This is a genomic window from Acinetobacter sp. YH12236 (assembly GCF_013417645.1).
Taxonomy (GTDB): Bacteria; Pseudomonadota; Gammaproteobacteria; order Pseudomonadales; family Moraxellaceae; genus Acinetobacter.
On record NZ_VPDM01000014.1, the window covers coordinates 1 to 57,671 of the forward strand.

General features: G+C 43.5%; 49 protein-coding genes, 2 tRNA genes and 1 pseudogene (1 of these 52 running past the window's edge). 28 read left to right on the forward strand and 24 right to left on the reverse strand.

The genetic code is table 11. From position 1 onward, the window contains the following. The 12 genes from FTV14_RS07890 to FTV14_RS07945 all read right to left on the reverse strand — a co-directional run. Nucleotides 1–463, reverse strand: a 463-nt coding sequence (locus FTV14_RS07890; RefSeq protein WP_180053742.1) for a transposase domain-containing protein, incomplete at its 3' end; no start/stop codon positions are given. A 126-nt stretch (nucleotides 464–589) separates the two neighbouring features. Beyond that, entirely contained in the window at nucleotides 590–988 is a 399-nt protein-coding gene (locus FTV14_RS07895) for a Na+/H+ antiporter subunit G (RefSeq protein WP_005233541.1), read from the reverse strand. Between the two features lie 10 nt (nucleotides 989–998). After that, nucleotides 999–1,274: a monovalent cation/H+ antiporter subunit F gene (locus FTV14_RS07900; protein WP_004787192.1), complete on the reverse strand. Its 276-nt coding sequence runs from the start codon at nucleotides 1,272–1,274 to the stop codon at nucleotides 999–1,001. Then, entirely contained in the window at nucleotides 1,271–1,789 is a 519-nt protein-coding gene (locus tag FTV14_RS07905) for a Na+/H+ antiporter subunit E (protein WP_034169751.1), read from the reverse strand. Before FTV14_RS07905 ends, FTV14_RS07900 begins: the two co-directional genes overlap by 4 nt. After that, nucleotides 1,789–3,597, reverse strand: a complete 1,809-nt coding sequence (locus tag FTV14_RS07910) for a monovalent cation/H+ antiporter subunit D (protein WP_180016610.1) — start codon at nucleotides 3,595–3,597, stop codon at nucleotides 1,789–1,791. The genes FTV14_RS07905 and FTV14_RS07910 overlap by 1 nt, the downstream gene beginning before the upstream one ends. Beyond that, nucleotides 3,597–3,962, reverse strand: a complete 366-nt coding sequence (locus tag FTV14_RS07915; protein WP_034169749.1) for a Na+/H+ antiporter subunit C — start codon at nucleotides 3,960–3,962, stop codon at nucleotides 3,597–3,599. The genes FTV14_RS07910 and FTV14_RS07915 overlap by 1 nt, the downstream gene beginning before the upstream one ends. Before the next feature lie 4 nt (nucleotides 3,963–3,966). Further along, nucleotides 3,967–6,804 (reverse strand): monovalent cation/H+ antiporter subunit A, encoded by a 2,838-nt coding sequence (locus FTV14_RS07920; RefSeq protein WP_180016638.1) that lies wholly within the window; start codon nucleotides 6,802–6,804, stop codon nucleotides 3,967–3,969. Between the two features lie 437 nt (nucleotides 6,805–7,241). After that, entirely contained in the window at nucleotides 7,242–8,636 is a 1,395-nt protein-coding gene (locus tag FTV14_RS07925) for an AAA family ATPase (protein ID WP_180016609.1), read from the reverse strand. Between the two features lie 39 nt (nucleotides 8,637–8,675). Beyond that, nucleotides 8,676–10,178 (reverse strand): AAA family ATPase, encoded by a 1,503-nt coding sequence (locus FTV14_RS07930; protein WP_034590271.1) that lies wholly within the window; start codon nucleotides 10,176–10,178, stop codon nucleotides 8,676–8,678. A gap of 19 nt (nucleotides 10,179–10,197) precedes the next feature. Next, complete coding sequence (hisIE, locus tag FTV14_RS07935; RefSeq protein WP_159122705.1) at nucleotides 10,198–10,980, reverse strand: bifunctional phosphoribosyl-AMP cyclohydrolase/phosphoribosyl-ATP diphosphatase HisIE; 783 nt, start codon at nucleotides 10,978–10,980, stop codon at nucleotides 10,198–10,200. A gap of 215 nt (nucleotides 10,981–11,195) precedes the next feature. Further along, complete coding sequence (locus tag FTV14_RS07940; RefSeq protein WP_034169744.1) at nucleotides 11,196–12,083, reverse strand: SDR family NAD(P)-dependent oxidoreductase; 888 nt, start codon at nucleotides 12,081–12,083, stop codon at nucleotides 11,196–11,198. 294 nt (nucleotides 12,084–12,377) lie between these two features. Continuing rightward, nucleotides 12,378–13,655, reverse strand: a complete 1,278-nt coding sequence (locus FTV14_RS07945; protein WP_180016608.1) for a bifunctional O-acetylhomoserine aminocarboxypropyltransferase/cysteine synthase — start codon at nucleotides 13,653–13,655, stop codon at nucleotides 12,378–12,380. A 319-nt stretch (nucleotides 13,656–13,974) separates the two neighbouring features. Here FTV14_RS07945 and ettA point away from each other — a divergent pair, with 319 nt between their 5' ends. Next, complete coding sequence (ettA, locus tag FTV14_RS07950; RefSeq protein ID WP_005233568.1) at nucleotides 13,975–15,636, forward strand: energy-dependent translational throttle protein EttA; 1,662 nt, start codon at nucleotides 13,975–13,977, stop codon at nucleotides 15,634–15,636. A gap of 43 nt (nucleotides 15,637–15,679) precedes the next feature. Here ettA and FTV14_RS07955 read toward each other — a convergent pair whose 3' ends face one another. The 7 genes from FTV14_RS07955 to tnpA all read right to left on the reverse strand — a co-directional run bounded on the left by FTV14_RS07955 (nucleotide 15,680) and on the right by tnpA (nucleotide 19,964). Further along, complete coding sequence (locus FTV14_RS07955) at nucleotides 15,680–16,090, reverse strand: SEL1-like repeat protein (RefSeq protein ID WP_159122703.1); 411 nt, start codon at nucleotides 16,088–16,090, stop codon at nucleotides 15,680–15,682. Between the two features lie 318 nt (nucleotides 16,091–16,408). Next, complete coding sequence (locus FTV14_RS07960) at nucleotides 16,409–16,750, reverse strand: hypothetical protein (protein ID WP_004787163.1); 342 nt, start codon at nucleotides 16,748–16,750, stop codon at nucleotides 16,409–16,411. Between the two features lie 143 nt (nucleotides 16,751–16,893). Then, nucleotides 16,894–16,969 (reverse strand) — tRNA-Glu (locus FTV14_RS07965). A 36-nt stretch (nucleotides 16,970–17,005) separates the two neighbouring features. Continuing rightward, nucleotides 17,006–17,081: transfer RNA gene (locus FTV14_RS07970), tRNA-Ala, on the reverse strand. A 57-nt stretch (nucleotides 17,082–17,138) separates the two neighbouring features. Beyond that, nucleotides 17,139–18,647: a glutamate--tRNA ligase gene (gene gltX, locus FTV14_RS07975; protein WP_159122702.1), complete on the reverse strand. Its 1,509-nt coding sequence runs from the start codon at nucleotides 18,645–18,647 to the stop codon at nucleotides 17,139–17,141. 139 nt (nucleotides 18,648–18,786) lie between these two features. Further along, nucleotides 18,787–19,092, reverse strand: a complete 306-nt coding sequence (locus FTV14_RS07980; protein ID WP_159122701.1) for a hypothetical protein — start codon at nucleotides 19,090–19,092, stop codon at nucleotides 18,787–18,789. Nucleotides 19,093–19,565: 473 nt separating this feature from the next. After that, nucleotides 19,566–19,964 (reverse strand): IS200/IS605 family transposase, encoded by a 399-nt coding sequence (gene tnpA, locus FTV14_RS07985; protein WP_004970281.1) that lies wholly within the window; start codon nucleotides 19,962–19,964, stop codon nucleotides 19,566–19,568. Nucleotides 19,965–20,023: 59 nt separating this feature from the next. On the opposite strand from tnpA, the gene FTV14_RS07990 reads away from it, so the two are divergent. From FTV14_RS07990 to FTV14_RS08035, 10 genes and pseudogenes are all read left to right on the forward strand, one after another. Further along, a complete protein-coding gene (locus FTV14_RS07990; RefSeq protein WP_131260640.1) occupies nucleotides 20,024–21,331 on the forward strand; it encodes an RNA-guided endonuclease TnpB family protein in 1,308 nt (435 codons plus the stop codon). Between the two features lie 59 nt (nucleotides 21,332–21,390). Beyond that, nucleotides 21,391–21,597, forward strand: a pseudogene (locus tag FTV14_RS07995) (sulfate ABC transporter substrate-binding protein); the annotation flags it as partial. A 242-nt stretch (nucleotides 21,598–21,839) separates the two neighbouring features. After that, entirely contained in the window at nucleotides 21,840–22,859 is a 1,020-nt protein-coding gene (locus FTV14_RS08000) for a sulfate ABC transporter substrate-binding protein (RefSeq protein ID WP_159122700.1), read from the forward strand. 190 nt (nucleotides 22,860–23,049) lie between these two features. Continuing rightward, on the forward strand, nucleotides 23,050–23,961 hold the full coding sequence (gene rsmH, locus FTV14_RS08005; protein WP_034702209.1) for a 16S rRNA (cytosine(1402)-N(4))-methyltransferase RsmH: 912 nt from the start codon (nucleotides 23,050–23,052) through the stop codon (nucleotides 23,959–23,961). Nucleotides 23,962–23,971: 10 nt separating this feature from the next. Further along, entirely contained in the window at nucleotides 23,972–24,304 is a 333-nt protein-coding gene (gene ftsL, locus FTV14_RS08010) for a cell division protein FtsL (RefSeq protein ID WP_159122699.1), read from the forward strand. 15 nt (nucleotides 24,305–24,319) lie between these two features. After that, nucleotides 24,320–26,143, forward strand: a complete 1,824-nt coding sequence (gene ftsI / locus FTV14_RS08015) for a penicillin-binding protein PBP3 (RefSeq protein ID WP_166139556.1) — start codon at nucleotides 24,320–24,322, stop codon at nucleotides 26,141–26,143. A gap of 11 nt (nucleotides 26,144–26,154) precedes the next feature. Then, nucleotides 26,155–27,651 (forward strand): UDP-N-acetylmuramoyl-L-alanyl-D-glutamate--2,6-diaminopimelate ligase, encoded by a 1,497-nt coding sequence (locus FTV14_RS08020; RefSeq protein ID WP_180025536.1) that lies wholly within the window; start codon nucleotides 26,155–26,157, stop codon nucleotides 27,649–27,651. An 8-nt stretch (nucleotides 27,652–27,659) separates the two neighbouring features. Further along, entirely contained in the window at nucleotides 27,660–29,063 is a 1,404-nt protein-coding gene (gene murF, locus FTV14_RS08025) for a UDP-N-acetylmuramoyl-tripeptide--D-alanyl-D-alanine ligase (RefSeq protein WP_180011368.1), read from the forward strand. Then, a complete protein-coding gene (gene mraY, locus FTV14_RS08030) occupies nucleotides 29,064–30,182 on the forward strand; it encodes a phospho-N-acetylmuramoyl-pentapeptide-transferase (protein ID WP_180025537.1) in 1,119 nt (372 codons plus the stop codon). 58 nt (nucleotides 30,183–30,240) lie between these two features. Next, nucleotides 30,241–31,044, forward strand: coding sequence for a putative RNA methyltransferase (locus FTV14_RS08035; protein WP_180016597.1), 804 nt, complete (start codon nucleotides 30,241–30,243; stop codon nucleotides 31,042–31,044). Nucleotides 31,045–31,102: 58 nt separating this feature from the next. On the opposite strand, the gene ponA is transcribed toward FTV14_RS08035, so the two are convergent. Continuing rightward, nucleotides 31,103–33,631, reverse strand: coding sequence for a penicillin-binding protein PBP1a (gene ponA, locus FTV14_RS08040; RefSeq protein ID WP_180033724.1), 2,529 nt, complete (start codon nucleotides 33,629–33,631; stop codon nucleotides 31,103–31,105). 166 nt (nucleotides 33,632–33,797) lie between these two features. Between ponA and FTV14_RS08045 the strand changes: the two genes are divergently transcribed. The 16 genes from FTV14_RS08045 (at nucleotide 33,798) to FTV14_RS08120 (ending at nucleotide 53,714) form a co-directional block, all read left to right on the forward strand. After that, entirely contained in the window at nucleotides 33,798–34,856 is a 1,059-nt protein-coding gene (locus tag FTV14_RS08045) for a pilus assembly protein PilM (protein ID WP_180053720.1), read from the forward strand. Further along, complete coding sequence (locus tag FTV14_RS08050) at nucleotides 34,856–35,494, forward strand: PilN domain-containing protein (protein ID WP_005233586.1); 639 nt, start codon at nucleotides 34,856–34,858, stop codon at nucleotides 35,492–35,494. Before FTV14_RS08045 ends, FTV14_RS08050 begins: the two co-directional genes overlap by 1 nt. Beyond that, nucleotides 35,491–36,207 (forward strand): type 4a pilus biogenesis protein PilO, encoded by a 717-nt coding sequence (locus FTV14_RS08055; protein ID WP_034702183.1) that lies wholly within the window; start codon nucleotides 35,491–35,493, stop codon nucleotides 36,205–36,207. The genes FTV14_RS08050 and FTV14_RS08055 overlap by 4 nt, the downstream gene beginning before the upstream one ends. After that, nucleotides 36,207–36,734 carry a pilus assembly protein PilP gene (locus FTV14_RS08060; RefSeq protein WP_180053721.1) on the forward strand — a complete coding sequence of 176 codons (528 nt, stop codon included), beginning with the start codon at nucleotides 36,207–36,209 and terminating at the stop codon, nucleotides 36,732–36,734. Before FTV14_RS08055 ends, FTV14_RS08060 begins: the two co-directional genes overlap by 1 nt. A 61-nt stretch (nucleotides 36,735–36,795) precedes the next feature. After that, on the forward strand, nucleotides 36,796–38,916 hold the full coding sequence (gene pilQ, locus FTV14_RS08065) for a type IV pilus secretin PilQ (RefSeq protein WP_373685629.1): 2,121 nt from the start codon (nucleotides 36,796–36,798) through the stop codon (nucleotides 38,914–38,916). A gap of 36 nt (nucleotides 38,917–38,952) precedes the next feature. Next, a complete protein-coding gene (aroK, locus tag FTV14_RS08070; RefSeq protein ID WP_005233593.1) occupies nucleotides 38,953–39,489 on the forward strand; it encodes a shikimate kinase AroK in 537 nt (178 codons plus the stop codon). 28 nt (nucleotides 39,490–39,517) lie between these two features. Then, complete coding sequence (gene aroB, locus FTV14_RS08075; RefSeq protein WP_180053722.1) at nucleotides 39,518–40,597, forward strand: 3-dehydroquinate synthase; 1,080 nt, start codon at nucleotides 39,518–39,520, stop codon at nucleotides 40,595–40,597. A 12-nt stretch (nucleotides 40,598–40,609) separates the two neighbouring features. Continuing rightward, on the forward strand, nucleotides 40,610–41,461 hold the full coding sequence (locus tag FTV14_RS08080) for a hypothetical protein (protein WP_179992175.1): 852 nt from the start codon (nucleotides 40,610–40,612) through the stop codon (nucleotides 41,459–41,461). Nucleotides 41,462–41,911: 450 nt separating this feature from the next. Further along, the gene (gene gltB, locus FTV14_RS08085) at nucleotides 41,912–46,387 is read left to right on the forward strand and encodes a glutamate synthase large subunit (RefSeq protein ID WP_180053723.1); all 4,476 of its coding nucleotides are present in this window, start codon (nucleotides 41,912–41,914) and stop codon (nucleotides 46,385–46,387) included. Between the two features lie 72 nt (nucleotides 46,388–46,459). Continuing rightward, the gene (locus FTV14_RS08090; protein WP_180025542.1) at nucleotides 46,460–47,881 is read left to right on the forward strand and encodes an FAD-dependent oxidoreductase; all 1,422 of its coding nucleotides are present in this window, start codon (nucleotides 46,460–46,462) and stop codon (nucleotides 47,879–47,881) included. 272 nt (nucleotides 47,882–48,153) lie between these two features. Next, nucleotides 48,154–48,747, forward strand: a complete 594-nt coding sequence (locus FTV14_RS08095; protein WP_218945503.1) for a LemA family protein — start codon at nucleotides 48,154–48,156, stop codon at nucleotides 48,745–48,747. Between the two features lie 37 nt (nucleotides 48,748–48,784). Continuing rightward, the gene (locus FTV14_RS08100; protein WP_180053724.1) at nucleotides 48,785–49,828 is read left to right on the forward strand and encodes a TPM domain-containing protein; all 1,044 of its coding nucleotides are present in this window, start codon (nucleotides 48,785–48,787) and stop codon (nucleotides 49,826–49,828) included. After that, complete coding sequence (locus FTV14_RS08105; RefSeq protein ID WP_180053725.1) at nucleotides 49,822–50,382, forward strand: TPM domain-containing protein; 561 nt, start codon at nucleotides 49,822–49,824, stop codon at nucleotides 50,380–50,382. Before FTV14_RS08100 ends, FTV14_RS08105 begins: the two co-directional genes overlap by 7 nt. A 218-nt stretch (nucleotides 50,383–50,600) precedes the next feature. Continuing rightward, nucleotides 50,601–51,167, forward strand: a complete 567-nt coding sequence (locus FTV14_RS08110; protein ID WP_373688482.1) for a pilin — start codon at nucleotides 50,601–50,603, stop codon at nucleotides 51,165–51,167. An 89-nt stretch (nucleotides 51,168–51,256) separates the two neighbouring features. Further along, complete coding sequence (tfpZ, locus tag FTV14_RS08115) at nucleotides 51,257–51,988, forward strand: TfpX/TfpZ family type IV pilin accessory protein (protein ID WP_180053727.1); 732 nt, start codon at nucleotides 51,257–51,259, stop codon at nucleotides 51,986–51,988. A gap of 91 nt (nucleotides 51,989–52,079) precedes the next feature. Then, nucleotides 52,080–53,714 carry a PglL family O-oligosaccharyltransferase gene (locus tag FTV14_RS08120; RefSeq protein ID WP_180053728.1) on the forward strand — a complete coding sequence of 545 codons (1,635 nt, stop codon included), beginning with the start codon at nucleotides 52,080–52,082 and terminating at the stop codon, nucleotides 53,712–53,714. Between the two features lie 54 nt (nucleotides 53,715–53,768). On the opposite strand, the gene bfr is transcribed toward FTV14_RS08120, so the two are convergent. The 3 genes from bfr to FTV14_RS08135 all read right to left on the reverse strand — a co-directional run bounded on the left by bfr (nucleotide 53,769) and on the right by FTV14_RS08135 (nucleotide 55,257). Further along, nucleotides 53,769–54,233, reverse strand: a complete 465-nt coding sequence (gene bfr, locus FTV14_RS08125; RefSeq protein ID WP_180053729.1) for a bacterioferritin — start codon at nucleotides 54,231–54,233, stop codon at nucleotides 53,769–53,771. A 226-nt stretch (nucleotides 54,234–54,459) separates the two neighbouring features. After that, on the reverse strand, nucleotides 54,460–54,654 hold the full coding sequence (locus FTV14_RS08130) for a bacterioferritin-associated ferredoxin (RefSeq protein WP_004787097.1): 195 nt from the start codon (nucleotides 54,652–54,654) through the stop codon (nucleotides 54,460–54,462). 219 nt (nucleotides 54,655–54,873) lie between these two features. Continuing rightward, a complete protein-coding gene (locus tag FTV14_RS08135; protein ID WP_004787096.1) occupies nucleotides 54,874–55,257 on the reverse strand; it encodes a RidA family protein in 384 nt (127 codons plus the stop codon). Nucleotides 55,258–55,388: 131 nt separating this feature from the next. Here FTV14_RS08135 and FTV14_RS08140 point away from each other — a divergent pair, with 131 nt between their 5' ends. Next, nucleotides 55,389–56,447, forward strand: coding sequence for an RNA-guided endonuclease TnpB family protein (locus FTV14_RS08140; RefSeq protein ID WP_004787095.1), 1,059 nt, complete (start codon nucleotides 55,389–55,391; stop codon nucleotides 56,445–56,447). Nucleotides 56,448–56,520: 73 nt separating this feature from the next. Here FTV14_RS08140 and FTV14_RS08145 read toward each other — a convergent pair whose 3' ends face one another. Next, nucleotides 56,521–57,671, reverse strand: the 3' portion of a protein-coding gene (locus tag FTV14_RS08145) for a bifunctional (p)ppGpp synthetase/guanosine-3',5'-bis(diphosphate) 3'-pyrophosphohydrolase (protein WP_180025548.1). It continues 955 nt past the right edge of the window; the window shows 1,151 of its 2,106 coding nt (coding positions 956–2,106); the start codon falls outside the window, past its right edge — the gene reads right to left on this strand; the stop codon is at nucleotides 56,521–56,523.

The window sequence follows — 57,671 nt, forward strand, 5'->3', positions numbered from 1 at the left end:
TTTTACCCTTAGATGAGCCAAAGTGTGCAAAATTCTCATCTGTATAAGGCATAGACCAAACCACCCCGTCAACAGCACATACACTAAGGCCATGAAAGTTTGAGTATTGCTGTTGGGATTCTTCAAACCAGGCTTGGCTGAGTAGAGAAAACAAGGCATTCAAGGGCTCTCGCCCTAAGCGTTGTCGTGCTTGTACTGCTGCACTGGGAACGCAATATTCTGTGGTACCAAACACAAGTTTTAGTTGCTCTACCACATACCCGATCGGTTGATCTCGAAACAGGGCAAGCCCAATCACCAGCCATACCACATGTTCGGCAGGTAATTTTCTTCTCCTGATAGAAGCCTTACCTGTTTGACGCAGGCTCTCTTCAATCCAATTTAAATCAATGAATTCACTGAAATGGCTAAGTGAAGGTAGAGAATGTTGAAGAGTACAATCTAAATTTTCAGATAAAGTCATAAAAAAATGAGCGTATTGGCATACACTCATTTTTACTACATTTTTCTAATGTCTGCTTAACTGACTGGCATTAACCTTAGGGTGGCTTTTTTATTGCTAAACTTTTTAAGTAAAACTGGCTAACTATTACTTTGAATCCTGGTCATTCATTTTCTTTTCATAAAATGCACGACGGCGGGTTTTCTGCCAAGGCAATGGACGTTCTAGTGTTTCTGGCACTTCACCACTCATCGAGCGCAAACGTAAATGCAAGGCCGCTTGCGCCATCAGGTTGGCAGATACCGGTGCAGTAATGAAGGCAAACAGGGTAATCAGTACTTCAGCAAAACCTAAACGACCATAGATAGCCGAAAAAATAATAGAAGCGATCAGAAAGCTTCCCAGGCCTAAGGTACTGGATTTAGTCGGTGCATGCAGACGCATAAAAAGGTCGGGTAGACGTATCATCCCAATGCCACCCACCAGCATAAAAAACGCGCCAATCAATAAAAAAATCGAAACTAGTATTTCTAAAATTAAAGGCATTTAAAAACTCCTAGTCGATGACATGTCCAGTGGTGAAATAGCGGGCAAGGGCAGCGGTAGAAACAAAGCCCAGCATGGCCACCAGTAGGGCACCTTCAAACATGAAAGTGCTGCTCCAGTAGATTCCCAGAATCACCACCAGACAGGTTGCATTTAAAAATAGGGTGTCCAGTGCCAGCAAACGGTCGACGATTGATGGGCCCATAACCAGCCGGATCAGACACAGTAACATGGAGATCGTGACAGCACCCAGACAAATCAGCAATGCATATGGCAGAATGGTCATGCTTCAGCTCCTGATTGTGCGCTAAAAATTTTAATCAATGGTTGTTCATAGCGCTGTTTAATAGTTTCAATTTCGGCCTCTTCATCATCCGTGCTTAAGGCATGCACCAGAATATCGCCACGGTCCTGATCAATCCCCGCAGAGACTGTACCTGGTGTCGTGGTAATAATCATTGCCAGCAACGTATTCACTTCTTCATGTTCGGTATCTAGCGGTACCCGAAACCATTTGGGATGCAGATTTTTGGTCGGTCCCAGTACTAAAATCGCGACTTTAATATTAGCGACAATGATGTCCCAAACAACGACCCAAAACAGGCGCATCGCTGGCACCCACCGGATATTCGGTGTGTAATCAATAAAAGGGGCGACCATTCTCGGAATCAAGATCGCCAGAAATATTGACATAAGGAGTGTGCCGGCTTCCATATTATGGGCCAGCATGATCCAGCTCATCGCCACAATGACCGAAACGAAAGGATGTGGGAACCAGCGTTGAAGTAATGATTCAGCCATTAAAGTCCCTCCGCCGGTTTAAGTTGATTGTCGTCGTATTTGTTCTGTTCAATATACTGCTTATCAATCTGACGCTGTTTAAATTCAGAAATATGATCGCCATTTAAGGTATTTTCTGAAATGACATAAGGAATCAGGTGCGCATTTGGATCAGGCGTTTCACCACCGTATTTGGTTTCTGGTAAATAACCCGGATCAAATGGCTGAACACTGATGAACTTGCCTTCAGCATCACGTTTTAACAGTGCTGCTTCATAAATCGGATTGGTTTTAATCTGTACTGCGGTCTGATAATTATATTGATAAATCGGTGCAGCAAAAACAACGTAGGCTGTCAGACTGAGCAATAATAGATAAATAACCCGGTCATTCCGTGCTGGTGCCTTGCTGGGCAAGGATTCATATTTGCTGAATTCTTCAGAATTTTCATCCTGTTCTGGTCGGCTTGAACGCCAGAACAGAATAAAACCAACCCGGGTAAAAGCCAGAATACTTAGTAAGCTGACCAGTAGAACCGTAAAGATAATCAGCATTTGATGTTCAGACTGTCCTGAAGCTTGCAGGATAAACACTTTACCGAAGAAGCCACTGAAAGGTGGCAAGCCGGCCATCATCAAGGCAATGATGAAATACACAATAGAAACCAGCTTATTCTGTTTCATCTGTGGGGCAATTTTAAAGTGATCTTTAAATTCACCGCGTTGTGAGGTAATCCAGCCACACAGGATATAAAACGCTGCGCCAATCAGGGTACTGTGCACCATATAGTACAAGGCACCTGCCCAGGCTTGGGTACTGTTCATGGCAATCGCAATCAGAATGGTGCCGACTGAAGACAGGATCATAAAGCCGACAAAACGGCGTAGACGTTCAGTCCCAATGGCACCGAATGCACCATAGAGTGATGTAATCACACCAATGGCCAGCAGACAGTTCATCAGGATCTGATGGCTGTATTCATCATCAAATACGGTGCCATTGACGCGGATAATCGCGTAGATCCCGACTTTGGTCATGATGGTAAACAGGGCAGCCACTGGAGTAGTGGCAACAGCATACGTTTTAGGAAGCCACAGGCCTACCGGTAACATGGCTGCCTTGATCCCGAACACCACAAATAGCATCAATCCGCCTGCAACGGCCAGCTTATGTTCATCGTCTGCCAAAGTTGGCATCAGACGAGCAACATCAGCCATATTCAGGCTGCCGACACTGCCATAAATCATCCCGAGTCCGATCAGGAACATGGCAGAAGCAAGCAGGTTAATAGCCACATAATGCACACCGAGCTGAAAGCGTGCCTTGCCTTGCCCATGCAAAAGCAGGACATAGGATGCCATTAACAGGATCTCGAAGAACACGAACAGGTTAAACAAGTCACCGGTCAGGAAGGCACCACTAAGCCCCATTAATAGAAAATGGACCATGGCATGGAAATAACGCCCGCGAATATCCCATTCTTTGCTGGCATACCAAACGATTGGCAAAGCGAGTGTATAGGTCAGTACCAGCATCAAGGCAGAGAGCTGGTCCAGGACCAGCACAATACCAAAAGGGGCGGCCCATTCACTTAAAGTGTAGACACTAATTTGCCCTTGGCTGCTATTGATCAGATAGCCAATCGCCATAATCAAACCCAATAGGGTCGAAATATGACTCACGCCACGACGCCAAGGCTGACGCCAGTCGGTAATCAGAGAACCAGAACCTGGGTTACCCAACAGTACTAGAATAAAGGCAGTAAAAGCCGGTAAAAGAATACTGAAAATAGGGGTGTGTTGATTCAAGAAGTTGAGAAGATCAGTCATTACGGCTCATCCTCACGTGGGTCATGTTGCGGTATCTCTTCTTTGGAATCAACGTGATCTGTTCCTGATTCATAACGGCTACGTAAGGCCAGCTGTACAATAAAGGCGGTGGTGGCAAAACCGATTACAATTGCGGTTAAAACCAAGGCCTGAGGTAAAGGATCGGTGACCTGCGTGGTTTCGGTGAGTACTGCAGGTGAATTCATCTGAATACGGCCCATGGCAAATAAAAACAGGTTCACTGCATAACCAATCATGGCCAGTCCGAGGACCACCGGAAAGGTACGTGCCCGCAGAATCAGATAGATCCCGGTGGCAGTGAGTAGGCCAATTGCTGAGGCTAATAAAAGTTCTAAACTAATCATTCTATTATCCTCTTGGTACTGGGCCAGTCATACTTGAGTGACGGGAGTCACCCAGAACGGAAATCATCAGCATGGTCGCACCGACTACGGTGACATAGACACCGACATCAAATAGTGCAGCAGAAGCCAGATGCATATCGCCAAGTAATGGCGGATGGACATGAATATGGGCACTGGTCAGGAAAGGACGTGACCAGAACCAGGCTGCGATGCCAGTCAGGCCAGCAATAGTCAGGCCGACGCCAATCCAGATTTCATAGAGACGTCCAGATTTAGCTCCCAGCATTTTTTCTGCATGATCCTGACCAATGGCAACGTATTGAATGATCAAAGCCAATGAGGTGACCAGACCGGCAATAAAACCGCCACCCGGAAGATTATGGCCGCGCATAAAGATATACAGACTAACCACCAGTGCTACCGGCAAAATCCATGATGCAGTAATTCTTAGCATCAAAGGGGAGGGGTTAAAACGGTAAGTCAGGCCTTGGGTAATGGTGGTGCCATGAGCACGCATACCATCCATCAGACTTAGTACCCCAATGGCGGCAATCCCGAGTACGGTAATCTCGCCAAAGGTATCGAAACCACGGAAATCGACCAGAATTACATTGACGACGTTTGTACCGCCACCAAGCGGAATCGATTGTTGGATGAAGAACCAGGAAATTGAATTATGGTCACGTGTCATAACTAGCCAGGCAACTGTTGCAATTCCTAGACCTCCGCAGACTGCAATCACTGCATCTCGCCAGCGTCGGGTCGGGCTGGATTCATAAGGCGTTAATTGTGGCAGGAGTGACAGGCTCATTAGTAGCAGAACCGTCGTTACTACATCGACTGTAATCTGGGTCAAAGCCAGATCGGGTGCTGAAAAACCAATGAAAACCATGGTGACGACCAGACCGACCGCACCGCTGATCAGGATGGCTTTAATCCGTTCATGATGGAACCACAGCATCATCCAGCAGGCTGAGAACAGCAGTAACCATAGAACGATGGCCAGAACTGGTGCATGGGTCAGTTCGCGGCTACCGGTGTCGATCCCATTGACGACGAGTGGATAGCCCACCAGACCAATGGTAAACAGCACCGTCCACAAAATATAACTTTGCAGTTTGCCATTTTCAGTCGCACGGCGGAAACGTCTTGAATTCAGTAACAGATTTTTCAGGAACAGATCAAACAGTACACGACCTTGCAGTTTGCCCAGTTTCGGATCCAGATCAATTTCCCGAATTGCGCCGCCTTTGGCCAGTGCAAAATAGAAAATTGCACCGCCGAATATCGCGATGATACTCATCACCAAAGGCAGATTAATACCGTGCCAAAGGGCGAGGTGAGTGCCTTCAAAGGCGAAATTCTGGGTTGACGCTTGTGTGGTGCTATTTACAATCTTTTCGACCAGTAATCCTGGTAGCAGACCAACTGCAATACACAGAAAAGCCAGTAAGATAGCCGGTGCACGCATACCAAATGGCGGCTCATGCGCAGCTTTATTTGGGACTTGCTGGCCTAACGGACCATCAAAAAACACGCCATGTACCAGGCGAATCGAATAGGCGACAGCGAAAATCCCGGCCAGTGTTCCTGCAATAGCAGCACCGACCATGACTGGGCCACTTAAGTTTGCGACCAGTTCGGTAAAGAACATTTCCTTGGACAAGAAACCATTGGTTAATGGAATACCAGCCATGGAGGCGGCGGTGATCATGGTCAGTGTTGCGGTAAAAGGCAGCATTTGCCAAAGACCAGACAATTTTCGCAGATCACGAGTACCGGATTCATGGTCAATGATCCCGGCAATCATGAATAGGGCAGCTTTAAAGGTTGCATGGTTAATGATATGGAAAATTGCTGCTGCCACGGCCAGTGGTGAGCCAATACCCAGCAAACACATGATCAGGCCCAAGTGGCTAATAGTTGAATAGGCCAACAGACCTTTCAGATCTTCTTTAAAGATGGCAAAGAACGCTGCCACACACAGGGTAAATAACCCGATAAAAGTAACAATATTATGGAACAGTGCCGCGCCTGCAAAAATCGGCAATAAACGTGCGACTAAAAACAGGCCCGCTTTGACCATGGTGGCAGAGTGCAGATAGGCAGACACCGGCGTCGGTGCTGCCATGGCATTTGGTAACCAGAAGTGAAACGGGAACTGCGCACTTTTGGTAAAAGCACCGAGTAAAATTAATAATAATGTCGGTACAAATAGGGCATGTGCCTGAATCTGTTCGCCCATCATCAGGATCTGGTCAATCTGATAGGTACCCGTCATCTGTCCGAGCAGAATAAAACCACCCAGCATAGATAAGCCGCCCATGCCGGTAATGGTTAGAGCCATGCGTGAGCCGCGTTGGGCCGCTTCGTAATTGCTCCAGTAACCAACTAGCAGGAAGGAAGAAATACTGGTGAGTTCCCAGAAAATCAGGAGAATCAGAAGATTATTAGACAATGAAATACCGAGCATCGCTGCCATAAACAGCATCAGCAGGAAATAGAGTTTACTCAGGGAGTTTTTAGGACTGAGATAGTAATAGGCATAGATATAAATCAGGGTACCAATTCCACTAATCAGCAGAGCAAACAGCATGCCCAAAGCATCCAGCCGGAAACTGAAGTCGATTCCAAGCTGGGGTAGCCAGGACCAGGTCTGGGTAATTACCGTTCCATTAAATACAGCAGGCGCCTGACTCAACAGTAATAAGAAACTGCTGAGGCTGACGGCAATTGCTCCTAAAGCCGTTACCCCGCGTGAAAATTGCTTCAGCCACGAGACAAGGGTTGTGCCTAATACTAACGGTAACAATATAATAATTGGCAGCACACTCGTATCCATTGTCGTGATATAGGTTAAGGTCAACCTAGGGTGAATCTTTATCTTTCAAGGATTACAGGACCGCAAAGAGCGACCCAAAACTTCTCGATCTTGAAAGCCAGAATGATATTCAAACAGAATAAAACAGTTGTATTGCGCAACTTATAAACGATAGCAAATTCCGATTTTACAACGAAAATTGCAAGTAAAACCGATCATATTACAGGATAACCACAACATCAATGTTTTTATGTAGAACTTGTAGATTATACGTAAGCTTGGTTTTGATATGGGGTGCATGCTTGAACATCTCGTACAAATTTGACCGAAAATAAAGATCAAACTCCCTGCATTTATTGATAAAAATTTATAACTTCTTGATCAGGAATGCAGAAAATCAAAACCTATTCTTGCATCCTGATTTTAATTTTTAAATTGCATTATCGTTTCAGCACTAGTTAAGAAGATTGAGGCAGGCTTTGTGAATTATCCTGACTCAACAGTTGTAAAAGTTCTTGCTGCTGTTCTGTGCTTAGCTGTTCCTGAATCAGTTGCAAAACAGACTGAGCCGTCAAGTTGACTATTTCTGGTTCCTGAAGTGCATCTTCAACTTTTTCTATATCTGAATGATTTTGGCTCATCTCAAGCGGCAACTCTGCATAAAAATGATCATACTGAACCTGCATTGGATTTAGATGGATGGGATGCACCTGTTTATTTTCCAGTTTTAGACACTGAAAATCCTGAGCCTGCTCCAGCAATTCCGGCCGGTTTCCAGTCACAATAATCTGCAAGTTAGGAAACGCCTGATGCAGACGCGGTAAAATGACGGCGGCCATGTCCTGATCCAGTTGATGATCAATTTCATCAATCAGTAAAATGCCAGTACCTTCCTGACAGGGAAATAAGCTGTGCGGATTAAGCAGACAAAGGCGCCGTACAACATCTCCCACCAGTGCAATCCAGTTCCGGATACTGCTCGACAACTGCTGAAAGCTAAAGGTGTGATCCTGATAACGCACCATCAATTGCAGCTTGGGCTGGTAGTCCAGATAAATCTGGCTAAGTTCTGGTAGTACAATGGATAAAGCTTCACGCAAGGCAGTCAGGCTCGGTGTATGCATATGTGCTTTAGCTTTTTCAATTTGCTGGACCAGCTGATCTGCCTGTATATCATCCGATTGCTGTAGCGCCTGATCTAGAATCTGGTCAATGATCTTGGCACTTTGTGCATTTTCGATATCACTGATTTCACGAAACCATTCAAAGAAACGTGCAAAAGTCGTAAAAGGGATAGCAGTAATTTCATAGGCATGCGCAGTCTGAAAAATGGCCTGATTATTTTTGCTGAGTAAATTGATTTCATTGACGAAGCGTTCAGCCGGATAATAGGCGACCATAGGCAGGCCGAGCAAAGGGTCATGTTGTCTTGCCTTCTGATAAAGATTCACCATGGTATCGAGTTGCTGGGTTTCCGCTTTGGCAAAGCCAATTCCCTGACTATTTAAGGTTTTGTATAACTGCCAGGAACAGGATTGGGCAGGGGCTGCTTCTCCCTGTGCTGATTCAGGTAATGGTCCCAAATCATCAGGAAAACGCACCTGGATATCAATTTTGGATTGCAGACGATTTTGCAGGATATCCTGATCCAGCATACTTAAACCTGCGGTACGCAAGTCGCGAAAACGTGCAGAAAACCAGGTCAAAGCCTGATAACTCAAGCGCAGCAAGGTGGTTTTACCCGAACCCTGATCACCCAGAATTAAAGTCACAGGTGATTTTTGCAGATCAAAATCGAGCTGAATATTAGAAAAGTGCAGAGCATGTTTGAGTTGTATTTTTTCGATGTGCATGGATCACCTGTAGCGTGATTTTTACATCTATGTTTTACCTTAGCCAACGGCTTGGCGCAGTGACTGTGGCATCCTGATTTTCAGTTGTTGAATGAGGTCATAAATGTGATGAATATTTAAGCTTACTTTAGCACGAGTACAGGCCACGTAAAGCAGACGTAACTCTTCGTCACTAATTTTATGGTCTTTCTCATTCAGCTTGAACTGGTAGTCATCTTCAATATGCACACGATCCCATTCCAGACCTTTGGCCTTATGCGCGGTAGAGATGATGTAGTCCGCTTGTCCGATTGGGGTGATTTTGGCGAGGGCAGTTTTCAGGGGATCAGTGCCATGTTCATCGACCAGTTTGACTAAAGGCTTGATATCACTGCCTTCATTGGTCTCACAGTATTCGTGTACATCATGCCATGAGTTAAACCAAGCCAGTTCAGGCACATCAACTACACGCTTGCCCTGTTTCAGCATCGCAGCGGCATCAACAAAACGGTTCAGTTTGACATGATCCGCTTGCAGGCTGACTTTATCGCCACGTACTAAACCGGCAAGTAATAGTTCCATAGCACGCGCATTGGTCCGGCATAGAATCGCATCGCGTAATTTAGTGTGCGGTTTATTGACGACTTTGGAGTTTAAGTGCGGATTACCGAGTAGGGGCACGGTTTCATTCAATGCTCCCAAAATCGCATTGGCATTCAGCGCAATTTCAGGCCCGAAACGGAATGAAGTGGTCAGACGAGATTCGGGTAGCGGCAGCTGCTGCATGGCATTCACTGCGCCACGCCAGGCATAAATCTGCTGATGCGCATCGCCGACATAGATGACCTGAGTGCTACGCTGTTTCAGCAAAATTCCCAGCATCAGTGGGTCGGCATCCTGTGCTTCATCAAACAGCACATAGTCGGCAGGAATATTGGGCTCAGACAATGCCCAAAGTTTCAGGTAAATATCATGCCCAATCCCGGCCTGATGATTGGGATCAATTGACTCTAACCAACGCCGTTCAACTGCTGGATAAAGTTTCTTTTGCAATGCTTCAATATCATCTGGGTGTAGCCAGCTCGGTGCCTGAATATGTCGCGGGGCGGGATATTGCGAACTGGTTGAGCAGAAATAGCCAACTGCATTCGCGACCAGACTGGCCAGACGCGAAGGCATCAGTACATATTTTTCATAACGTCCGCCCATCATCCGGCGCAAGGTCATCGGTTCAAGGCGATATTCTTTGGCAATAAAGCTTGGACTTAAACGCGGTAGGCGTAGTTTATCCGTGACTCCACGTGGAACACTGCGAAAAGCCAGGGAGTGGAAAGTACGGCAGTCGACACCACGATGAAACTTGTTTTGTGCTTCTGAGGCAATGGATTTATTAAACGCCAGATACATGCCGCGCCGTTCCGGCATGGCATCACTGATCATTTGCAGGGTCGTAGTTTTACCTGTGCCCGCATAGGCAATGACTTTAAAAGATTTTCCCAGACGTGCGTTATCAATGGCAGTGGCCTGCTCATAGGTCGCTTTGGGTTTTTGCAGATCAGACACAGGTAGATTCATTCACGACTTAATGTTGACGATTGGCTTTTTCAACCAGACCGGATAGACCCTGACGGCGTGCCAGTTCATTCAGGACCAGTTGTGGATCAAGGTCAAAATAACCAAGCATGACAATGGTATGGAACCACAGATCAGCTACTTCATAGATCAGGTCATTCTTGTTGTCTTCAGAGGCTTCAGTTTTGAAATCTTTAGCCGCGATCACGGTTTCAAAGCTTTCTTCACCGACTTTTTCCAGAATCTTGTTTAAACCTTTATGGTACAGCTTGGCCACATAAGAGGATTCCGGATCAGCTTTCTTACGCTCTGCCATCATCTCGCCCAAGTATGATAATACTTCAACCTGTTCAGACTGAGCAGTTGAGGCATTCATAGCAAGGGTATGTGGATTTGTTGATTTTTCACCATAGATTGCTGCTGGATCTTTAATTTGTGCATCCACAATTTCCCAGCCATTCGGTGTCAGTTTACGATAGAAACATGATTCACGGCCGGTATGGCAGGCAATACCACCATGCTGTTCAATCTGTAAAATAATCACGTCCGCATCACAGTCCAGACGGATTTCATGCACAGTCTGGAAATGACCAGATTCTTCACCCTTATGCCATAACTTGTTACGTGAACGGGAGAAATATACCGCCTGATTTTTTTCAGCAGTTAAAGCCAGCGCTTCACGATTCATCCAGGCGACCATCAATACACGACCAGTTTGATGGTGCTGGGCAATGGCAGGGATCAGACCTTGTTCGTTAAATTTTACTTCATCGAGCCATTGCACGTTGTTCATAAGGGTTTCCATTAATTGAATCAGAATATAAAAAGATGGATAGGAAATATCCGTCCATAGTGTACGTGATCTCGTCGCATTTGCGGCAAAAATCTGTACCTGAAAAGACAGGATGTGTCGTTAGGCACATTCAGATTATAAACCTGAGCGGTTGAATCTCTAAAGTGCAGAAATAAAATAGCCGCCCTTAGGCGGCCGAAATATTCTTGAAGAAATTACCAATGCTCGCCCGGGAAGATCCGCGCATAGGCCTTTTGCACCCAGTTCAGTTTTTGCGGCTGACCCACTGATGCTGAAGAGCTTGGGAACAGGTTATAACCGATCGACATCAGGACATTGTTGATGTCTGGTGCAATCGCATAGGTAATCGAAGCCAGACGTCCCAAATTGGTTGCGACTTTCTTCGGACGTTTCACAATCGCATAAGCAACCAGTTCAGCTGCCTGTTCCGGAGACAGGGTAGGCACATATTTATAGATCTTGGTCGGTGCGATCATTGGTGTACGAACCAAAGGCATATAAATTGAAGTGATTGCAACTTTATGTGAATGGACTTCTGCAGACAGACAGCGGCTGAAAGCATCCAGTGCCGCTTTAGATGCGACATAAGCCGAGAAGCGGGTGGCGTTCGCCAATACACCAATCGAGCTGATATTAATGATATGACCTGCACGGCGAATCATCATTTGCGGCAGGATATTCATCACCAGGCGCACTGCACCAAAATAATTTAGCTGCATGGTACGTTCAAAATCATGAAAACGATCCACTGATTCATGCACTGCACGGCGAATCGAGCGGCCCGCATTGTTAATCAGGATATCGATATGGTCGACTGAAGCAATAATCTGTTTGGACACTTCATCAATGGATTCCATATTGTTGAGATCACATGGAAATACCGAAGCTTTACCGCCTTTGGATTCAATTTCTTTTTTTACTTGTTCTAGGGTGTCTTTGGTACGCGCGACCAGTAAAACATGTGCGCCAGCATCTGCCAGCTGATGTGCCGTCGTTAAACCTATACCACTGGATGCGCCTGTAATGAGAACAGTTTTACCTGCAATACGTTTTTCCAATTGTTTCTGTAGTCTAGTTTTCACGTTTGTTATCCCTAATTTGAAGACTGCGTTCAAATTATTTTTATTAAAAAATCAAAGATGGCTCTAAAGAGATAAGAGCGAAGATGAGTACTAATATAATAACTAATTATTTAAGAAAATCTATACATTAAACTATTGAAAATAAAATAAAAATTAGAGTAATTGCTCTAATTGTGTTCGCCGTTTCAATTGATTTTTATCATGAAAATAAATCACAAAGCAAGTGATTGTATTCAAAAAATAAATAAAAAAACTCCAGCATTTTTGCTGGAGTTTTCTGCTTTAAAATGGCGCTTAAACTGCTGCAAGAGATTGTTCCAGATCCGCAATCAGGTCATCAATGTGTTCAATTCCAATCGATAAGCGAACCATATCTTCACTCACACCTGCTGATTTGAGCTCTTCAGGATTGAGCTGGCGGTGGGTGGTGGTTGCAGGATGACAGGCGAGACTCTTAGCATCCCCAATATTGACCAGACGGGTGAACAGTTGCAGGGCATCGATAAAACGGGCACCGCCTTCACGGCCACCTTCTACACCAAAAGTCAGAATGGCAGACGGTTTACCTTTCACATATTTTTGTGCCAAAGCATGCTGCGGGTGATCTTTCAGACCGGCATAATTGACCCATTTTACTTTTGGATGTTGTTGCAAATATTCTGCAACCTTCAGCGCATTTTCGGTATGACGTTCCATACGCAGGCTCAAAGTTTCCAAGCCTTGCAGAATTAAAAATACATTTTGCGGGCTGATCGCTGCCCCGGTATTACGCAGAGGTACGACACGAGCACGCGCGATATACGCCGCTTCACCTAAAGCTTCAACATAATTAACACCGTGATAACTCGGATCAGGTGTATTCAGAGCAGGGAAACGCTCGGCATGTTGACCCCATGGGAATTTACCGCTATCCACGATAATGCCGCCAATCGAATTCCCATGACCACCAATATATTTGGTCAGTGAATGCACCACGATGTCGGCACCGAAATCAAAAGATTTCTGTAGGACTGGTGTCGCTACAGTATTGTCGACGATGACTGGTACGCCATATTCATGGGCAATTTTGGAAATCGCTTCGAGGTCAATAATATTACCCAGCGGGTTACCAATTGATTCCACAAAAACCAGTTTGGTCTTGTCATCAATTAGGCCACGTAATGCTTCCGGATCTTGATAATCAAAGAAGCGAACTTCGATCCCTTGTTTAGGCAGGGTATGTGCAAACAGGTTATAGGTGCCGCCATATAAAGTAGACACCGAAGCAATATTGTCACCTGCTTCAGCAATGGTCTGAATCGCATAGGTAATCGCAGCCATACCCGAAGCCAATGCCAGTGCACCAATCCCGCCTTCCAGAGCTGCAATACGTTGTTCTAGCACCGCTGTGGTAGGGTTCATAATGCGGGTATAAATATTGCCCTGAACTTTCAGGTCAAACAGATCGGCACCGTGCTGAGTATTGTCAAAGGCATATGAGGTGGTTTGATAAATCGGCACTGCCACAGCTTTAGTAGTAGGTTCCGGGCTATAGCCTGCGTGAATCGCTAAAGTTTCTGCTTTATGAGTCATGATCGTTGGTCTTCTTGTGTTTTTAGCTGTAATGAAACTGCTCAAATATTAGCACTTGAAATATGAAGAAAAGTGCATATTTATTCAAATGAATATCTTAATTAACGATATAGCATCAATAAAATAATGCAAGTTTAGGTGTTAGAAATGCTGTTTGAAAAATAAACAGGATTAAACTTGTAACAAGGCATTAACTTCACGTGAATGGCTTATGTTTTGAAGACTTTCTGCGTATAATAGCCGATTATTTTTTCGCTCATGATTGAGCAGGGGGAGTTTGTTTCTTCCCCCATTTGGTTTTTCAATTGAGGAGTCCTACGTGGCCCAATATATTTATACGATGAACCGAGTGTCCAAGATGGTTCCGCCAAAGCGCGAAATCCTCAAGGATATCTCCTTATCATTTTTCCCAGGCGCAAAAATTGGTGTGCTTGGTCTGAACGGTGCAGGTAAATCTACTTTGCTTCGTATTATGGCGGGCGTAGATAAAGATTTCTCTGGTGAAGCACGTGCGCAACCGGGTATCAAAATTGGTTACCTCGAGCAAGAACCACCACTTGATCCAACCAAAGACGTTCGTGGCAACGTTGAAGACGGCGTACGTGAAGCACTTGATGCATTAGAGCGCCTTGATCAGGTATTTGCAGACTATGCAGATCCAGATGCAGACTTCGATGCACTAGCAAAAGAGCAGGAAAAACTGGAAGCAATTATCCAGACTTGGGATGCGCATAACCTGAATAACCAGCTGGAACAGGCTGCAGCAGCATTAAATCTGCCTGCATGGGATGCAGATGTAACCATGCTTTCAGGTGGTGAACGCCGTCGTGTTGCATTGTGCCGTTTACTGCTGTCTAAACCAGACATGCTGCTTCTCGACGAACCAACTAACCACTTGGATGCAGAGTCTGTATCTTGGCTGGAACGCTTCCTGAAAGACTTCCCGGGCACCATCGTAGCGATTACGCACGACCGTTACTTCCTTGATAACGTGGCCGAGTGGATTCTGGAGCTTGACCGTGGACATGGTATTCCTTACCAAGGTAACTATTCTTCTTGGCTGGAACAGAAAAATGCGCGTTTAGAACAAGAGAACAAGCAGGAAGAATCGTTTGCTAAAGCATTGAAAAAAGAACTTGAATGGGTTCGTTCAAATGCGAAAGGCCAGCAGAAGAAAAACAAAGCACGTATGGAGCGTTTCGAAGAGCTTAACTCTCGTGAATTCCAGCAACGTAACGAAACATCTGAAATCTATATTCCACCTGGTCCGCGTCTGGGCAACAAGGTGGTTGAAGTTGAAGGGATTAGCAAATCGTTTGGTGACAAACTGCTGTATAAAGACTTGTCTTTCACAGTACCACCAACAGCGATTGTCGGTATCGTAGGTCCAAACGGTGCAGGTAAAACTACATTGTTCCGTATGATGACGGGCGAACAGCAACCCGATACTGGTACAGTGACTTTGGGTGATTCTGTAAAAGTTGCTTATGTGGGTCAGATTCGTGACACCCTGGATGACAATAAAACCGTTTGGGAAGAAGTGTCTGGCGGTCTGGATATCCTGAAAGTGGGTGATTACGAAATTGCATCTCGTGCTTATATTGGGCGCTTTAACTTTAAAGGCCAAGATCAGCAAAAACGTGTAGGTGAATTGTCAGGTGGTGAGCGTAACCGTTTACAACTTGCGAAAATCCTGCAACAAGGTGCGAACGTAATCCTGCTCGATGAACCATCAAACGACTTGGACGTAGAAACTTTACGTGCGTTAGAAGATGCGATTTTGGTCTTCCCGGGCTGTGTGATGGTGGTATCGCATGACCGTTGGTTCCTGGACCGTATTGCGACTCACATCTTGTCATTTGAAGATGAGACTCCAGAATTCTTCACCGGTAACTATACCGAGTTTGAAGAGTATCGCCGTAAGAAATATGGCGATGATCTGGCAGCGAAGCGTCAGAAATATCGCAAAATTGGTGCTTAATCAAAGCGCATAAAAAAACCAGCTTTCGGGCTGGTTTTTTTCTTTAATATTGGACACTCATTTGGCTATAAGTATTTGATAACAGTTGTGCAGCTTTTAAATGACCTTGCTGTTTAGCCTTATTCAGCCATTCCTCAGCATGAAAATAATTCTGATCTAAACCTAGACTACCTTTAAGAAAGTGTTTACCCAGTCTATATTGCGCTTCGGCGTGACCACGTGTTGCTGCACTTAAGTAGTTCCAGAAAGCATTGCGTTGATAATTTTCTTGCTGCTCTAGCTGCGTAATTTGAAATTGTTCAGCTTGGCGTTGCTTTAAAATATGGCAAAGCTTTTCAAACTGTACAGCTTCCAGATAATAGGTGTCTGCTTCAGAAATATAATTTTCCATTTCTGAACCTGTTGGCTCATCATGAGAAAACAGAAAATGTATGACTTTTTTAAGTTTAAGCATTTTTATTCCTCACCTTTGCCATTATTAACAATTAATTAAACTATCCACTAAAGACTACAATATAAAGCGGTTTTATTTCGGTAATGAATTACATGCTTTTAGTCTCATGTTGATATTTTTGTGTATTTAATGAGCAAAAACAAGCAGTAGAAATAAAAAAACTTCATTTTAAAAGTGAAGCAAATTGGAAGAAATATGAATTTGTTGTTCTAGTCGACATTTTGATATTAGGGGTTAGAAGATTTAGTTTTACTAATAAAAAAATCTTGCATAAACATGCAAGATTTTTCGGCTTTGAAAATGAGTGAACTCTAGAAATCAGATTTCCCACTCATGATTGCATTCACGGCATTTCCATTTCTTTTGGCTTTGCATGAAAGCCTGCATGGAAATTTTAAAATCAGGCAAATCTTTATAGAACATGAAGCCTGCGATCAGACAGATAATAAACACGATCACAGTAGCGGTCTGTAAAGTCGTACCTGCACCATCTCCAAAAATCCACATCGCGATGCTAATGATGACCAGCAGCAATAATACAAACAGGGCAGGCACCAGCATGATCAGGCTTTTAGGCACGACTGGGCGCGCCGCCGGTTGACCTGGCTGAGCAACGGGCATGATTTTTGGGCTTTGACATTTAGGGCAACGATATTGCATTACTACTCCAAAATTCTAAATTACTGATTATTTTATCGGAAGATACGCAAAAACCGAAATACCGCCAATATAAAACAGACAGACAATAAAAAACCCAAGTCACAATGCTTGGGTTTTTTATTAAGATGTTGCCATCTTGAATATGGCGTCCCTACGGGGATTCGAACCCCGGTTACCGCCGTGAAAGGGCGATGTCCTAGGCCTCTAGACGATAGGGACAAATGAGGCAAATACACAGGTAAAGCAAGACTTATTTGGTGGAGTCAAGGAGGATCGAACTCCTGACCTCTACAATGCCATTGTAGCGCTCTACCAACTGAGCTATGACCCCAGTCTGTGTGAGCGCTATATTATGGATATAACGCTTAGACGTCAACTAAAAAATAAATTAAGCTTGATCAACTGCTTCATTTTTCGGCAGTTTCAGACTCTCATTCAGTTTTTCCCAAGCTTTTACTTCTTTCTTGCTAGGAGCACCGACCACTTCCAGCGCGTGGCGCAGACGGGCAAAAGTTAGATCCGGACCAATAGTGACCATGGTCTGCATGACTGGGGTAGAAGCGGTTGAACCGGCAATCGCAATAAAGAACGCTGGCATAAAGTCACGTAATTTAATGCTCATCTGATTCGCCAGATCCATCAACGTTTGGCTAACAGTGTCATTGTTCCAGGTGAACAGGCTTTCTAGACGCCAGATCGCAAATTGCAGGCTTTGACGCACTTGTTCTTCAGAAAGTTTTTTGCTTTCGAACTGTTCTTTAGTCAAAGTCGGGAAATGGTTGAAATAGTGCGCTGACCAGTTCACTGCTTCAGACAGCAGATTGATCCGTGGTTGAATTGCAGCAGCGATTTCTTCCAGTTTGGCACGGTCTGCTTTCCAAGCCAGTAAGGTATCTAACAGTTCAGCAGGAGAGAGAGCTTTAATCCATTGGCCATTTAACCAGTTGAGTTTCTCAATATCGAAGATAGGACCACCCAGAGAGACACGGTTAATGTCAAAGTGTTCAATCATTTCAGCCAAAGTGAATTTTTCACGCTCATCTGGCATTGACCAGCCCATACGGCCTAGATAGTTCAGCAATGCTTCTGGCAATACGCCGATATCTTTGTAGTAGTTAATTGAGGTCGGGTTCTTACGTTTAGACAGTTTTGATTTGTCTGGGTTACGCAGTAGAGGCATGTGGCACAGGACTGGCATGTCCCAACCAAAGTATTTGTACAGCAACTGATGTTTCGGTGCAGATGGAATCCATTCTTCACCACGAATCACATGCGTAATTTGCATCAGGTGATCATCAACCACGTTTGCCAAATGGTAAGTTGGCAGACCATCCGTTTTTAGCAGAATTTGCATGTCGACTTGCGCCCATGGAATTTCTACTTCACCACGGAGCATGTCATTAAAGGTACATACCCCTTCAGTCGGCACTTTCATACGGATCACGTGCGGTTCACCAGCTGCCAGACGACGTGCCACTTCTTCTTTAGACAGTTTTAGACCGCGGCCATCATAGCGTGGAGTTTCGCCACGAGCCTGCTGTTCAGCACGCATTTCATCCAGTTCTTGCGCTGTTGCGAAGCAGTAGAAGGCATGACCTTTATCTACCAGTTCTTCTGCGTATTTTTTATAGATGCTCATGCGTTCTGACTGACGGTACGGTGCATGTGGACCACTGACATCTGGACCTTCTGACCAGTTCAGGCCTAACCAGCGTAGGGAGTCCAGAATCATTTTTTCAGATTCAGGAGTAGAACGCAGCTGATCCGTATCTTCAATACGAAGAATGAATTCGCCACCGTGCTGTTTGGCAAAACACAGGTTGAACAGGGCAATATAGGCAGTTCCCACATGCGGGAAACCGGTAGGAGAAGGTGCAATACGAGTACGAACAGTCATAACCGGATCTAATCTTAAATATAAAATTGCAGCTATTATAACGAAAAAGCCACATCACTTAATGCTTTATTCAACATTGAATGATGCGGCTTTTCAGGATGAGCAAAATATAACGAATGTGGAGAACTAAAACTAAGTCTTATGAATTGCTCGGAGAAAAGATACTTTGCACAAAGCGGGTAAAGCGCAAGTTTTGAGCTGCAAAAAAGCTTTGAGTCGGATTTGATTTGAACGCAGTCAGCGCTTTAAGTTCATCCTCAGTATGAAAAGCATTTTTATCAGCTTTATGTTGCTGAATTGCTTTTTCAATTGGTGAGGTTTTCACTTCAATTGCACTTACAGAGGCTTTAGGTAGCTCTGTTTTCACAACTACGGCATGGCCAAGTTGAATCGAGAACAGCGTGATAAGACTTAGGATGCTGGCTGTAAATATTTTAAATTTCATATCCAAACTTCCTCCTTGGCTTTGGTTAATCTTGTTTTGTTAAAAATGTTGTTATAATACTGGCTACAATCTAATCACATTCAGATATGAAAAAGTAGAACCAAGTCACATTTTTTACAAAAAACTAATATTTCTCTGTGGAAAATTACTAAATCTCAGGATTTCCACATTTAAGTTGCCTATTTGTAACAGATAACTGTGTAGAGATCGTGAAGAACTGTCTTATATTGTAGCAGGATATTAAATTTTTAGGGGAAAATGTATCCGAAATGAATTGTGAGCATATATATCAAAAATAGAATATGATTGGATAAAATATTATAAACACATGATTGTTAAGTAATTTTTTTGTTTATATAGTGCTGAGTAAATTAGCAATGAGTGCCCATCATGAAAAAGATAATAACTTCTACTATCTCCAAGTGAAAGAGGACTCCACCCGTCAGTCAGGGTGGAGGTGAATTTCACAAATTTCAACCTTGTTGATTCTGAATATATTGTTTGATTATTTCCAAAGGCGCACCACCACAAGACCCTGCAAAATATGATCTTGACCATAAAACAGGTTTTGTATAATTCCCTCTCAAGTCTAAAAACTCATTTCGCATTCTTCTACTTGTTACAGACTTTAAATTATTAACCAATTTGCTTAACTGTACCGTTGGTGGATACTGAATAAGCATGTGAACATGGTCGGATTCACCATTACATTCCTTTAATTCAGCATCAAAATCTTTACATATTTCAGTTGCACACTCATTGAAATATTTATGATGCAACTCACCTAGTATTTTTTTTCGATATTTCGTTATAAAAACTAAATGAACATGAAGATTAAAGGCTGAATGTCGGTTTTTATATATCTCACTCATTGAAAAAATATACCTAAAATGTTAGAATCAGCACCATATTACCAGATACACACTCATTAATGAAAATCAATAAAGCGTATAAATTTAGGCTTGAGCCTAATGTCGAGCAAGAGGTTATTTTAAATAATCTCGTTGGCTCTGCACGCTTTGTTTGGAATCAAATATTAGCAATTTCATTTGAAATGTTTGCTCAAAATAAACACATTAATGCGGTGAATCTAGTAAAAAAGATAACAGCACTGAAAAAGAATCCTCAGTTTAGCTTTTTAGATGGAAATTCAAATGCTGTGTCACTTCAACAAAAAGTTCGTGATCTTGCATCAGCATGGGGGAAGTTTTTCAACCCTAAAGAACATGCTCGACTAAAAGAAAAAAAGCGCAAACCTAAGAAACCTAAATTTTTTAAATTGGCTGATGGTACTGAGGTTCAGTTGCGCCCACTTATGCCTAGATTTAAGAAAAAATCAGACGGTTATGATTCCATTCGCCTTGTACAATTCGATAAATACTGTTGGGTTAAAGGAAATAAACTCAAACTCCCTAATGGCGTAGGTGTTATTAAATTCAGGAAGTCGCAAGAGATTCTAGGCACAATAAAAAATGTGACGATCAGTAAGGTGTCAGGACGTTGGTACGTTTCATTCTGTACTGAAACAGAACTTACTGAAATGCCGATCCACCCATCAAAATCAGCGATTGGTGTTGATCTTGGTGTTAAGAAATTAATCACTACCTCAAATGGTCAGGTCTTTGACCCGATCAATAGCTTTAAAACCAATCAGATTAAATTAGCTAGACTTCAACGGAAGCAGAGAAAGAAAGTTAAATTTAGTCAAAATTGGAAAAAACTGAATTTTAAAATCAATAAACTACATCATCACATTGCCAATATTCGTCATGACTACTTGCAAAAAATCACTACAACGCTCAGCAAAAACCACGCAATGATTGCTGTTGAGGATTTAAAAGTAGCAAATATGTCGAAGTCAGCAAGTGGCACAATCGAAAATCAAGGAAAGAATGTAAAAGCTAAGTCAGGCTTAAACAAATCAATCCTAGATCAAGGTTGGGGCATGCTCGTTAGTATGTTGGAATATAAGCAACAATGGCGAGGTGGATTACTTGTAAAAGTTGATCCGAAGTACACAAGTCAAACCTGCTGTGAATGTGGTCATGTAGCAAAAGAAAACCGACAAACTCAAGCTAAATTTGAGTGTGTCGGATGCGGTTATGTTGCGAATGCGGATTTAAACGCATCTCGTAATATATTGTCGGCAGGACATGCCGTTTTGTCTGTGGAGGGTGGATGCGGTAAAGGTCGCCCTAAGAAGCAGAAAGCAAGCGAAATCCGTGAGGAAGTCGCCTAAGAGCTTTGCTTTTAGAATCCCCCACTTGAGTGAAAACGAAAGTGGTGGGAGTATGTCAATTATATTCACCAAAAGGGCAGGAGCTGGCAGCGAAATATTACTTCCGTCCACGTGATGCTAAAGCAGCAGCAAAATATGCGGCGCAATTCCCAAAAATCCAGACTTTTACCATTGATAAAGTCTTTGGCGGCTGGGCAAAAGCGCAGAAAACCCATTTTGTGAATGGAGCCATCTACGATCAAATCTCTGCGGAAAACCGTAAATAATTCTAATTACTGAACCATAAGTAGAAAGCGGATAATTTATTATCCGTTTTTTTTATATCTAAAGCATAAAATGCTATAAAAATAGAATAAGCCTTTAATTTAGATATTTTTATTATATAAAACATGAAATTAAAACAAAAAATAACTAAATATTACCCTGTATGCACTTTGTTTGCTCAATTGCGAAAAATAATTTTATTTCATATAGTTATATCTAATGAAGATAATCTCCCGATGCTCTTATGAAAACTCAATTAAAATCACTGGTTAGTGCTGCCTTATTGGCAACAGGTCTGACATTTACTGCAACTGCGAGCCAAGCCGCGGATCGTGAATTCCTGAACGTTTCTTATGATGCGACCCGTGAATTCTATGACGAATTCAACAAATCTTTTGGTGCCTACTGGAAAAAACGAACCGGTATTGATGTGAACTTTAAACAGTCTCACGGCGGTTCAGGTAAACAGGCCCGTTCTGTGGTTGACGGTTTAAAAGGTGATGTGGTGACCTTGGCATTGGCAAACGATATTGAAGAGATCGTAAGATCTGGTCAGATCCAGCCAGGCTGGCAAAAAGAGTTCCCGCACAATTCTGCACCTTATACTTCAACGATTGTCTTCATGGTACGTAAGGATAACCCCAAAGGAATTAAAGACTGGAAAGATCTGACTAAACCGGGTGTAGAAATTATTACACCAAATCCGAAAACTGGTGGCTTGCCACGTTGGGTTTATCTGTCAGCTTGGGGTTATGCAGAGAAACAGCCGGGTGGTAGCAAAGCCAAAGCCCAAGAATTTGTCGGCAAGCTTTATAAAAACGTCAAAGTGATGGACTCTGCTGCACGTGCATCGATGACCACATTTGCTGAACGTAATATTGGTGATGTGTTGTTAACTTGGGAAAATGAAGCCCTAGTAACACAAAAAACTCTCGGTAAAAATAAGTTTGATATCGTTTATCCATCTTTGACCATTCTGACTGAACCCTCTGTAGCCATCGTAGATCGTACCGTAGATAAAAATGGCAATAAATGGTTAGCTAAAGGTTATATCAACTATCTTTACTCTCCACTTGGTCAGGACATGGCAGCACGACATTTCTACCGTCCACGTAATGAGAAAGTATTAGCCAAATATTCATCACAGTTCCCAAAAATTAAAACCTTTACCATTGATGAAGTATTCGGTGGCTGGGCCAATGCACAGAAAACTCACTTTGTGAATGGCGCAATCTTCGACCAGATCTATAACTCGAAGCGTTAATCTGTTGATTAGAAAATAAATTTAAAATATAAAAAAGCTTCCTCGATGGAGGCTTTTTTATCGGCTGTCGAAAAATAAAAACGGTTTTCTCTATAGAAATTAATATTTATCTACAAAAAGTCGTTTGGAGCTTTAGCTAAACAGAGTGATAATGTGCAGTTAAATTTTTCGCCCTATTGATTGAGTTTTTATGTCACATATTTCTGTATTACTTCACGAAACGATTGATGCCTTACTGGCTGGTCGCAATACGGGAATTTATGTGGATGGAACCTTTGGTCGCGGTGGGCATACACGTTTATTACTTTCCAAATTAGATGAAAATGCACGCGTCTATGCTTTCGATAAAGACCCGCAAGCATTGGCTGTTGCCGCAGAACTGGAACAGGGAGATTCACGTTTTAAAATTATCCATGCCAGCTTCGCTGATTTAAAACAGGCATTAGCTGAGCAGGGTATTGAAAGTGTAGATGGTGTGATGGCTGACTTAGGGGTGTCTTCACCGCAGCTGGATCAGGCAGAACGCGGTTTCAGCTTTATGAAAGATGGCCCGCTGGATATGCGTATGGACAACTCGCAAGGTCCGACTGCAGCAGAATGGCTGGTGGATATTGAAGAAGAAGCACTGGCCAATGTGATTTTTCAGTATGGGGAAGAGCGTTATAGTCGTCGTATAGCCAAAGCGATCAAGGCTGCCGGATATATTGATACCACAGCCAAACTGGCGGAAATTGTGAAAGTTGCCCATCCAAAATGGGAAAAAAATAAACATGCTGCCACCCGAACTTTCCAGGCAATTCGTATTGCTATTAATAAAGAATTAGAAGATATTGAAACTTTCCTCCCTCAAGCGGTTGAAATTTTAAAACCAGAGGGACGTTTGGCTGTGATCAGCTTTCATTCATTAGAAGACCGGTTGATTAAACAGTTTATTCAAAAAGAATCAACGCTTGAAGAAGATTCAGGCTGGGGAATGCCGCAACAACAAAAGGATACGCGACGTTTAAAGAAAATCGCCCGGGTCAAGGCAAGTGATGAGGAAGTTAAAGCCAATCCTCGTTCACGTAGCGCATGGCTGCGCGTGGCAGAACGTTTAGCTTAATAGGCACATCATGAAAACTGAAGTGGTTGATAAAAAAACAGAAAAGTTATGGCTGAAAAAAGTCATTATTTACCTCATATTGATATTGATGGTCTTCATCAGTGCGGTATTTGTCGTCTTCCAAGTCTTTGAATACCGTCAGGATAACCGCAAACTAAGTACCTATCTGCGCGAACGGGATGACCTGAATGCAGAGTGGGGACGTTTGCTGATTGAACAGCAGACTTTCGGTGCGACCGCGCAGATTGGTACCCGTGCAGTGACCCAGTTAAGGATGTATTCACCTCCGATTTCACAGAGTGTCGTGATTTCCTTACCACAACCTTCAGATGAGAAAAAATAAGGCTAGTGCTCGAACATGGTAGACAAGAGAAAGAAGCAACCGGTACGTAAAAAGCAGTCCGTCACCGAGAAAAATGCCTTAAATGTTTATATCAACCGTTTTTACATCATGTGGGCCGTGGTGCTGCTGTGTTTTGTGACACTAATCGGCCGAGCTTTCTATGTGCAGATTATTAATAAGGATTTTCTGCAAAATAAAGCCAATGCCAATATTTTACGAACCAATACCATCAAGGCCATGCGTGGCGTAATTTATGATCGTAATGGTATTCCACTGGCGATCAGTACGCCGATTATGAAAATCGTGATTGACCCACGTGACTATTTTGATAATAAAAGACTCTATGATGAAACCATGCTGGCGCTACAGAAAGAGCCGAATAGCCGTAAACTAAAACGCCAGCTCCCAGATAAAAACCTGAATCTGGATGAGCTGGCTGATGCAGTGGGCATGGATCGTGCTGAATTGCGCAAAAAGATGGAAGAGCGTCCACGTTCACGTTATCTGATCCTGAAAAAAGAAGTGCCGCCACAACAGGCGGAACTGATCATGAAGCGTAATTTCCAAGGTGTGTATACCGAGAAAAACTATAAGCGCTATTATCCTCAGCCCCAGCCAAACTCCCAGATTATTGGTCTGACCAATAGTGAGGGAATTGGGATCGAAGGTCTGGAGATGCAGCTGAATACCCGTCTTGCCGGTCAGGATGGTGAACAGCAGATTATCCGTGACAAAAAAGGCAACCGGGTTAAAGAACCGGAAGTGATTAAAGAAGTTGAGCCAGGTGAAAACATTACCCTGAGTATCGACTCACGTTTACAGTACATTATGTATCGTGAACTGACTGCAGCAGGCGTCGCCAATAATGCCCGCTCCGCAACAGCGATTGCAGTCGACGTCAAAACCGGTGAAATTCTGGCAATGTCTTCTTGGCCCTCTTATAACCCGAATGACAAGAATGGCTTATTAAATAAAGACGCAATGCGTAATCGTGGCGCTGTCGATTCCTTCGAGCCGGGTTCAACCATGAAGCCGCTAACTGTGGCGATGGCTCTAGAGAGCGGGAAATATACGGCCAATTCGGTCATCAATACGAGTCCAGGTAGTATGCGGGTCGGAAACCACACTATTCGTGATACGCATAACTATGGTCAGTTGACGTTGGGTGGGATTATCCAGAAATCATCAAACGTCGGGGTAGCTAAATTAGCTCTGTCACTGCCGTATGAAACTTTACCGACTTTCTATAAACGTCTTGGTTTTGGTCAGCGTTCCGCAGTGAAATTTCCGGGTGAAAGTTCCGGTTTGATTCTGCCGCCAAGTAAATGGAATGTATCTGAAGTAGCAACTATGGCCTATGGTTATGGTCTGAATGCGACTGTGCTGCAACTGGCTGATGCCTATGCCATGCTGGCGAACAAAGGTGTGAAAGTGCCTTTAAGCCTGTATAAATTAGAAGAACAGCCACAGGGCGAGCAGATGATTGATCCACAAATCGCAGAACAGGTTCTGCTGATGATGGAAACAGCAACTCTGCCTGGTGGTACAGCAACCCGTGCAACCGTACCTGGTTATCGTGTTGCAGGTAAAACCGGTACTGCGCATAAATTGCGTGCCGACCGTAAAGGCTATTCAACCAGTGAATACCGTGCCTTATTTGCCGGTGTAGCACCCGTGAGTGATCCGCGTATTGCTATGGTGGTGGTCGTGGAAAATCCGCAAGGGTCTTATTATGGTGGTATGGTATCTGCACCTGTCTTTGCCCGTGTGATGCAGGAATCTTTACGCTTGCTGAATGTCCCGTTGGACAAACCTTTAGAATCTCCCAAAGTCCAGTAAATAGGTGATCAATGTCCATTACATTTCAAGATCTCTACGCCGTTCAAGAACCTGCTGAATGGATGCGACAATCCTTTCAGGGTTTCGAACTGGACAGCCGCAAAGTTAAACTGGGGCAAATTTTTATTGCCCTGACCAGCTTGTCTCAACCTGAAAAAACCGCAGAATATGCCAAAAAAGCCCTGTCATTGGGTGCACTGGCCGTAATTTCAGAACAAGAGCTAGGTGTTACTCCAGCTTTGGTAGTACCCAATGTCCGTCACTTGATGGGCGAGTGGCAAAAGCGCTATCTGCAAGCGACTCAGCCAGTCAAGGCTGCCCGTATTCTGGCCGTAACTGGTACCAATGGTAAAACCACAATTTCCCGTCTGGTTGCTGAGTTGCTGATGCTGCAAGGCAAAGCTTGTGCAGTTATGGGGACTACAGGGAATGGTGTTTTGCCGAATCTGGAAGCCTCTTCTCATACCACACTGGATGCCCTGCAATTGCAAAATGCCTTGCATGCCTATGCACAGGCAGGCGCGGAATTTGCTTCAATTGAAGCGAGTTCGCATGGTCTGGAGCAAGGCCGTCTGAATGGTTGTGCGATTGAAATTGCGGCTTATAGCAATTTAAGTCGTGACCATCTCGACTATCACGGTACGCTGGAAGCTTATGCAGAAGCAAAATCGCGTTTATTCAGCTTTGAATCTCTGAAAGTTGCAGTCATCAATATTGATGACGCACATGCAGAGGTGATGCTGAATACTGCAAAAGCCAATCCGAATCAGCCGAAAATTCTGACTTATTCTTTGTCGCAAGCAGCTGATTATCAGGTTCAGGATATCCAGTACAGTATTTCCGGTGCTGAATTCAAACTGATCACTGCACAAGATACATTTACTGTGCATAGTCCTTTGCTGGGTCATTTTAATATCGAAAATCTGGTTGCCAGCCTGGTTGTGGCAGAGCAAGCCGGTTTTGCATTAGCCGATTTCATTGCAACTGTGCCCGAGCTGAAAGGTGCCCCAGGCCGTATGCAGGTCATTCGTGATGATGAGCGTTTATTTGTTGTGGATTATGCACATACTCCAGATGCCCTGACTCAGGTCTTGCTTACGCTGAAGCGCCATGTCAGTCAAAAACTCTGGGTTGCTTTTGGTTGTGGCGGTGATCGTGATCGTGGCAAACGTCCGCTGATGACTCAGGCGGCCCTCGAAGGTGCTGATATTGCAGTGCTGACTTCGGACAATCCGCGTACTGAAGATCCAAACCAGATTTTCGCTGACATGAAGCAGAGTATCGATTTTTCAGGCAAAACCTATCATGAAATTCATGACCGTCGTGAAGCAATCCGCTTTGTAGTCGACCAGGCACAGCCAGGTGACATTGTGGTGATTGCCGGTAAGGGACACGAAAATTATCAGGAGATTGATGGGGTGCGACATTGGTTTGATGATGTGGTCGAGGTACAGGCCGCGATTGATGCCCAGCATCACAACCGTGATTTAGCATTTCCAGCGCATTAGGATTTCACATGCATACTTCAACAACAAGTACCGTGCCTCTAGAGCCATGGACAATTGAACAGTTACAGCAAGCCACTCAGGGTTATTGGCTGAATGATAAAAAACCTGAAGGTCAGATTAAGCGGATTTTAACTGATTCCCGTTATGCCGAAGCAGGTGATGTTTTTTTGGCACTTAAAGGTGAGCGTTTTGATGCGCATGACTTTATCGCCCAAGTGGCTGAGAAGGGCTGTGGAGTCGCAATTGTCAGTCGACCTGTTGATGCAGAGATTTGCCAGCTAGTAGTTGAAGACACTCGTCTGGCACTGGGTCATCTTGGCGCTTATCGTCGTCAGCAAAACTCACAGCTTAAAGTCATTGCTTTGACAGGCAGTAGCGGTAAAACCACGACCAAGGAAATGCTGGGCAGTATCCTGTCACGTCTGGCACCGACTTTAGTCACTCGCGGTAACCTGAATAATGATTTGGGTGTCCCAATGATGTTGCTGGAACTGCGTGCTGAACATCAGTATGCGGTGATGGAGCTGGGTGCGAGCCATCAGGGTGAAATTGATTACACTTCCAATCTGGTACAGCCGCATGTGGCCGGTATCATTAATATCGGTACCGCACATTTGGGTGAGTTTGGTGGTCGTGATGGGATTTGTCGCGCCAAGTCTGAAATCTATTCACATATTTCTGAAACTTCGATTGTGCCTGCAGCGGATGATTATGCCGAGCAGATTCGTGCAGCCGTCAAAACCGAGAAGACTCTAAGTTTTGGTCAGGGCGGTGATGTCTATGCAACTGACGTAGAACTACATCCGCAATCTGCGACTTTCACGTTAAATACACCACAAGGCACTATAACTGTAAATCTGCCATTTGCTGGTGAACACAATGTGCAGAACGCAACTGCAGCAGTGGCTTTCTCTTTGGCGATTGGTATTAGTCTGGATGATATCGTGGCTGGCCTTGAACAGGCTGTTGGTGCCAAAGGTCGTTTGAACTTTATTCCGCACAAAGATTTTTTATTTATTGATGATACCTACAATGCCAATCCAAGCTCGATGCGTGCAGCGGCTGAAGTTTTAGCGCAGCAGCAGGGTATTCGAGTGATGGTGACCGGTGATATCGGTGAACTGGGTTCATCTGCCGCGATCGAGCATTATAAACTTGGTCGGGATCTGGTATCGGTCAAAGGCATTAATTTTGTGGTGGCTGTGGGTGAATTTGCTCCAGCTGCACAAGAAGGTGCACGTAGTACGCAATATGGTAAGAAGATGCAGGCTTTCCTCAATCAGGAGCAGGCTTTACCATTTTTAATTGATTTGATTGAAACACATCATCCCCAGCCAATGTCTTTTCTATTTAAAGGGTCGCGTTTTACCCATATGGAAACATTAATGGCTGCATTGATGGAGAAACTCTAAATGCTGTTATGGCTATTTGACCAGCTGGCGGGCTTTGATAGCACGTTTCAGGTGGTTCGTTATTTAACTTTACGTGCTTTGCTCAGCGTTTTGACTGCTATGACTATCGGTTTGGTCTTGGGTCCGATCATGATTCGCAAATTGCAGGCACTAAAATATGGTCAGGCAGTAAGTTCGTTTGCTCCTGAGAATCATGCCAAGAAAATGGGCACACCGACCATGGGTGGGGTGCTAATCCTGCTCTCGATCGGGATCTCTACCTTATTGTGGGCAGACCTGACGAATCCTTATGTCTGGATTGTACTCTCGGTAATGGTGATTTTCGGCGCCGTTGGCTGGGCGGATGACTGGATTAAAATCCGTTATAAGGACAATGCCGGTTTACCTGCACGCAAGAAATTCTTTTGGACGTCTGTAGGTTCAATCGGTGCTGGTATTGCACTGTATGTGATCGCCCAGCAGCAACCGAATCCAGTTGTGACTGCCAATATGCTGGATGTGTTAATTCCATTCTTTAAGGATCACACCATTCCATTGTCTGTGATTCCGCTGGGAATTGGCTTCATTATTTTCACTTACTTCGTGATTAATGGTGCATCCAATGCCGTAAACCTGACCGATGGTCTGGATGGTCTGGCAATTATGCCAATTGTCCTGGTTGCAGCCGGTTTAGGGGTATTTGCTTATTTGGCAGGCGATGTACGTTTCGCTAACTACTTACATATTCCTTATGTGAAATATTCTTCTGAACTGGTGGTGATCTGTGCTGCGATGATTGGTGCCGGTCTGGCATTCCTCTGGTATAACGCTCATCCAGCTCAAGTGTTTATGGGTGACGTGGGTGCATTATCTTTAGGTGCAATGCTGGGTACGATTGCCGTGATGGTACGTCAGGAAATCGTGTTTGCGATTATGGCAGGTGTATTCCTGGTGGAAGCAATTTCAGTCTTCCTGCAAATCGGTTCATTAAGAATGCGTAATAAACGGGTATTCCTGATGGCACCTTTGCATCACCATTATGAAAAGAAAGGTTGGCGTGAAACTCAAGTCGTCATCCGTTTCTGGATTATTACAATTATGCTGGTAGTTTTTGGCCTAATGACCTTAAAATTACGCTAAGAAATGCATTTGAAAAAGTCGGCGCATGCCGGCTTTTTTGTTTTGGAGAAATTTAAAAATGAACCTACTGATGTGTCCTGTTTGTCGTGAGCAGTTACGCTTAAATGAACGTACATGGCGCTGTGACAATCAGCATAGCTATGATGTAGCCAAGCAGGGTTATGTGAACCTGCATGTGGTGCAGCATAAACATAGTAAAAATCCGGGCGATACGCCTGAATCTGTGCAGGCACGCCGTGCATTTCTGAGTGCAGGCCATTATGCGCCTTTGCAACAGGCTGTGGTCAAGAAAATCCGTGAGCTGCGGATTGAAAATCTGCTCGATATTGGTTGTGGCGAAGGCTATTACACCAATGCCATGCAGGCTGAAGTCATGCAATGTGTCGGCGTAGATATTGCCAAAAATGCAGTTCAGGTTGCAGCTAAACTGAATAAAGAAATTACCTGGGTGGTAGGGACAGGGGCAACCTTGCCGGTATTGGATCAATCCATTGATCTCTGTACCAGCTTATTTAGCCCGATTCCGAAACAGGAAATCTTGCGGGTATTAAAGCCAAAATCTTATTTGATGGTAGTGACGCCTGCACCACAACATTTGTACGCGATGCGGGAAGCCTTATTTGAGGAAGTGAAAGCACACGAGCCACAGAAATTTGTTGAGCAGTTGCAGGATGTATTTAATCTGGTAAGTGAACAGGTGATTGATGCGCCAATGACTTTGCCTCAAGCGGATTTAAAAAACCTGATTGCTATGACTCCCTATGCTTATAAAGCCAAACCTGAACGCCGTTTGGCACTTGAGCAGCAGGATCAATTCGATTTAATGGCCCAATTCCAGATTTATGTATTTCAGAAGAAGTAAATCGGTTATTTAGAAATAAAAAATCCCTCATTATTGAGGGATTTTTTATTGGTTCAGATTATTCAAGTTCTTCAATCAAGTTTTCCAAAGGATCCACCACCCGATTTGGCTGTGGTGGCTGGTCTCTTGGGGCCACTCTTTCATCATCCGGTATGCGAATTTCCTGATCAGGCAAATCTTCAAAATCATTGCTTTGTCGTTTAGGTGCTACAACCGGGGCAGGGCGATACAGAGGCGTCGCTAAAGGTGGAGAAGACGGATCATGCTGTTCCTGCTCACCTTGCACTACTTTATTACGGTTAATAGGTGCTTTAGCATTACGATCCAGGCGAACCCAAGCTTCTGGTGTACCTTTTAAGGCATTACCCATAAAGTCGGTCCAGATTGGTAAGGCTGCCACGCCACCGTATTCACGGCGACCTAAAGTTTTTGGCTGGTCGAAACCGACCCAGGTAACGGTGACCAGTTTGCCATTAAAACCTGCAAACCAGGCATCTTTGGCATCATTGGTGGTACCGGTTTTACCCCCAATATCGCTACGACCAATTCTTAAAGCAGCACGTCCTGTACCATGCTGAATCACATCACGCAGGATATTGGCCATATCATAAGCAGAACTAGATTTTAAAATACGTTCTGCCTGACGGTAATTACTGTCTTCAGCCGAGATTTTTGGTGTCTCTGGTTTTTGCGCTAGGGTCTTGTTATTGATTTCAATTGCTTCATCATCAGGAGTGAGTGCGGCTGTTGGTTGAGGACTTTCTTCCTGAGCATTAATACACGAGATGCAGGCATATTCAGGCTTAGCCTCAAAAATGGTCTTGCCATAGGCATCTTCGATCCGCGTAATAAAATGTGGCTGAATCCGATAACCGCCATTGGCGAACGTAGCATAACCAGTAGCCATTTGGATTGGTAAAACCTGAGGTGTACCTAGAGCAATGGTATAGTTCCGTGGAATCTGGTTATCCTGCAAGCCAAAATCCATAAATAACTGACGTGTACGCTCAATACCAACAGTTTGTAATAGGCGTACTGAAACCGTGTTACGTGACAGATATAAAGCACGACGTAAAGGAATCATCCCTAAATAACGGCCATCCGAATTACGCGGACTCCATTTACCAATAGTAATCGGTGCATCATTGACCATGGTGTGTGGAGTCATACCACGTTCTAAAGCCAGAGCGTAAACGAAGGGTTTAATAGTTGAACCCGGCTGACGCCAGCCTTGAGTCGCACGGTTAAATTTGGATTGATAAAAATTATAACCACCCACAATGGCTTCAATCGCACCATTATTCGGGTTCAATGCAATTAATTGGCCCTGTACCTGAGGCGTTTGTACCAGTGCCCAGGAACTTTTATTCTCGTTAGGTCTTAAACGAACAATATCTTTAACTTTGACAATCTGTGATGCTCTGCTTGGTGCAGCACCTACACTATCTGCACTACGATAAGGACGGGCCCAGGACATGCCTGACCAAGGCACAGTTACAGTTGTACCATCCTGCATCAACGCTTCAAAGCTATTATTATTGACCTTGGTCACTTCAGCAGGGTAAGTGTTGGCATAGACACGGAAATTTTGCAGGGGCTGATCGTGAGCTTCAGCACCTCGCCAGCCATGACGACGATCATAAGCTTCTAAACCGTCCTGTACCGCCTGTTCAGCATAAGCCTGACGTTCACTATGGATCGTCGTGTAGACTTTATAACCTGAATCTATGGCCTGTTCACCAAAATTTTCTACTAGTTCGGAGCGAACCATTTCACCGACGTAGGGAAATTTGTTACGCGTACTGCGGTCAGGCATATCCAGGTTAATCGGTTCAGCAATGGCTTCCTGATATTGGCTTTGATTCAGATACCCCAATTGCAGCATGCGACCTAAAATCCAGTTACGGCGTTCTAATGCACGTTTAGGGTTGGCCACCGGATTATAACGAGAAGGTGCTTTAGGTAGGCCAGCAATCATTGCCATTTGCGCAATCGAAAGCTCATCTAAACTTTTGTTGTAATAGATTTTCGCTGCTGCCGCAATGCCGTAAGCATTTTTCCCCAAGAAAATTTTATTGACATATAAAGTCAGAATTTCTTCTTTACTTAAATTCTGTTCTATTTTACGTGCCAGGAAAATTTCAGTCAGCTTACGCTTTAAAGTACGTTCGGGACTTAAATAGTAGTTTTTGGCGACCTGCATGGTAATGGTCGAACCGCCAGTCTGTACATCAGAGCCGGTAATAGTTTCACTGACTGCACGTCCTAAGCCTTTAAAGCTGATCCCGCTGTGTTCGAAGAAACTAGAATCTTCTGCAGCGAGGAAGGCGTGAATAAATTCTTTCGGAATCTGTTCATAATTCACAGGAACAGAAAGCTTGCCACCATACTCTGCAATGAGCTCATTATCTGAGCTAAAAACTTGTAAAGGCTTTAATAAAGGTGCCTTTTTAAGCGTAGACATTTCAGGCAAAGATGGGGCAATATAGAGATACATGCCATAGAAACCCATCGGAATTGAGATCAAAATAATGATAATGATCAAAAAAAATGGATGAACAAGGCCTGAACAAGATAGCTTTTTCATAACAAGTAAGTTTTAATAAGAGCTAATGGCAAACTAATTACCGGTCAGTATATCCTTTAGATATACATATTGTTAGATGAGTTATTGTATCTGTATAAAATTATAGGCCGGCACAGATTGGTGAGTTTGTTTTTATTGGGGATAAAAAAATAATAGGAATTGTATTGTGCGCAGGTTATATCGTAAGCCAAATAAGGGGTTAATAGGAGTCGATATTAGTTCGACTTCTGTTAAAGTTTTAGAGCTCTCTGTAAAGAACGGTCGGTACTGGGTAGAAAGTTATGCTTTGGTCCCATTACCAGAAAGTAGTGTCGTTGAAAAAAATATTTTAAATCCAGAAGCGGTGGGTGATGCGTTGGGGCGTGCGATTAATTTGGCCAATACCCAGTCCAGTCAGTCAGCCTTTGCGATTCCAACTTCTATGGTTATCACCAAGATCATCGAAATGGATGTCGATATGTCGGATGATGAACGTGAAATTCAGATTCGTGAAGATGCTGAACAATATATTCCTTTCCCTCTTGATGAAGCCAGCCTGGACTTTGAAGTTCTGCCAGACCGTTTAACCAATCCAAACCGGGTCAATGTCCTGTTGGTGGCGACCCGAATCGAAAATGTTGAAGCGCGTTCTGAAGTACTGCAAATTGCCAATCTCAACCCAAAAATTGCAGATGTCGAAAGTTTTGCATTAGAAAATGCATTCAAGGTGTTTTCGGATACCTTGCCGATGGGGGTAAATACTGTCGGGATCCTGGATATTGGTCATAGTATGACGACCTTATCCGTCATGCAGAATAACAAGATCATTTATACTCGTGAGCAGGTTTTTGGTGGTAAGCAGCTGACTCAGGAAATCCAGAACCGTTATGGATTATCTTTTGAGGAAGCAGGGCGTGCTAAAAAAACCCGTGCCTTACCGGATGATTATGATATCGAAGTGCTGGAACCTTTCCTGGATGCAGTCGTGCAGCAGGCAGCGCGTTCATTACAGTTCTTCTTCTCTTCATCTCAGTTTAACGAGATTGACCATATTTTATTGGCAGGGGGGAATGCCAATATTCCAGGTCTGGCAAAACTATTACAGCAAAAACTCGGCTACCGGGTCACAATTGCCAATCCATTCCTGCAAATGGGCTTTTCTCCTCAAATTGATATTAAAAAAATTGAAAATGACGCGTCCTCACTCATGGTTGCATGTGGTTTGGCATTGAGGAGTTTTGATTAATGGCAAAGATTAACTTACTCCCTTGGCGCGATGAGCTAAGAATTAAAAGAAATAATGAATTTGTAGCGATTTGCGCAGGGGCACTTTTTCTAGGATTGGCAGCAGCAGGTTCAACCTGGTTCTATTATGATCAAAAACTTCAGGATCAGGAACAGGCCAACCAGCTGGTGGTCAGTACTAACCAGAATCTGGATGTACAGCTGAAAGCATTGGATGGTTTACAAGACCAGCGTAATGCAATTGTTGAACGTATGAAGCTGATTCAGGGTCTACAGACTCAACGGCCGATTGCAGTTCACCTGATTGATGAAATTGTACGGGTCACACCAAGCAATATGTATATTACCAAATTCCAGCGTACCGGCGATAAATTCACCATTGAAGGTAAGGCAGAAAGTCCGAATACAGTGGCTGAATTGCTACGTAATCTGGAAGCTTCCACCTGGTATCGTAATGCATTTATGAATGCTTTCCTGGTTGCTGAAGAGCCAAAAGATAAAGCGCCATCCTCAGTGATTCCTCGAGTAGAAGAATCTTATGGCAGCTTTACGGTCACGGTTGATCTGGATCAAATCGCTGAGCCAACACTTAAAGAAGGACAAACACCAGCCACAACTACAGCGGAGGCATCATCATGAGTAATGACGGATTCGATGAATTAAGCCAAGACGTCGTGGCTGTTCCTAGGAAAAAAATGACAGTTGAAAAGTTCTTTCAACAATTCAATACACTAGATCCAAATAATTATGGTAGCTGGCCATTATCAGTCAAAATTACCTGCTGGATCTTTATTGTTATTCTGGTTTTTATGCTGGGGTATTTCGGGTTTATTCGCGGCAAGATAGAAGCGATTTCACAAGCCAGTGCTCAAGAGCAAAACCTGTTAAATGAATTCCGGGAAAAGGAATCCAAGCTGCGGAATTTACAGCAGTATCAGATTCAGTTGCAGGAGATGGAAGCACGCTTTAATCAGCAATTGGAACAACTGCCGAAAGAAACTGAAATTCCTGGCCTGGTTGAAGATATTAACCTGAGTGGGGTGAACTCTGGACTGAAATTCAAGAATATTCGTCTTGAACCTGAAATCAAGCAGGAATTCTTTATTGAGCAGCCGATCGCGATTGAAGCCACTGGGGATTATCACGCCTTTGGTTCTTTTGTAAGTAGTATCGCGGGGCTTTCGCGCATCGTTACACTGCATGATTTCACCATTACAGGAACTGAAAATAAAGAAAAGAAATCTGAAATTCCTGTTATTGATTATGTAGTGAAAGCGAAAACCTACCGTTATGTAGGCAATGCAGATGCTTCATCTACTTCAGCTACAACTGATACGCAGGGAGCTCAGTAATGAATATCATTAAAATTACTTCAGCTTTAACGCTTGGATTTTTATTGGTGGGTTGCGAATCAAGAATTGATGCAGTCAATCAGGAAATGACCAATATTCGTAATCAACCACCATTACCAATTGAGCCGGCACCAGATTTTATTCCGACAGAAATGTTTAATTACGCAGCTCATCAGCTGAAAAGTCCTTTCCTGCCAAGCTCTTTAGCAGCTGAATTGAAAATTATGGCGGGTAAGCGGGTTTATCCAAACTTGTCACGCCAATTACAGCCCTTAGAGAGTTACCCACTGGAAACCTTAAGTATGAAGGGCAGTATGCGGAATCAGGCGGGGCAGATTCTGGCTCTAATTCAAACGCCTGATGGGGAAATTGAACGGATACAACGTGGCAGCTATATGGGACTTAATCATGGTCGTGTAACGAGAATTACGCCGACACAGATTGACTTGATTGAGATTATTCCAGATGGCCGTGAGGGATATGTGGAACGTCCACGAAGTCTGGTTTTGATTGGACCAGCGCCATAAGTTTTAAGGAATAAAAATGAATAAGAGTATTAAAGAATTTATTTTTGGGGATGCTAATACAATGAATCATGTGTTTCGTCAGTTTTCTATGGGGGCTGTCGCGATTGCTGTGATGCAAGCAGCGAGTGCGCAAGTTTCAATGACCAATGTAGTGCCAATGCAAATTCCTGGACAGGGAACTGAAATCCGGGTGATGTTTAATGGCTTGCCACCTCAGCCTCAAGCTTATCAGCTGGAATCTCCATCACGCCTGATTCTGGATTTTAATGAGGCCCAACAAAATCTAAAACAGTCTAGTATTCCAGTCGCAACTGCTGAAGCCAGTTCAGTGGATGTTAGCTCGGATGCACAGCGTTCTCGTTTGACAGTGAATCTTGCTAATGCAGGTGCATTTACGACGCGTGTGGAAGGCAATACCTTTATTTTAAAAATTAATTCTGCCACTCCAGTCGCTATTGCTCAGCCTGTACAACAGCAGGTCGCTCAGGGGATTACTAATATTGGTTTCCAGCGGGGTGCGCAAGGTGAAGGACTGGTGGTAATTGATCTGGCAGGTCAGAACACACCAGTCGATGTACAGCAGCAGGGAACCAAAGTGATTGTGCGGACTCTGGGCTCCAAGATTCCGGCACATTTGACCCGACGTTTGAATGTGAATGATTTTGCCACGCCTGTTTCAACCGTAGATGCAGTCAATCAAAATGGTTCAGGTGTAATTACTATTCAGTCTGCAGAAAGTTATGAATATATGGCTTTCCAGACGGATAATAAGCTGACGATTAGTTTGAAGCGTCCAGAAGTTAAGGGTCCATTACGTCCTAAATCAGTCGCTTATACAGGCAAGAAAATTTCCCTCGATTTCCAAGATATTGAAGTTCGTCGAGTTCTACAATTATTAGCCGATTTTACCGATATCAATATGGTTGCTGCAGATAGCGTACAGGGTAATATTACCTTACGCCTCAAAGAAGTGCCTTGGGATCAGGCTTTAGATATCGTGTTAAAAACCAAAAATCTGGATAAACGCCGTAATGGTAATGTGATCTGGATTGCACCGGTGGCAGAACTAATTAAGGCCGAAGAAGAAGAAGCGAAAGCACTAGCACAGAGTGTTAAGCTTGCACCAATTCAAACTGAATATATGCAGCTCAGTTATGCAAAAGCAGCAGATATTGAAAAACTGATTACTCAAAATAAGAGTGCATCAGGATCAGGGAGCTCGAATAGCACAAGTAACGGTGATGATAGAGAAAGTTTATTAAGTTCACGTGGCTCTATCTCTATTGATGCTCGTACCAATACCATTATTGTGAATGATACCCAGCCATTTATTGATAAAATTCGCAATATGGTCGATCTACTTGATGTGCAAGTGAAGCAGGTGATGGTAGAGGCGCGTATTGTCCGTGCAACCACTGACTTTACCAAAGAAATGGGGGTGAAGTGGGGAATCCTATCTCAAGGGATTACCAATAATAATCACCTTCTTGTAGGGGGGAGTGACACTACTCTATGGGATTTGAGAGATCCTCAAGAAAGTGATTTAGGGGGATTTACCTATGATATTCAACGCCCGGATAACCTAAATGTAGACTTAGGGGTAACCAGTCAAGGAGCAAGCCGTATTGCTTTTGGCTTAATCAGCCTTTCAGATTTTATGCTGGATCTTGAACTTTCTGCACTACAGGCAGACGGTTATGGTGAAGTGATTTCTACGCCGAAAGTGCTCACTGCTGATAAGCAAAAAGCAACTGTGGCTTCTGGTTCGCAAATTCCATATCAGTCCGCAGAAGGTGGTGGTGCTAATGCAGTTTCAACTACTGAATTTATTGATGCAACTTTAAGTCTGGACGTTACACCAAGTATTACCCCAGATGGCAAGGTACAGATGGAGTTGAATATTACCAGTGACTCACCAGGAAATCCGACACCCACTGGACAGTTAACGATAAATAAAAACCAGATCAATACTAATGTACTGGTTGATAATGGTGAAACAGTAGTGTTAGGGGGTATTTTTGAGCAAGAAACTCGAAATGCACAAACTAAGGTGCCTTTCCTGGGCGATCTACCTTATTTAGGCCGTTTATTCCGTAAAGATGTAAAATCAGATAACAAGCGTGAGTTACTGATTTTTGTTACGCCTCGAATTGTTAATGACAGTGTTTCAAGAAATCATTAATATATTTTGAATTTAACAAAATGAATAGGTGACTCCTTGCCAAGCAAAGAGTTTGAAACCCTGCCAAATATCTATTTGGTAGGGCCGATGGGGGCCGGTAAAACAACAGTAGGACGACATTTAGCAGAACTGTTAGGACGAGAATTTCTGGACAGCGATCATGAAATTGAGCGGAAAACAGGAGCTACAATTCCCTGGATCTTCGAAAAAGAGGGTGAAAAGGGTTTTCGTCATCGTGAAACTGTTGTCATTGATGAGTTAACCTCACGTCCACAGCTGGTGCTTGCGACTGGTGGTGGCGCAATTACTCAGGCTCCTAATCGGGATTATTTAAAGCAGCGAGGCATCGTTGTTTATCTTTACACTCCAGTTGAAATTCAGCTTCAGCGAACCTATCGCGACAAAAACCGGCCCTTGTTACAAGTTGAAAATCCTGAACAGAAACTTAGAGATCTGCTTGCAGTGCGGGATCCGTTATACCGGGAAGTCGCACATTACATTATTGAGACCAATCAGGGAGCTGCACGAGATCTGGCGCAGCGTATTCTGAATCTCATCCTTCCGAAAAAATAAGTTCAGTTGAAAAAGTGGTCATTCCCTCATGAAAACCTTATATGTCGAACTCGGTGAACGTCGTTACCCTATTTTTATTGGCAGTAACTTGAATCCTCAGGAATTGCTTGAGCCCTATATCCATGGCAAGCAGGTGATGATTGTCAGTAATGATACGGTGACACCACTCTATCTGGATCGCTATAAGGCTGCATTGGAAAATCTGGGTAAAACTGTGGCGACCTGTATTTTACCGGATGGCGAGAAATACAAAAATATTGAGCATCTAAACCTGATTTTTGATGCATTGCTTGAGGCGGGTTTTAACCGCGATTGTACAGTTCTGGCACTCGGTGGTGGTGTTATTGGAGATATGGCCGGCTTTGCTTCTGCCTGTTTCCAGCGTGGAGTATATTTTATTCAGGTGCCAACGACGTTGCTGTCTCAAGTAGATTCCAGTGTTGGGGGTAAAACCGGCATTAATCATCCACTGGGTAAAAACATGATTGGTGCTTTCCAGCAGCCACAAGTGGTGCTGGCAGATATGTCGCAGCTATCTACGCTGCCAGATCGTGAGCTATCTGCCGGTCTGGCTGAAGTGATCAAATATGCCTTGCTCGGTGATGAAGAATTTCTGGTCTGGTTAGAAGCCAATATGGAAGGTCTTATTGCCCGTGATGAGCAATTGCTGGCCGAAGCGGTTTATCGTTCTTGTGCGCATAAAGCTCGTATTGTAGCGAATGATGAAAAAGAGCAGGGTGAGCGTGCTTTACTTAATCTCGGTCATACTTTTGGTCATGCGATCGAGTCTTATCTGGGCTATGGTGAATGGCTACATGGTGAAGCTGTAGCAACCGGTATGGTGATGGCAGCAGATTTATCCCATCGCATGGGCTGGATTTCATTAAAAGACCTTGAGCGTACAAAAAAAATCATTTCTCGTGCGCAATTACCTATTGTTTGTCCTAAAATCCCACTTGACGATTTCTTGGCTTACATGGCTCACGACAAGAAAGTTTTAAATGGGCAGCTTCGTCTTGTATTATTGCAGCAACTTGGAAAAGCGGTCATTACTCGAGACTTTGATGTCGAGTTGATGCAACAGGCGATTTTAGCTCATCAGGCATAGGTTTAAATTTTTATGACAGCATTACGTACCCCTTGGCAAAAGATTCAGCATTATTTCTGGCTGGTCTGTGGCGTATGCTGTCTATTTGCTGCCTTGGTTTTTTGGGCTATTACCGATACAGATGAAGTGGTAGAAGTAGAGAAGAAGCCGGAAACGGAAGTTGAATTACAGATTCAACCAGAAAAAGTGGCCTCAATGACCCATCTTGGTGCACTTTCTGATGAGGTTAAGCCTCTTGCTCTCAATACTCGGATTGTTGTCAATGTTAGTCATGAGCCTGAATTCCGCGGAACCAAATATATTGGTGAAGTAAAGAAACAGCATGCGATTGAGCTATTTCGTGTAGGTAATGAAGCCATTCTAAAAACCTTCCTGAAAAAGCAGCAGGATCGTAAGCCTTTTGTTTATTTAAGGCTTTCGGGTGAGAACCAGCCTGAACAATATGTATTGTTATATGGTCTGTATAAAACCGCAGCAGAAGCTCAACAGGCTTTATCAGTGCTCAATCTGAATCTGCCTAAATCCGTCCAGCCTAAAGTTGTGGCCATGCAACAATATGCCAGTCTAGTCAACAGTATGGGTTCGGAAGAACTGGCAAGTAATCAAAAACTTTATGAAATTCAGTTGAAAAATGTACCTTTACCGAAAGTCGATGAATCCGTACAGATAAGACCGAAAGCTCAACCTTCAGCACCTGTGGTCACCCCTAAAGAAAGCACCACGAGTACCACGATTGTTCGACGTGATCAGGAAGGTAATGTAGTAGATGTACAGAAATCTCAAAGTCATGTCGAAGGAAGTCCGCGCTCATCAAATGGCAATTCTCGACCTCAAGAAAACGAGATTAGTGATCCATTTAACTAGGCCGGTCTAAAATAGCGCACGGACACTTTATCTTTATTATAAATGTGCGCTTTTGGTGCAAAAAATACGCACCATAAATAATCATAATTTTCCTTTTGTAGGCTAAATCTTTGTCATTTGTGTTGTTTTGATTTTTGCTCCTTAAGTTGGCATGAAATTTGCTTTATTGGTGCATGAATTGAATTAATCTCCCTGTTTTGGCGCGAAAATGATTCGATGAATAGGCGTAATTGTCATCTTTGTTGCTTATTTTTATCTTATCCATCAGCAAAATGAATGTTATTTTTCATGCATTCCGTCTGAAAAAGGATTATGTTGAAAAGATACTCAATGATATTTTGCTCTATAAAGCTGCTTAGCTTGCGGAGTAAATCAGACAGTCACGCACAGCAGAATTTAGATTGTTTAATAGCCTATCGGGCTTAGTGAAATGAAGGGTACGCTATGCACATGCCATCGCTTAATAATGTAGCTCCCGCTCAAGGTTTATACCAACCGGATGAGTTTAAAGATAACTGTGGTTTCGGTTTGATCGCCCATATGCAGGGTGATGCCAGTCATGATCTGGTCAAGACCGCAATTCATAGTCTAAGTTGTATGACCCACCGTGGCGGTATTGCTGCTGATGGCAAGACCGGTGATGGTTGTGGTCTATTGCTGGCAATGCCTAAAGAATTCTTCCGTGAAGAGGCCAAACGCTTAAGTGACATTACCTTAAGTGAGATTTTTGCTGTGGGTACAGTATTCCTGAATCTGGATCCAGCATTAGCCGCACATGCAAAACAAGTCCTGACGAAAGAAATTGAAGAAGAAGGCTGTCGCGTTATCGCATGGCGTGTTGTACCGACGAATAATGATGCGCTCGGTGAGATTGCAATGCAGTCTCTGCCAGCTTTTGAACAGGTGATTGTTAACTGCCCAATCGGTGTGACTGAAGTTGAATTCAACCGTAAATTGTTCCTTGCGCGTCGTCGTGCTGAACAGCAGTTAACCAGTGATCCATATTTCTATGTGACGACCTTATGCTCAACTGTAATCAGCTATAAAGGTCTGATGATGCCAGCAGCTATTGCTGACTTCTATACTGACCTGGCTGATGAGCGTCTGGCATCACATATCGTGGTCTTCCATCAACGTTTCTCTACCAATACATTGCCACGCTGGCCACTAGCTCAGCCATTCCGTTACCTGGCGCACAATGGTGAGATCAACACTATTACGGCTAACCGTAACTGGGCAATGGCGCGTACGCCTAAATTTGAAAACCCGTTACTGCCAGGTCTGACTGAGCTGAATCCAATCGTAAACCGTACTGGTTCAGATTCATCTAGTCTGGATAACATGCTGGAAATCCTCGTGGGTGGTGGTATGGATCTGTTCCGTGCGCTACGTATGCTGGTTCCACCTGCTTGGCAGAACGTTGAAACTTTAGATGCTGACTTACGTGCATTCTATGAGTTCAACTCTAAACATATGGAAGCATGGGATGGCCCTGCTGGTTTAGTTATCCAAGACGGTCGTCATGCGATCTGTATGCTGGATCGTAACGGCTTGCGTCCGGCACGTTGGGTCATCACTAAAAATGGCTACATCACACTGGCTTCAGAAATCGGTGTATGGGGTTATGAACCTGAAGATGTCATTTCTAAAGGACGTGTAGGTCCTGGCCAAATGCTGGTGATCGATACTTATACCGGTAAAGTATTAGATACTCAGGATGTGAATAATCACCTGAAACGTATGCGTCCGTACCGTGAATGGTTACGTGAAAATGCTGTACGTCTACAAGGTAGCCCTGAGCTGGAAGAATATCTATGTGAGCGAGGCTTGAAAGGTGACAACCTGAAAGCGGCACAGAAAATGTTCATGGTAACTTTCGAAGAACGTGACCAGTTGCTGCGTCCAATCGCTGAAAGCGGCCAGGAAGCTGTGGGTTCTATGGGTGATGATACCCCGATGGCGGTTCTGTCACGTCAAGTACGTCATGTATCAGACTATTTCCGTCAGCAGTTCGCACAGGTAACGAATCCGCCAATCGATCCATTACGTGAATCGATTGTAATGTCACTAGAAACCTGTTTAGGTCGTGAACAAAATGTTTTCGAGCAGGGTCCAGAACATGCAGACCGTCTGATTATTTCAAGTCCGGTCCTGTCTAATTCAAAAATGCATCAGATCCGCACGCTAGGCCGCACAGGTTATGAGATTGCAGATATTGATCTGAACTATGCTGAAACTGAAGGTCTGGAAGCTGCGATTGCTCGTATTTGCGAAGAATCAGCGCAAGCGATTCGTGACGGCAAAACTTTATTGGTACTTTCAGACAAGAAAATCCGTGAAGGTTACTTGCCAGCCAATGCTGTGATGGTCACTGGTGCAGTACACCACCACCTAATCAATACTGGTCTGCGTACTGATGCGAACCTGATTGTTGAAACCGGTTTTGCACGTGATCCACATCAATTTGCCGTTCTGCTGGGCTTTGGTGCGACAGCAATTTATCCGTACCTGGCATATGACGTGATCAATGATCTGGTGGCTAAAGGTGAATTGCTGGGCGATCCAGTATATGCACAAAACAATTTCCGTAAGGGGATTGAAAAAGGCCTGCTGAAAGTCCTGTCTAAGATGGGTATTTCAACTGTAGCTTCTTACCGTGGCGGTCAGCTGTTTGAAGCAATCGGCCTATCTAATGAAGTCGTGGACAAATGCTTCGTAGGTGTTCCGAGCCGTATTCAGGGTGCAACTTTTGTTGATCTTGAAAATGACCAGAAACAATTGGCTGATATCGCGTGGAAAAACCGTAAACCAATTGATCAAGGTGGCTTGCTGAAATTTGTATTCGGCAAGGAATACCATGCATTTAACCCGGACGTAATTAATTCACTGCATAAAGCAGTACGTTCTGGTAATTATGCAGATTTTAAAGAATATGCAGAACTGGTGAATAACCGTCCGATCGCAACGATTCGTGACCTATTCAAACTGAAAACAGACAATTCGATTGCACTGGATCAAGTGGAATCTGTAGAAGAGATTCTGCCTCGCTTTGACTCTGCGGGTATGTCTTTGGGTGCCTTATCTCCTGAAGCACATGAGGCGATTGCGATTGCCATGAACACCATCGGTGGTCGTTCAAACTCGGGTGAGGGCGGTGAAGATCCAGCGCGTTACGGCACTATTCGTAACTCGAAAATCAAACAAATTGCATCCGGTCGTTTTGGTGTGACTCCTGCTTACTTAACTTCAGCAGAAGTCCTGCAAATTAAAGTCGCGCAAGGTGCAAAACCAGGTGAAGGTGGCCAGTTGCCGGGCGGTAAAGTAAACGGTCTCATTGCCCGTTTGCGTTACTCTGTACCAGGTGTAACCCTGATTTCACCACCACCACACCATGATATCTATTCAATCGAAGATTTATCTCAGTTGATCTTTGACTTGAAACAGGTCAATCCGCAAGCGATGGTATCGGTGAAACTGGTATCTGAACCGGGTGTAGGTACGATTGCAGCAGGTGTGGCAAAAGCTTATGCCGATTTTATTACCATTTCTGGTTATGATGGTGGTACAGCAGCATCTCCATTGTCTTCGATTCACCATGCGGGTTCTCCATGGGAATTAGGTTTAAGTGAAGCGCATCAAGCACTTCGTGTAAACGACCTGCGTGGCAAAGTACGCGTTCAAACTGATGGTGGTTTAAAAACTGGTCTGGACGTCGTAAAAGCTGCGATCTTGGGTGCAGAAAGCTTCGGCTTCGGTTCAACACCAATGATTGCCTTAGGTTGTAAATACCTGCGTATTTGTCACTTGAATAACTGTGCGACCGGTGTTGCGACTCAGCAGGATCATCTGCGTCAAGAGCACTACATCGGCGAACCACAAATGCTGATCAACTTCTTCACTTTCATTGCTGAAGAAACTCGTGAATGGTTGGCTGCATTGGGTGTATCTAGCCTGAAAGACCTGATCGGTCGTACCGACTTGCTGGAAATCCTGCCAGGTGAAACTGACAAGCATGCTCACCTTGACCTGAGCAAACTGCTAGAGTCACATCCAGCAGCAGAAGGCAAAGCACAATACTGTGAAGTACAGGGTAATGAACCATTCGATAAAGGTATTCTGGCTGAGAAGATGGTAGAAGAAATTCTGCCAGCAATCGAAGCAGGTACAGGTGGTGAATACAGCTTTACCGTAGGTAACTGTGACCGTTCGATTGGTGCACGTCTGTCAGGTGAAATTGCCAAACGTTATGGCAACCTGAGTATGGAAGCACATCCGGTTAAAGTAAATTTAACTGGTACAGCGGGTCAGTCACTCGGTGTCTGGAATGCCGGTGGTCTGCATCTGAAACTGGAAGGTGATGCGAACGACTACGTGGGTAAAGGTATGGCAGGTGGCCGTATCTCGATTTTCCCACCGAAAGGTTCGCCATTCCAGACTCAAAATACTGCGATCATTGGTAATACCTGTCTGTATGGTGCGACTGGTGGTAAATTGTTTGCTGCGGGTACTGCAGGTGAGCGTTTTGCAGTTCGTAACTCAGGTGCCTTCGCCGTGATTGAAGGTGCAGGCGATCACTGCTGTGAATATATGACTGGCGGTATCGTGACAGTCTTGGGTAAAGTAGGTCATAACTTCGGTGCAGGTATGACCGGTGGTTTTGCTTATGTATTGGACCTGGACAATGATTTTGTAGATCATTACAACCACGAGTTGATTGAACTGAACCGTATCTCAACTGAAGCGATGGAAGAACATCAGACCTTTTTGCTTCGCATTTTAGATGAACATATTGCAGAAACAGGTAGTGCTTGGGCGTACAAGATCCGCCATGAGTTTGATTTCTATAGTCGTAAGTTCTGGCTGGTAAAACCAAAAGCAGCTAACTTATTGACCTTGTTGAAAACAACTCAAGCTGATCCACAATAATTCCACTACTGCAGATATAGGCAGACCTAAGGTAATGCGAATAAAGCCTTGGGTCTACCCACGGAGAGAGAGATGGCAGAACGCCTAAATAATGACTTTCAATTCCTGGATGTCGCACGCCAAGATCCAGAGAAAAAAGAGATTGACGTCCGCAAAGCAGAATTTGTGGAAATTTATAAACCTTTCACAACAGAAGTGGCTGCAAATCAGTCACATCGTTGTCTAGGTTGTGGTAACCCGTACTGTGAATGGAAATGTCCGGTTCATAACTACATCCCAAACTGGTTGAAGTTACTGGCAGAAGGCCGTATTTTCCAGGCAGCAGAACTGTGTCACCAAACCAATACTTTGCCAGAAGTCTGTGGTCGTGTTTGTCCTCAAGACCGTCTGTGTGAAGGTGCTTGTACCTTGAATGATGGTTTTGGTGCAGTCACCATTGGTAATGCCGAGAAATATATTAATGACACCGCTTTCGCTTTAGGCTGGCGTCCAGACATGTCTCATGTGAAATGGACTGACAAGAAGGTTGCTATCATTGGAGCAGGTCCTGCCGGTCTAGGCTGTGCTGATATTCTGGTACGTAATGGTGTTAAACCTGTTGTATTTGATAAACGTCCTGAAATTGGTGGTCTGCTGACTTTCGGTATCCCAGAATTCAAGATGGAAAAAGATGTGATGAAACGCCGTCGTGAAATCTTCACGGGTATGGGGGTTGAATTCCGTCTGAATACTGAAATTGGTACCGATGTCACTATCGACCAGTTACTCGCTGACTATGATGCTGTCTTTATGGGTATGGGAACATACACTTATATGAAAGGTGGCTTTGCTGGTGAAGATCTGGATGGCGTCTATGATGCACTGGATTTCCTGATTGCTAACGTGAACCGTTGTCAAGGTTGGGAAAAAGACCCATCCGAATACATCAGCGTTGAAGGCAAGAAAGTGATTGTCTTAGGCGGTGGTGATACCGCGATGGACTGTAACCGTACTTCAATTCGTCAAGGTGCTGAGTCAGTGGTTTGTGCTTATCGTCGTGATGAAGCGAACATGCCGGGTTCACGTCGTGAAGTAAAAAATGCGCGTGAAGAAGGTGTGGAATTCCAGTTCAACCGTCAACCTATCGAAATCGTGGGTGAAAATGGCAAAGTGACTGGCGTAAAAGTGGTAACGACTCAACTGGGTCAACCAGACAGCCGTGGCCGCCGTAGTCCGGAACCAATTCCAGGTTCAGAAGAAATTCTGCCTGCAGATGCGGTATTGCTAGCATTTGGTTTCCGTACCAGCCCAGCAGACTGGTTCACTGATGTAGAAATCAATCTGGATGGTTCAGGTCGCGTACTTGCAGCTGAACAACAGCAATACAAATTCCAGACTTCAAATCCAAAAATCTTTGCTGGTGGCGACATGGTCCGTGGTTCTGACCTGGTGGTGACTGCGATCTGGGAAGGTCGTCAGGCTGCAGAAGGTATTCTCGATTATCTTGATATTTAATCTAATTTAATCATCTATTTAAAAAAAACCCGCTGCGGTGGGTTTTTTTATTTTTCTTTGTTTTGAATATTTGGTTAGCTTAATCCTATGAGCTTATAAAATATGAATTTGAACTTATCAATATATCCAATATTAATTCGTAGCTCTGAAGCAGAACAGAAGGAATAAAAAACGATAAAAGTAAAAAATTATAAAAATTAACAAAAACTAGGAAAAATATGTTTAAAATCAAATTAATTAAATAAATATCAATAAAGAATTGAGGATAAAAGATGATCCCTGTATTAAAAAAATCTTTCATTGCTCTGATGTTAGCCAGTACCCTGACGCTTACAGGTTGTGGCTATAACACCTTACAAGTCAAGGATGAGGCAGTAACTGCGGCATGGTCTGAAGTGCAGAACCAATATCAGCGCCGTGCTGACTTGGTGCCGAATCTGGTGAATGTGGTAAAAGGCTATGCCGCACATGAAGAGCAGGTATTGACTGAGGTGACTCAGGCACGCGCCAATGTTGCAGGTTTGAAAGTTGATCGTGAAGTGCTGGAAGATCCTGAATTGTTCCAGCGTTATCAGGAGGCACAGGCACAAATGACCAGTGCCTTGTCACGTCTACTGGCAGTAACTGAAAATTATCCTGATCTAAAAGCCAACGAGCAGTTCCGCGATCTGCAGGTACAACTTGAAGGTACTGAAAACCGTATTGCAGTAGCACGTAACCGTTATATTACGACTGTACAAGATTTTAACTCTTATGCACGTCAGTTCCCGCAGGTGATGACAGCCAAAGTTATTGGGATGGATACCAAACCAAACTTTAGTGCAGAGCAGAGTGCGCAACAGGCACCTAAGGTTTCATTTGAATAAGCCTGATCTTGGGTAATCTGCTAATAAGGTGGCTGCAATGATGCATATAAGCGCTGTAAAACTTTGTACAGGTATATTTCTCAGCCTCATTATGAGCCTGATGAATCCTGCCTGGAGTGAAACAGCAACGGCAACTGATACAGAAGAAGTGATTGTTGCACGTGAAATTTTGCAGCCTAAAACGAATACTACGGATCAAAATGTAGAATCTGCAGATACAGCACCGCAGCGCCAAATTGCCAATGATATGGCAGAAGGTCAGGTTCAGCGCGACTTGCCCACCATGAATGAGCCGGTGATTGATCAGGCAAATTTATTAACAGCAGCAGAAAAACAGCAACTTAGTCAACGAATCATCAATCTTTATCAGGCGGGTAAGGCTCAGATTGGCGTAGTAATTGTCCCTACCACGGGCCAGGAAGATATTTTTGACTATTCTATGCGTGTGGCAGATCGCTGGCAACTGGGTTCAAAAGAGCATGATAATGGTCTGTTAATGACCATTGCAGTAAATGATCATCGTATCCAGATTTTAACTGGATATGGGTTAGAAGGTGTTCTGCCAGATATTGTGGCTGGACGAATTATTAATAACAAAATTACGCCTTTGTTTAAGCAGGGTCAGTATGCGCAAGGGATAGATGCGGGACTGGCAGAAATCGAGCGTATTTTAAATCTGGATCCAGAAATTGCAGCTCGAGCAGCGGCTGAGCTTAAAGAGCGTCAGGAGCAGGCTTATAAAGCGCAGCAAGCATCTCAAGCAACTTTTGGTTCGGTTATTTTTATTATCATCGCTGGTGTCATTGGTTCCATGATCTTTGGCAGGAAGCTGAGTGCAGCGACTGCTGCAGTGGCTGGAACTGCAGCTGGTCTGGTGAATGGCATGGGATTGGTTGCTAGCGTATTAATTGGTGCTGGAGTTTTCTTTTTGCTTGTGACCTCACTTGCTCAGTTGATCCTGCATGCTTTCATGGCAGGTGGCGGTCGTGGCGGCGGTAGTGGACGTGGTGGTTTTGGAGGCGGCGGCTTCGGTGGAGGCGGCGGTGGTTTTGGTGGGGGAGGAGCATCAGGCTCATGGTAACAACTACAGATACAACAGATATAGTCACGCAGCCTAAGCTGGAAGAACATGCTCAACCAAGTTTTAAGCGCTGGCTCAAGCACTTCTTTTATATGCCTGCAACTAAGCGGTTTTTCTCCAAGCAGGATCAGCATGCCATTGCATTAGCTGTAGAAGAAGCCGAGCATGGGCATGTGGGGGAAATTCAGGTCGTGATTGAAGGATCTCTACCTTCTCGTTCTGCTTATTACCAGGATACGCTGTGTCGTGCCCGACAACTCTTTGCTGAACTTGGCGTTTGGGATACCGAATATAATAGTGGGGTACTGCTCTATTTGAACCTCTGCGAACACAAGGTTGAAATTGTGATTGATCGGGGAATCAAAGATGCAACGACCCAATACGTTTGGGATGAAATATGCCAAAATATTATTCATCATTTAGTCCAGCAGAAGTTTAAAGAAGGTGTAATTGAAGGAGTGAAACAGATTGGACAGGTTTTAGATCATTATTACGATCGTAAAATAGATGATTTAGAGAATGAATTAGGTAATAAACCGATTATATTGGGGTGATTTTAGTCAACTAACTGACAACTTTTGTCAGTTAGTTACACAAAAGAAAACATAATAGTTACAAAAATAAAAATATTTTTTTAAAGTGCTGTTTTTTCTCTTAATTTTATTATAATAAAACTTGGCATACTTAATGCTAACTATAAATAAGCTAAATGAGCTTTTTCTTTTAGGCTTATAAATAAACAAAAACATTTGTGGAGAATGTTATGAAAACTATGCAAAAGGGTTTTACCCTTATCGAGTTAATGATCGTTGTGGCGATTATCGGTATTTTGGCAGCTGTGGCGCTTCCTGCCTATCAAGACTATACAGTTCGTGCGAAAGTATCTGAAGGTATCCTTGCAGGTTCGTCATGTCGTACTGCAGTAACCGAAGCAATTCAAAATGGAATTGTTCCTGCTGAAGGTATGTGGGGTTGTGAACAAGGTAAAGATGCAAGTAAGGATACTAATGGAAATGATGTCGCAGCAGAACGTGCCTCTAAATATGTGGCAAAAGTTGTTGTTAGTTCAGCAATGGCAACTCCAGGACAAATTACAATTACTTTAGAAAATGTGAGCGATCTTAAAGATGCTAAAGATACTTCAATTGTAATGGTTCCAATGACTAAAGCAAATACACCATTACAAGGTAAAGAGGTTACTAATACTGATGGGAGTAAAGGTGTTGACTTCAGTAGCGTTGCTTCAGCAGGTATTTCGGAATGGTCTTGTGGCCCTGCTAAGACTAAAGGTACTCCTGTGAAATATTTACCTGCAAGTTGCCGTGCAGTTCAATCTTAATATTTAATTTATTAAAAGCTGACTTCGGTCAGCTTTTTTATTTAATTAATGAAACCCGAGATTTTATTTTTGGATAGAAGACCATAACAATGTCAAAGCGTTTACGTTTTTTTGTGGGGCATGTGGCAGTCTCTGTATGTATTGCCTTGTTGGTGCTTGGTTTGGTGTATGGGCTGTGGTATCCAAGTCCTTTGGCAAAAGCAGTGGGTGTGACACATATTTTTTTAATGCTGCTTGCGATTGATGTAATTTTAGGTCCTATTCTTGGCTTTGTCGTCTATAAAGAATCAAAGAAAACGCTCAAGTTTGATCTTAGCGTGATTATTTTAATTCAAATCGCTGCACTTGTTTTTGGTGTGTATAACATTGCACAAGCACGACCTGCATGGGTAGTATTTAATACAGACCGTTTTGAACTCATCCGTAATAATGATCTTGTTCTATCCGAAAAAGCACCTCAAGATGAATTTGCACAAGTAAGCTGGGTGGGTCCACAATGGGCAGCAGTAAAGGTCACCAACGATGTACAACAAAAAAATGAAGACTTATTTGCAGAAGCTTTAGGTGGGCTTTCGATCGCACAGCGTCCTGAACGTTATATTGATATTGATGAAGAAAAAGCAACTTTACGGAAAAGAGCTTTACCTTTGAGTGGTTTATATCAATATAACGACAAACAGCAGGTGAATACAGTACTTGCTAAGTATCCTCAAGCAAATCATTGGTTACCAATGAAAGCATTATCTATAGATATGGTGGTTTTAATTAATAAAGAAAAAGCTGAGGTGATTAAAATTGTCGATCTTCGCCCTTGGAACTAACTTGTATTCGAAAGGTCAAAACAAAAAGCAAATTACCCTTTAATCTGCTTTTTGTTTATCATGTGCCAAACTTCTACTGCCTGATATTTCCATGAAATTCACGCTCGCCCTGATCGCAGCAATCCTGATCTCCCTCGCGTGGCTCATGCCCGTTCATTATCGGCCGTGGGTCACCTATACCGGTGAGCTATATGCCTTCTTTGCATTATTTGCGCTCGCTGCAATCTGCTTAAAAGAAAAACTAAAAGTCCCAGCTATTAGCTCACCTTTATTACTACTTGCCTGTGTATCATTTATACATTTACTGGCAGGGCAGGTGTTCTTTTTTAGTATCGCGATGATAGGCTGTATTTTCGTATTTAGCTTTTGGCTCGCAAGTGTGCTGGGGTATCACCTGTCAATAGGAAACTATAATCGAGAAGAAACCTTTACTAATCTGAGTTATGTATTTTTGGCTTCAGGGACGATTACGGGTTTAATTGCGCTGTGTCAGTGGTCTAATCTGGATTCTGTACTGCCAGGCATGGTAAATATCAGTGGTACACAGCGGCCTTATGCCAACTTTGCCCAGCCGAATAATATGGCGACTTTCCTTCTCATGTCATTGATGAGTTGTCTCTACCTGTATGAAAAGAAAAAAATCCAGACCAGATGGCTATTTTCATGTGCGGCAATTATTGTCATGGGTGTGGCTTTAAGCCAGTCCCGTACTGCATGGGTGGCTGCGATCGCGATTATGCTTTATCTGGCGTTATACCAATATAAAGGGATCATTCGCCTGAAATGGTATTACAGCACAGCATGGTTCATCTTTTTTATTTCCTGCATTGTCGCTTTTCCATTACTCAGTCAGCTGGCGACTCAGGTCATGGATGCCCAAGTGGTGCAAAGCCGTGATGTAGTATCTCGTGCCACGGGGGATATGTCACGACTCGCCATCTGGCAGCAAATGCTAGCGGCAATTCAGGCACAACCATGGTTTGGTTATGGCTGGTATCAGACCAGTGTTGCCTTCGTCTCAATAACGGATACGGTGCAAGGTCCAGTCTGGATTCGAAGTGCACATAACTTTATTATTGATTTCTTGCTGTGGAATGGGCTGGTTATTGGTCTGCCTTTCTTAGCCTATTTCGGCTATTTAGGTTATCAGCTACAAAGATGGGTGAAAACTCCTGAGTCGGTCATTGGTATTTTAATGATTGGGGCTTTTCTTACCCATGCCATGTTTGAGTTTCCGCAGCACTATGCCTATTTTCTATTGCCGGTCGGTTTTATTCTGGGTACGGTTCTAGCTCAAAATCCAAATATCAAAACCGTGACCTTACCCTCTATAGCGATGCAACTCATTTTCGGATTTGGCCTGCTGTTATTGATTGTGATCTATCGAGATTATGATGTCACTGTACCAAAACTTGGGCAAAGTATTCGTTATGAGCAACAGCCTGAAAAAATCACCAATCAACAGCCAATCTATTTGTTAACAGAGTTTAATCATCGTATCAGCTGGATTCGTCTTAATCCGTATAGCAAAGCATCCTCTGAACAGATTCAAGCAGGTGAGCAGATGGTATTAAGCTATCCAACTAAATATAATCTAATTAAATACGCCAAACTACTAGCTTTTAATAACTATAAAGATGAAGCCAAGCATCAGCTGCAACGCTTAAAAGTTATTCAAAAAACCGAACTCAGTTATGAAGAATTGATTCAGGATATGCCAAGATAAATTCCATATAAAAAAGCCAGCAAGAGCTGGCTTTTTTATTGATTCATTCTAAGTTTAGAGCTGGCTTTGAATATAGTTTTCGATACCAACACTTTCGATAAGATCTAGCTGAGTCGTAGTCCAGTCCAGATATTCCTCTTCTTTTTCCAGAATTTCTCGCACTAAATCACGAGTCACATAATCCATCTGTGTTTCTGCCAAAGCTACAGCCTGCTGAATGACTTCAATATTTTCTTTAACTTTGCGGACATCACACTGCAGTACTTCTTGAGTATGCTGGCCAATATATAATTTGCCAAGATGTTGTAGGTTTGGTAAGCCTTCAAGAAATAAAATACGTTCAATAATTTTATCGGCATGCTTCATCTGGCGGATGGACTCTTTATATTCTGTCGAACCCAGTTTTTCAATGCCCCAGTCATTAAACATGCGTGAATGCAGGAAATACTGGTTAATCGCTGTAAGGTGGTGATACAACACCTGGTTCAGCTGATTAATTACATCACGATTGCCTTTCATCGTATCACTCCATATAGCCTGTTGACCCATTTATTACTATGGGTTTTTGATTAACTTATCTTAAATCAATCGAGCAAACAATGGCGAGTAATTTATTGAACTGCAAATGAAAATCGCAATCAAAAAGCTTCAGGTGAAATATAAAGCAATAAAAACCCGCCAGAGTCAGAGGCGGGGGAGGAGTAATGATACGAGACCATTAATTTTATAATTATCGTTATCCGCTTTAGGCAGCAACCGCTAGCCGTGCAGCAATCTGGGAAATTTCATCACTAATGATCATACGGGCTTCTGGAGCACAACGGCCACAACACGTGCCTAGATCAAGCATTTCACGCACATCGCGGTAACTTTCGGCGCCATTTGCAATAGCATCTTTAATGTCTTGATCTGTAATGCCACGGCATAGACAAACGTACATAGGATACAACCACAGTGAATAAATAAGATAAGAGATATTATTGATAATTGTTATCGTTTGTCAATAAAAATCATTTGAAAATGCTTTTTATAATGATTGATGATTTAGATAAAAAAATATCACTCAAGCAAAAATCCGATTATTGCTCGGGTTTTTGCTTGAGTGATTCATGATTGCAAACGAAATATAGAAGCTTAGGTGTTACATAAATTTTAAAAATTATTGCTGAATGATGACTACGCCATCCATCTCGACCAGAGCATCTTTCGGTAGGCTGGCAACACCGAGTGCTGCACGTGCTGGATAAGGCTGGGCAAAATATTCACCCATAATCTGATTCACCAGCTGGAAGTGCGATAAATCAGTCAGATAAATATTCAGTTTGGCGATGTCTGCCAGAGAGCCACCGGCCGCTTCGCAGACGGCTTTTAAATTATCGAATACACGGCGAATCTGTGCTTCAATGCCTTCAACCAGTTCCATGCTGTATGGATCTAAACCTATTTGACCAGATAGATACAGGGTATCGCCCACAAGAATGGCTTGCGAATAGGTGCCAATGGCAGCAGGGGCATTTTCAGTATGGATTACTTGGCGGAACATTAATTTCTCCTTTTATCAAATGGAGCGTAAAACTCTGTCCTTCAGGGCAGAGATATAAGCGATACGACATAAAATGTCGTTGAATTTTTTAAAATCAACACCTTTAATTTAACATGATCTAAAATAAGCTCATGAAAACACTTAAATTACGCATAAAAGACAAACATTGCAAGGTGCTAGACCAATTAGCATCTGAGGTGAACTTTGTTTGGAATTATGTGAATGATTTGAGTTTCAAACACCTGAAAAGAACAGGTGACTTTTTCTCAGCATTTGATATGACTCAATACACAAAAGGAACTTCAAAATTGTGTGGTTTGCATAGTCAAACAGTGCAAGGGATAACAGAAGAATATGTTGATAAAAGAAGACAACACAAGAAAGCAAAGCTGAAATGGCGTGTGAGTAACAAGAAGTCAGCAAGACGTTCGCTTGGTTGGATACCATTTAAAAAAGTAGCGATTAAATATGCTGATGGATATGTGCAATACGGCAAGCAGAAATTTAAGCTATGGGATAGCTACGGCATAAGTAAATACAGCGTGAGAACAGGCTCATTCGTTGAGGATAGTCGTGGGCGCTGGTATGTGTGTCTTGTTGTGGACTCACCTAAACAAGACAAACCAACGGCAACTAAAGCGATTGGTATTGATCTTGGTCTAAAAGACGTTGCCACCTGCTCAGATGGTACTGTAATTTCAAATCCTAAGTTTTACCGTAATTACGAGCAGAAATTAGGGATTGCTCAAAGAGCAAGAAATAAAAAACGTGTACGTGCATTACACGCTAAAATTGCCAATTGTCGTAAAGACCATTTGCATAAAGCAAGCACTCTGCTTGTGAAAGAAAATGCACTGATTGTTGTAGGTGACTTAAGTGCGAGCAAACTTGTAAAAACCAAGATGGCGAAATCTGTTTTGGACACAGGATTTTCAGCACTGAAAACAATGCTCAAGTATAAATGCGAGAACGCAGGGGTATTGTTTGAGGAAGTCAGTGAGAAATTCACAACCCAAATCTGTTCGTGCTGCGGTGAAATCACCTCTAGCAGTCCCAAAGGTAGAACAGATTTGCGAATAAGAGTATGGGAATGTGAGTGTGGAAGTATAAATCATCGTGATTTAAATTCCGCTAAGAACATACTTGCGCTTGGGCATGAGCGTCTAGCAGTAGGAATCCGCTTGCTTTAGCTGGAGGATGTCAACATCAACATACATCATATTAGATCAATTCAACTGACAAAAGCATTATCGTTTTAAATGATTAACTGGCTTTAGAGGTTTCAGCAATATTGAGCGGTTGTTCTAAGCGGGTAATACGTGGAAAACCAAAATGCATGCGTAAATCACGAATAATCTTGGCAATCTGTTTACGGTTATGCACCACAATATTTACATAAGTTTTGCCATCATAATTACGCACCATCTCTACACCTGTATGGCCTTTACGACATTGATAAATCAGATCGGAAATCTGTTCATCGTCCATGGCCTGATCAATACAGAGATAGGCAGTAAAGCTGACATCATCCAGATCTTCAGTCGTCCATTGTAGAGGCATAATATTTTCAGGATGCATATGTTGTTCCTGCAATAAATTATGGCAACGGGCACGATGTACAATTAGGCCACGACGAGTCAGATGACCTTGAATTGGATCACCAAGTACCGGGTTGCAGCAATGTGCGTATTTAACATCTACACCTTCTGTACCCTGAATAAGACGACCTGAACTATTCGCATTTTGATGCTGGTCATGTGCAAATAAATGGTTAGCAACCAGTTGTGGTAATAAGTCACCTACAGCAATCTGTTCAAATAGTTGCTCTTTAGTGGGAACATGACGCCATTCCAGTACATTTTTCCAGTCAGCTTCGGTCAGATCGAGAATAGAACACTGGAAAAGTTTTAAGGCACGGTTGAGGGCCTGTTGACCCACAAGGCGCTGTTCATCAATGTCTTGATCGCGCAGGATATTCTGAATCGCGCGACGGGCTTTTTGGGTGTTAATAAAACTGAGCCAGTCCGGGTTTGGGGTTGCAAGAACATCAGTGATAACTTCAACGACCTGACCACTCAATAATGGCGTAGAAAGCGGTTTGGTTTCACCATTAATTTTAGCGCCAATAGCGTGGTTACCCAGGAACAGGCTGGCAGCATAGGCAAAATCAACTGCAGTCGCACCTTGCGGTAATTCATGCAGATGACCGTGAGGGGTATAAACCCAAATTTTTTCCTGATGCAAATAATCCAGTAATTCGCTGAACGTAGTTTTGGCGCATTCACCATCAACCAATACGTTCAGATTTTGCATGGATGCTTGAATGGCAGAGCGACAGGCTTGAGGGGCATTTTCACCAAGTACGACGCCAAAGCGTGCAGCTTTACGCATCAGTTCAGTTTGAATAGTTAGCG

Bases quoted from the DNA above. Each gene is read 5' to 3' on its own strand.
- FTV14_RS07990 (WP_131260640.1), top strand. From the start codon at position 20,024: ATGAAAATCAATAAAGCGTATAAATTTAGGCTTGAGCCTAATGTCGAG.
- FTV14_RS07920 (WP_180016638.1), bottom strand. From the start codon at position 6,804: ATGGATACGAGTGTGCTGCCAATTATTATATTGTTACCGTTAGTATTA.
- bfr (WP_180053729.1), bottom strand. From the start codon at position 54,233: ATGAAAGGCAATCGTGATGTAATTAATCAGCTGAACCAGGTGTTGTAT.
- FTV14_RS08110 (WP_373688482.1), top strand. From the start codon at position 50,601: ATGCAAAAGGGTTTTACCCTTATCGAGTTAATGATCGTTGTGGCGATT.
- FTV14_RS08140 (WP_004787095.1), top strand. From the start codon at position 55,389: ATGAAAACACTTAAATTACGCATAAAAGACAAACATTGCAAGGTGCTA.
- ftsL (WP_159122699.1), top strand. From the start codon at position 23,972: ATGAAAACTGAAGTGGTTGATAAAAAAACAGAAAAGTTATGGCTGAAA.
- rsmH (WP_034702209.1), top strand. From the start codon at position 23,050: ATGTCACATATTTCTGTATTACTTCACGAAACGATTGATGCCTTACTG.
- ftsI (WP_166139556.1), top strand. From the start codon at position 24,320: ATGGTAGACAAGAGAAAGAAGCAACCGGTACGTAAAAAGCAGTCCGTC.
- murF (WP_180011368.1), top strand. From the start codon at position 27,660: ATGCATACTTCAACAACAAGTACCGTGCCTCTAGAGCCATGGACAATT.
- aroB (WP_180053722.1), top strand. From the start codon at position 39,518: ATGAAAACCTTATATGTCGAACTCGGTGAACGTCGTTACCCTATTTTT.
- FTV14_RS08080 (WP_179992175.1), top strand. From the start codon at position 40,610: ATGACAGCATTACGTACCCCTTGGCAAAAGATTCAGCATTATTTCTGG.
- tfpZ (WP_180053727.1), top strand. From the start codon at position 51,257: ATGTCAAAGCGTTTACGTTTTTTTGTGGGGCATGTGGCAGTCTCTGTA.
- mraY (WP_180025537.1), top strand. From the start codon at position 29,064: ATGCTGTTATGGCTATTTGACCAGCTGGCGGGCTTTGATAGCACGTTT.
- FTV14_RS08020 (WP_180025536.1), top strand. From the start codon at position 26,155: ATGTCCATTACATTTCAAGATCTCTACGCCGTTCAAGAACCTGCTGAA.
- FTV14_RS08120 (WP_180053728.1), top strand. From the start codon at position 52,080: ATGAAATTCACGCTCGCCCTGATCGCAGCAATCCTGATCTCCCTCGCG.
- FTV14_RS07915 (WP_034169749.1), bottom strand. From the start codon at position 3,962: ATGATTAGTTTAGAACTTTTATTAGCCTCAGCAATTGGCCTACTCACT.
- FTV14_RS08105 (WP_180053725.1), top strand. From the start codon at position 49,822: ATGGTAACAACTACAGATACAACAGATATAGTCACGCAGCCTAAGCTG.
- FTV14_RS08095 (WP_218945503.1), top strand. From the start codon at position 48,154: ATGATCCCTGTATTAAAAAAATCTTTCATTGCTCTGATGTTAGCCAGT.
- FTV14_RS08000 (WP_159122700.1), top strand. From the start codon at position 21,840: ATGAAAACTCAATTAAAATCACTGGTTAGTGCTGCCTTATTGGCAACA.
- FTV14_RS07945 (WP_180016608.1), bottom strand. From the start codon at position 13,655: ATGACTCATAAAGCAGAAACTTTAGCGATTCACGCAGGCTATAGCCCG.
- FTV14_RS07900 (WP_004787192.1), bottom strand. From the start codon at position 1,274: ATGACCATTCTGCCATATGCATTGCTGATTTGTCTGGGTGCTGTCACG.
- FTV14_RS08060 (WP_180053721.1), top strand. From the start codon at position 36,207: ATGAATATCATTAAAATTACTTCAGCTTTAACGCTTGGATTTTTATTG.
- FTV14_RS07925 (WP_180016609.1), bottom strand. From the start codon at position 8,636: ATGCACATCGAAAAAATACAACTCAAACATGCTCTGCACTTTTCTAAT.
- FTV14_RS08100 (WP_180053724.1), top strand. From the start codon at position 48,785: ATGATGCATATAAGCGCTGTAAAACTTTGTACAGGTATATTTCTCAGC.
- FTV14_RS08035 (WP_180016597.1), top strand. From the start codon at position 30,241: ATGAACCTACTGATGTGTCCTGTTTGTCGTGAGCAGTTACGCTTAAAT.
- ponA (WP_180033724.1), bottom strand. From the start codon at position 33,631: ATGAAAAAGCTATCTTGTTCAGGCCTTGTTCATCCATTTTTTTTGATC.
- pilQ (WP_373685629.1), top strand. From the start codon at position 36,796: ATGAATCATGTGTTTCGTCAGTTTTCTATGGGGGCTGTCGCGATTGCT.
- gltX (WP_159122702.1), bottom strand. From the start codon at position 18,647: ATGACTGTTCGTACTCGTATTGCACCTTCTCCTACCGGTTTCCCGCAT.
- FTV14_RS08090 (WP_180025542.1), top strand. From the start codon at position 46,460: ATGGCAGAACGCCTAAATAATGACTTTCAATTCCTGGATGTCGCACGC.
- gltB (WP_180053723.1), top strand. From the start codon at position 41,912: ATGCCATCGCTTAATAATGTAGCTCCCGCTCAAGGTTTATACCAACCG.
- FTV14_RS07980 (WP_159122701.1), bottom strand. From the start codon at position 19,092: ATGAAATTTAAAATATTTACAGCCAGCATCCTAAGTCTTATCACGCTG.
- tnpA (WP_004970281.1), bottom strand. From the start codon at position 19,964: ATGAGTGAGATATATAAAAACCGACATTCAGCCTTTAATCTTCATGTT.
- FTV14_RS08050 (WP_005233586.1), top strand. From the start codon at position 34,856: ATGGCAAAGATTAACTTACTCCCTTGGCGCGATGAGCTAAGAATTAAA.
- FTV14_RS08135 (WP_004787096.1), bottom strand. From the start codon at position 55,257: ATGTTCCGCCAAGTAATCCATACTGAAAATGCCCCTGCTGCCATTGGC.
- hisIE (WP_159122705.1), bottom strand. From the start codon at position 10,980: ATGAACAACGTGCAATGGCTCGATGAAGTAAAATTTAACGAACAAGGT.
- FTV14_RS07955 (WP_159122703.1), bottom strand. From the start codon at position 16,090: ATGCTTAAACTTAAAAAAGTCATACATTTTCTGTTTTCTCATGATGAG.
- FTV14_RS08130 (WP_004787097.1), bottom strand. From the start codon at position 54,654: ATGTACGTTTGTCTATGCCGTGGCATTACAGATCAAGACATTAAAGAT.
- FTV14_RS07905 (WP_034169751.1), bottom strand. From the start codon at position 1,789: ATGGCTGAATCATTACTTCAACGCTGGTTCCCACATCCTTTCGTTTCG.
- FTV14_RS07960 (WP_004787163.1), bottom strand. From the start codon at position 16,750: ATGCAATATCGTTGCCCTAAATGTCAAAGCCCAAAAATCATGCCCGTT.
- FTV14_RS07910 (WP_180016610.1), bottom strand. From the start codon at position 3,597: ATGACTGATCTTCTCAACTTCTTGAATCAACACACCCCTATTTTCAGT.
- FTV14_RS08055 (WP_034702183.1), top strand. From the start codon at position 35,491: ATGAGTAATGACGGATTCGATGAATTAAGCCAAGACGTCGTGGCTGTT.
- FTV14_RS07895 (WP_005233541.1), bottom strand. From the start codon at position 988: ATGCCTTTAATTTTAGAAATACTAGTTTCGATTTTTTTATTGATTGGC.